The sequence below is a fragment of the Enterobacter cloacae complex sp. OE43NF genome (assembly GCF_023544405.1).
Lineage (GTDB): Bacteria > Pseudomonadota > Gammaproteobacteria > Enterobacterales > Enterobacteriaceae > Enterobacter > Enterobacter cloacae.
The window spans coordinates 1-57671 of the sequence record NZ_JAMJFW010000029.1; the positions used below are offsets into that span (position 1 = coordinate 1).

Genomic DNA, 57671 nt, shown 5'->3' on the forward strand with positions numbered 1-57671 from the left:
GCAATATCAGGCAGCCAATGAAGGCACCAATAATAATGAAGATCAGGAAGGCACTCGCAATGGCCATGAAAATCCACGTTTCCAGAATGGTGATGGCTTCGGTATTTCAACCTCCTATGATTTCTCCGGCGATTTAAGTGGTCTCAGCTTCGGTGCAGCTTACGCATCTTCTGACCGTACGAATGTTCAGGTTGCTGAAGGCAAAGCTTTTGAAAGCATCGGTATGGCCGGAGGTGAAAGAGCCGAAGCCTGGACCGTTGGCACAAAATATGATGCCAATAATGTCTATCTGGCGATGATGTATGCAGAAACCCGCAATATGACTCCAATTGGTAATTATGGTATAGCCAACCAGACTCAAAACTTTGAAGCTGTTGCGCAATACCAGTTTGATTTCGGTCTGCGTCCTTCCCTCGCCTGGGTCTACTCAAAAGGTAAAGACCTGGATGGTAAAGGATTCAACCACGACCTGGTCAATTATATTTCCGTTGCAAGTACCTACTATTTCAATAAAAACTTCTCCACTTACATCGATTACAAAATCAACCTGCTTGATGAAGATGAATCATTGTATGAGGCGTATGGTATTTCTACCGATGACGTTGTAGGTATTGGTTTAACTTATCAGTTCTAATATTTAAAAAGTGCAAAGGCCGCAATCGCGGCCTTTTTTTATTCCTGCGCTCTCTATTACGGCGCTTCCTGCAACGCCACCCGAATAAACCCGTTGTTCTGCGCAAGTAACTCATGCGCTTTCCATGCATCCAGCCCGGTCAGCACCATCAGCACCGCCGTTTTGCAGTTATGGTTACAGCTCTCCAGCGCGGCTTTTGCTACCGCTCGGGTGCATCCCCCCGCTTCCATCACTATCGCGATTTGCCGTTCAGCCCACTGGGTGCTGCTCGCTTCCAGATCCACGCGCAGGTTGCTGTAAACCCGCCCGGTGCGGACGGCCAGCCCGGTGGTCACCATAGAGAGGATCATTTTCTGCGCAATGGCCGCTTTGGTGTTCAGATACCCGGCAACCACATCCGGGCCCAGCTCTGGCGCAATCACCATACTTGCCAGCTGCGCCGCTTCGCTTTGCGCATTATCGGTAATCACCGCCACCGGTGAACCGAGCGACCACGCATGCCGCATGGCGCCCCAGACCCACGGTGTTTTTCCGCTTACGGTGACCGCCAGCATCATATCGTGCTCGCCAAAGTTAATCGCCTGCAGGTCGGCAACGCCGCGCTCGTAGCTTGTCGCATCGTCGCCCGCCGTGATGGCCATCACCGGGGTTTTACCCGGGGCATACTCATCCGCCGCCTGTTTCGCCACACAGCCGGACGGCCCCGCGCCAACCATAACCAGACGCCCCCCGTGGCTCAGGGTCGCGGCGGCGTTATCCACCACACGGGCAATAATGGGTAAAAAAGGGGTGATTGCAGCGGAGATAAGTGCATCATCCTGGTGAATGACTTTCAGCATGTCCAGCGTGGACAATCTATCGATATTCATCGTGCTGGCGTGCCGTCTTTCCTTGGCCGAACCGGTAAGCATAATGCTCATAAACAGCCTCCTTATTATGAGTACCCACACACTATAAAGTGTTTTATATGGATGACATGCGAGGAGGGTCACGAAAAGCGGAGCAAATGCATGCTTTTACACAGCTTTAAGAAAAGCGCGTCATCGGCGATAATTACCCCTTTCTTCTTCATCGCGGAGTGTTGATGAGCGATTTGCAGCCCTTTCCCCAGACGCGCAAGCGCCCCATGAAACTGAACACGCTGGTCACGTTGATGGTGTGCGCGATCATCGCCTCTGTGCTGCTGCTGGTCTTTGCGCTCTATTCAGTGCAGATCACCCGGGCAACCCGTGATGACGTCAAGGATACGGCGCTGGGTATTGCCCGTACGCTGGCGAACAGCCCGGAGATCCAGCGTGGCCTGATGCAACCGCCGCAGGCCGATATCATCCAGCCCATCGCCCAGGGCGTTACAAAACGCAACGACCTGCTGCTGACCGTGGTCACCGACATGCGCGGTATTCGCTATTCGCACCCGAACGAAGCGCTGATTGGCCTGCATTTTATCGGCGACGATCTGAACCCGGCGCTGGAAGGGAAAGAGAACGTCTCCGTTAACCGGGGCGCGCTCGCGGAAGCCCTTCGCGTATTTACGCCCGTGTATGACAGCCAGCACGAGCAGATCGGCGTGGTGGTGGTCGGCATCTCGCTAAAAAAAGTGGAAGACCAGATCGCCCGCGGGCGACTCAACGCCGTCTGGACCATTTTGTTCAGTATCTTTATGAGCTCCATGGCGATCTGGGGACTGGTTCGCGTTCTGAAACGCATCCTGTTCGGGCTGGAGCCGTATGAAATCTCCGCGCTGTTTGAACAACGTCAGGCGATGCTGCAGTCGCTGCGCGAAGGAGTGTTAGCGGTCGATATTCATGGCCGCGTGACGATGATAAACCACACCGCCAGAGAGATATTGCTCCTGCCCTCCGGCAAGCAGACCGAAAACGCCAGCGCCCCCCTGCTGGCCAGCCTGCGTGAGGTGTCAAAAACGGGCATCGCGCGTCAGGATCAGGAGATCAGCTGCAACGGACGGCTGCTGCTGTGCAACATGGTGCCGGTGAAAAGCCAGGAGCGGGTGATAGGCGCCATCACCACCTTCCGCGACAAAACCGAAATCAGCCAGCTGATGCAGCGCATCGACGGCATGGTGAATTACGTCGATGCCCTGCGCGCCCACACGCACGAGTTTATGAACAAACTGCACGTGATCCTGGGTCTGCTGCATATCAAGCGCTACGACAAACTGGAAGAGTACATCCTGCAGACAGCGCACAATTATCAGACGGACATTGGCACCATCCAGAGCAAGGTGAAATCCCCGGTTATTGCCGGGTTCCTGCTGGGTAAAATCAACCGGGCGAAAGAAGCGGGGATCACCCTCACCCTGGCGGATGAGTGCCAGATACCGGATACCGCCAACGAAGAGCAGGTCGCGGTGCTGGTCACCGTGCTCGGTAATTTGATTGAAAACGCACTGGACGCGATGGAGGGCCAGCCGGAAGGCGAAATCACCCTGCTGCTGCACTATCAGAATGGCTGGCTCAGCTGTGAAGTCAGCGATGACGGCCCGGGAATTGATCCCGCCCAGCTGGAGACTATTTTTACTAAAGGCTTCTCAACAAAAGGTGAAAACCGGGGCGTTGGGCTGTTCCTTGCCCGCCAGCAAATTCAGAACCTGGGCGGTGATATCACCGTCGAATCTGAACCTGGCGTATTTACCCAATTTTTTGTTCACATCCCCTGGGATAGCGAGAGGAATATCGCGTGATAAATGTATTAATTGTCGATGATGACGCCATGGTAGCCGACCTCAACCGTCTGTATGTTAACCGTGTTGAAGGCTTTAGCTGCTGCGGCGTCGCCTCCACGCTGAACCAGGCCGAGGCCATTATTAACAACCCTGCCCAGCCGGTTGATCTGGTGCTGCTGGATGTCTACATGCAGCAGGATAATGGGCTGGATCTGCTGCCAGTGATCCGCGCCTCCGGTCGCCCAATCGATGTCATTATGATCTCTTCGGCTGCGGACGCCGCGACAATCCAGACCTCTATCCATTACGGCGTGGTGGATTATCTGATTAAACCGTTCCAGTTCCCGCGCTTTGAAGAGGCGCTGAACGGCTGGAAGGCAAAGCACAGCCTGATGGGCTCGCACCAGTATTATGAGCAGGCGGACGTCGACAGGCTGATCCACGGCGGGGCGCCGGAGCTGGCAGACAGCAAAAAGCTGCCAAAAGGGTTAACGCCGCAAACGCTGCGCACTATCTGCCAGTGGATTGACGCTCACCCGGAGACCGAGTTTTCCACCGATGACCTGGCCAGTGCAGTGAATATCTCGCGCGTCTCCTGCCGCAAATATCTGATCTGGCTGGCGCAAATCAATATTCTGTTCACCAGCATTCACTACGGCGCTACCGGGCGCCCGGTATATCGTTACCGTCTCCAGCCCGAGCAGACAGGCCTGCTCAAACAGTACTGTCAGTAATGCGGTAACTATTATCCAGTAAAGTAAAGCGGAAGTGGTGCGCTGACGAGAGCACCACTTCTTTTGTTTTGGTCACAAAGATCGCTTCAATATCAGGTCGCGCACGCAGTACCGCACAGCCTTTCTCCACGCCCATGCCGTACATCAGCGTGGTCCAGATATCCCCGTCGATGGAATCGTTTGAAATGATGGTCACGCTGTCCAGTTCGTTATCCAGCGGATACCCGGTACGCGGGTCCAGGATGTGGTGATAGCGCCTGCCGTTTTGTTCAAAGTAGCGTTCATAGGTTCCCGACGTCACCACGGAGCGGTTCTCCACCGTCATCGCGCCGATCAGCTCATCACCCGCAAACGGTTTTTTAAGCCCCACGCTCCAGCCCCCCTCCGGCGAGCCCAGCGTCTGGATATTGCCCCCGAGGTTGATCAGCCCGAGTTCAGCGCCCTCTTTGCGCAGATAATCCCGCACCCTGTCAGCGATATAGCCTTTGGCGATGGCGCCCAAATCAATCTCCATCCCTTTTTGGGTCAAAAAGACGCTACTGCTGGCCTCGTCCAGCACCACATCCTCAGGACGGGTAATCGCCAGCAAGGCGGCGATGTCTTCAGCGGGCGGCACGCTGTCGCCGCGAAAGCCGATTTTCCACCGTTTCACCAGCGGGCCAATCGCCAGGTTAAACGCGCTGTCCTTGAGCAGACTCGCCGCTTTTGCGCAGCGGATCAGCTCGAACACCGGACGGCTGACGCTGACGGGCCGCTGTCCCGCCGCATGGTTGATATCCATAACTTCAGAGTGCGCACGGTTAACGGTAAGCAGATCTTCGTACTGTTTGATCAGGCGAAACACGCGGGATGCGAGGGCTTCGTCATGGGAGAAGAGTTTCAGAAGGATGGGAGAGCCCATCAGGACGGCGGAATAACTGTAAACGCGATGGTCATCAGGCATAGCATGAGTCCTCAGATGTAGCCCCGGCAAGCACCGCGCCGCCGGGGAAAATGCCGGATAACGCTGCGCGTATCCGGCATACAACACAGGGGTCTTACTGCTTTTTCGAACGCATAGCCGCCTGATGTCCTGCAAGCGTACCAAAAATAATGATATCTGCCACCGCGTTACCGCCGATACGGTTACCGCCGTGGATCCCGCCGACCACTTCACCGGCCGCAAACGCCCCTGGCAGCACGTTGTGGTTGCTGTCCAGCACGCAGGTTTCGGTGTTGATGGTTACGCCGCCCATGGTGTGGTGCACGCCCGGCGCAATCTGAATGGCGTAGAACGGCCCTTCGTTGATGGGCGCACGCAGCGCGGTGGTACGGCCAAAATCATCGTCATACTGTTTTTCAACAAAGCCGTTGTAGCGCTCAAGGGTCGCCAGGAAAGCGTGGTAATCCATTCCCAGCGCCTCGGCCAGGGCTTTTGGCGAGCTGGCGCTGGTCACAAAGCCTTTAGCGATGTACTCATCCGCCGCTTTGTTTTTGGCACGAACGTGCTCGTCAAAGACGATATACGCGTATTTCTCCGGCAGTGCGATGATTGAAGCCGAGACTTTATCGCGAGTTTCCATCTCATTGAAGAAACGGTTCCCCTGCTGGTTCACCAGAATCGCTCCGCCGCCGCGAATGGATTCGGAAATCAGGTACGAGGTTTTCTGCTCAACGGTTGGGTGGATCTGGATCTCGCCCATATCTACCGTACCGGCACCGATGCGTTCCAGCAGCGCGATACCGCCGCCGGTTGCCCCTTTGTGGTTGGTGGTGACAAAACCTTCCAGGTCAGGGCGGTATTTCACCACCATCTGGCTGTTGGCGCTGAAGCCACCGGTGGCGACAATGACGCTTTTAGTGGTCACGGTAAGGGTTTCGTTCTCTTCTGTGGTCAGACGCACGCCGGTGACTTCGCCGTTTTCGAACAGGATGTCGCTGACAGACGTATCAAGCATTACGTCGATGTTGCGCTTATTGACGTTACGCACCAGGCCGCTGATCAGATAGCCGCCTACCGCAGAGCCGTCTTTTGGACGGTGCGTACGGTCAATACTCATCCCGCCGGTGGTGGTGATGTCATTCAGCATAATGCCGCGGGTTGCCAGCCATTCAATCGCCTGCGGCGCATTCTCCACGAAGCGGCGCAGCAGTTCCGGGTTGTTCTTGTTACCGCCCCCTTTCAGGCTCTCCTGGTAGAACAACTCTTTGCTGTCCTGGATCCCTTTCACCCGCTGGAAGCGCGTCTCGGCGGCATTCATCCCGGCAGAAGCTTTGATGGTGTTCCCGCCAATGGTTGGCATCTTCTCAACGATCAGCACGCTCGCGCCTTCATCGTGGGCCTGAATGGCTGCGGCCAGACCGGCACCGCCGCTACCCACTACCACCACATCCACGCTGCGGGTCGCGTTCGGGTCAGCGCCCTCTTCCGCCGCCAGCGCTTTGCTGGATTTCAGCATCGCTTTAGAGACCGCTTTCTTCACCGCTTCACTCTGGCTGGTTGCACCCGTGATGGCATCCACGTGCGGGGTGTTGGCGTCCAGAATGCGGGTGCGGATCTCTTCAAAGCTGGTGACAAACTCAACGTCTTCGCTCGGGCCAGACGCCAGCGCAATATCGGCGATGCGATCGGTTTCCAGGCTAACGTTGATTACCAGTTCGTTAACATCGTCCTGCACCTTCTCAGTGAACATGCCTGGCTTGAATTTTGATTCGCCCATGCTCATATCGCGGATCATCGCTTCCACCAGCGAGAAGCGCCACAGTGGTTCAGGAATGCTCAGCTCTTCGCGTTTGGTGCTGTCCATAAACAGCTCCAGACTTTCACCGGCCGCGATCCGGTCAGTCCAGTCCGGGTAAGCGATGGTAGCGCGGCCCACGGCAATCAGGTCGTAACCGCTATCCAGCGCCTCGTTAACGTCAGCGGCATTTACCACGCCGCCGACACCCATCACCGGAACCTGAGCCAGGGTTTCAGAGCGCATGGCGCAATATTTTTTGATGAGCGGGGTTGGGTCCTGCGTGTCGACAATGGAAGGACGCAGGGTCGCCCCTACGGAGAAGTGCAGATAATCCACACCGCGCGCCGCCAGTTTTTCCAGCAGGTACATGGTGTCTTCAAAGCGGATGCCCGGGACTTCCAGCTCTTCAGGGGAGAAACGGTAGCCAATAATGAACGCGTCGTCAGCGTACTGGCGCACCATTTTGTGCGTGACATCCAGCACCGCCAGCGGGAATTTAGCGCGGTTATCGCGGCTGCCGCCCCACTCGTCGTCGCGCTGGTTAGAGTTCGGGGAGTAGAACTGCTGAATCAGGTAGGTATTTGCGCCGTGAATTTCAACCCCGTCGAAACCGGCCTGGATAGCGCGGCGAACGGCTTCACCAAACTTGCCGATCATGCCTTCCACTTCTTCACCGGTCAGGGCAACCGGCGTGGCGGCCCCGTCACGCGGCGCGGCAACGGCGCTTGGGCCAACCGGCGTGCGGCCACCGATCAGTTTTGGATCGACCATACGGCCGCCGTGGTAGATCTGCAGCAGGGCTTTCGAGCCTTTGGATTTAATGGCGTCCGCGATTTTCGCCAGCCCGGCGATTTTCTCGTCATTATCGATACCAATCGCGCCGGGGAACGCAAGGCCGAGATCATCGATAAAGCAGCATTCAACAATAATGGTACCAATGCTGCCGGAACGGGCCCGATAGTACTCCACCAGCTCGCTGGTGACCGTGCCGTCGTAATAGCCGGTACAGGTGGTCATGGGTGCCATTAACAAACGGTTTTTCAGTTCAGTGCCATTCGGTAATGTGAAGGGGCTCAGAATACGTTCGTTAGTGCTCATAATTGAAACTCCAAACTTTAAAAATTAAGAATTCGTTATCGGATTGATTTTTTATTTCGTCGTTATTTGCCGATGTCATGATATTAATATAATGATTTTTTTAGTTTCTAAAGTTATTACGTTAGTTAAAAAACTATTTAATCCCTGCGATAACACAAATAACACATTGGTGTTAGATATTGTAATTTAGCCATTCACAATAATTTAAAATTCGTTAAATAACGAATGGTAAAACCATTTCACCAAAAACCAATAAATCCCATATAAATCAACAATATAAAAACTATCAAAACTCAACATTGTTACAGAAATGATAAATTGAACTCATAATATACGTAATACCCATATACGCCAGAGTGGTTATTAATAAAAGCATAAAAATACCGCTGCAATTCCCTTTTTTTGATCGCGATCAATAGTTATGGCATCCAAAAGCGCAATATAAAAACATCATCAATTTTTAATTTAGCGCAAACCAAAATGCGTTAAATAGCTATTACTGAAAATACAAATCAGCACCTTTAATAACTAAAAAAAGCAAAGAAACTTAAGAAAGCAATTTTGTTTTTCAGTGCGACCGAATTTTTGACAACTTAAGACGTGAAACTATGAATACAAAAACTGCTGTAACGCCCCCTGTGGCGAACCAGGCATCAAATGGGAAAGCAAAACGACTGCTGATGATGGCATTGCCCGTCATCGTCGCCGTCCTGCTGCTGTTTGTTCCGGTACCAGAAGGACTGCCGCCTTATGCGTGGCACTACTTCGCGATCTTTGTCGGCGTGATCGTCGGCTTAATCTTCGAACCGCTGCCGGGCGCGGTGATCGGTCTGACTGGCGTGGTGGCGATTGCGCTGTGCAGCCAGTGGGTGCTGTTCAGCCCTGAACAGCTGGCCGACCCGAAATTCAAGCTGGCAGGTGCCTCCTTTAAGTGGGCCGTGAGCGGGTTTGGTAACTCGACTGTGTGGCTGATCTTCGGCGCCTTCATGTTCGCCGCGGGCTATGATAAAACCCGCTTCGGCCGCCGTCTGGCGCTGATTCTGGTGAAATATCTCGGCCGTCGCAGCCTGACGCTCGGTTATGCCATCACCTTCGCGGACCTGCTGCTGGCACCGTTTACGCCGTCCAACACCGCACGTAGCGGCGGGACCATCTACCCGATCATCGCTAACCTGCCGCCGCTGTATGGCTCAAAACCAAACGACCCAAGCGCGCGTAAAATTGGTTCGTATCTGATGTGGGTGGCGATCACCGCGGCCTGTATCACCAGCTCGATGTTCCTCTCCGCCCTGGCGCCGAACCTGCTGGCACTGGCGCTGGTGAAAAGCACGGTAGGGATTGATATCTCCTGGGGTACCTGGTTCCTCGCCTTCCTGCCGCTGGGCATTCTGCTGATTCTGACCATGCCGCTGCTGGCCTACTGGTTCTACCCACCAGAAGTCAAAGTGAATAATGAAGTACCGCTGTGGGCAACCCGTGAACTGGAAAAACTGGGCAAACTGTCCCGCAATGAAATTCTGCTGCTGGTGTTCGTGTGCTGTGCGCTGCTGATGTGGATCTTCGCCGCCGCGTGGATTGAACCAGCCATGGCTGCCCTGCTGATTGTGGGTCTGATGCTGTGGACCGGCGTGCTGGAGTGGAACGATATCACCGGAAATAAAGCCGCGTGGAATACCTTCGTCTGGTTCGCCACCCTGGTTGCGCTGGCGGACGGCCTCTCCTCTACCGGCTTTATCAGCTGGCTGGGTAAAGAAGGCGGTCTGTTAATGAGCGGTATCTCGCCGGGCGTTGCCACCATCGTGCTGCTGCTGGCGTTCTACCTGCTGCACTACCTGTTTGCCAGCACCACCGCGCACACCACCGCGCTGCTGCCGGCGATGCTGACCATCGCCTCCACCATTCCGGGCATGAATATGGAAGTCTTCGTCCTGCTGATGGTGACCTCGCTGGGTGTGATGGGGATCATCACCCCGTACGGTACCGGCCCAAGCCCGATTTACTACGGTAGTGGCTACCTGCCAACCAAAGACTACTGGCGCCTGGGCACTATCTTCGGTGCCATCTTCCTGGCGGCCCTGCTGCTGATTGGTTATCCGTGGATGTCCATGATGTTCTGATTCCTGACCGCCGGACTTCTCCTCCGGCGGTTTTATTTTTCTGGAGCAAGCTATGTCAAACAAACCGTTTTTTTATCAAAACCCCTTCCCACTCGCGCACGACGACACCGAATACTATCTGCTGACCAAAGAGCACGTCTCCGTTGCTGAGTTCGACGGTCAGGAAGTCCTGAAAGTCGAGCCAGAGGCACTGACGCTGCTGGCGCAGCAGGCGTTCCACGATGCTGCGTTTATGCTGCGTCCTTCCCATCAGAAGCAGGTCGCCGCCATTCTTAACGATCCGGAAGCGAGCCAGAACGATAAGTACGTTGCCCTGCAGTTCCTGCGTAACTCTGAAATCGCCGCTAAAGGCGTGCTGCCAACCTGCCAGGATACCGGCACAGCGATCATCATGGGTAAAAAAGGCCAGCGCGTCTGGACCGGCGGTGGCGATGAAGCCGCGCTGAGTCAGGGGGTGTACAACACCTACATCGAAGACAACCTGCGCTACTCCCAGAACGCGGCGCTGGATATGTATAAAGAGGTGAACACCGGCACCAACCTGCCTGCGCAGATCGACCTCTACAGCGTCGACGGCGACGAGTACAAATTCCTCTGCATGGCGAAAGGCGGCGGTTCAGCCAACAAAACCTACCTCTATCAGGAAACCAAAGCGCTGATCACTCCGGCGAAGCTGAAAAACTATCTGGTGGAGAAGATGCGTACCCTGGGTACCGCGGCCTGTCCGCCTTACCATATTGCCTTCGTGATTGGCGGAACCTCCGCGGAAGCGACGCTGAAAACGGTGAAGCTGGCCTCCACCCGCTACTACGACGCCCTGCCTACCGAGGGGAACGAGCACGGCCAGGCGTTCCGCGATGTTCAGCTCGAACAGGAACTGCTCCAGGAAGCGCAGAACCTGGGTCTGGGTGCGCAGTTTGGTGGTAAATACTTCGCTCACGATATCCGCGTGATCCGCCTGCCGCGCCACGGTGCCTCCTGCCCAATCGGCATGGGTGTCTCCTGCTCCGCAGACCGTAACATCAAAGCGAAAATCAACCGCGACGGGATCTGGATTGAAAAACTGGAGCACAACCCGGGTCAGTACATTCCTGAATCGCTGCGCCAGCAGGGCGAAGGCGACGTGGTCAGCATCAACCTCAACAAGCCGATGAACGAGATCCTGGCGCAGCTTTCCGCGCACCCGGTCTCTACCCGCCTGTCGCTGAACGGCACCATCATCGTGGCGCGTGATATCGCCCACGCGAAGTTGAAAGAGCTGCTCGACAACGGCGAGGAACTGCCGCAGTACGTTAAAGACCATCCGATTTACTACGCGGGCCCGGCCAAAACGCCGGAAGGTTATGCCTCCGGCTCCCTCGGCCCAACCACTGCAGGCCGCATGGACTCGTATGTGGATTTACTGCAGTCCCACGGCGCGAGCATGATCATGCTGGCCAAAGGCAACCGCAGCCAGCAGGTGACGGATGCCTGCCACAAACACGGCGGCTTCTACCTGGGCAGCATCGGCGGCCCGGCGGCGGTACTGGCGCAAAACAGCATCAAGAGCCTGGAGTGCGTGGCGTATCCGGAACTGGGAATGGAAGCCATCTGGAAAATCGAAGTGGAGAACTTCCCGGCGTTTATCCTGGTGGATGACAAAGGTAACGACTTCTTCCAGCAGATCCAGAACAAACAGTGCCAGGGATGTTCACAGCGCTGAGCGTTTCCATAGTGCCGGCAGCCGCGACAACGTTTGATTGATCCTCTCACGCTTGTCGCTGCCCGGCTTCCAGATAGTGACCATCGTCTGACTTATCCCCTGGCTGCCCACTTCGGTGGGCAGCCTTTTTACGTTTTTCCACTGCGTCGCATGAAGATGGGTCGGCAAAAAGCCCCAGCCACAGCCCTGTTCCAGCAGGCCGCGCAGCATCTCAATTTCATTAGTGAAAAGGGTATGCCCGGCAATTTGCAGACGACGGGCAACCGGTTCATCTGACGCGGCATGCATAACCACCTGCGGAACCAGAGAGAGATCGAGCAGCGAAACCGGCGTGGCAACCTTCGCAAAAAGCGCGTCTGCGGCGTAAAAATCCATGTCGATGGCTCCCAGAGCCCGCCACTCCATCTCATTACCCACGCTGCGGTTGCGCGCCTGGCAGATACCTAAATCCGCCTCTCCGCTCGCCAGCAGGGCTTCGGCCTCGTCACGCGACGCGCTGGTCAGGCTCAGGCGTATTTTTTGTGCCGCCATCTCTGCAATCAGCGCCTGCAGAAAAGCCCGGGGAGTGAACGGATCGTAAACAAGAGCAATGTCCTGCGTCGCGCTGTCCGGCACCGCTCTGGCAAAGGCCTCAAAGGCTTTCACCTGACGCATCAGCAGGTGCGCCTGTCGCTGAAGCTGTTCCCCTTCAGGCGTTAGCCGCACGCTGCGTCCCTCGCGCAGGAACAGGGCATAACCCAGCCCGTCCTCAAGAAAATCGATCAGATCGCGCAGGGTCGTACGGTCTTTACCGAGCTTAATGGCCGCCTTCATCAGGCTGCCGTGCTCTGCCACCGCGGTAAACGCCTCCAGCTGGGCAAATGAATAGACCATCGCCTGCTCTCCCTTCATTCCGTTTTTCGGGGGAATTTCCCCCATAACCCGTTTTTTATTATAGGGCGCGGCTTCTTAAACTGAAGTCCTTCCTGAACCAAACGAGATAAACATGAAAAACAAAACGTTAAACCGCAGCCTGCTCGCCGCACTGGTGGTCAGCAGCCTCTTATCCCCTGCCGTTATGGCTGCCTGTCACGGCACCGACCTCAACCAGTGTCCTGCACCGTTTGACGCAACCCTTCCCGACACGCACAGCATGCTCACCTGGAGTCAGGCGGATCGCGTGGTGGGCTTTCGTAACGACTATCGCAACTACGCGGGCGATGTTTTCCGCCACGGAAAGGCCACACCGCTGCTGGCAGCAGAGAAACCGCTTACCGACGCCCGGTATCAGGTTAATGGCAAGACCTATACCCTCCAGGATTACGTGAAGCGCCAGAACGTCAGCGGCATGCTGGTGCTGAAGGACGGCAAAATTGCATGGAAATATCTGGGTGAAGGCAATACCGATTCCACGCTCTGGACATCACGTTCGGTGGGGAAATCCGTGGTCTCTGCGCTGGTCGGGGTCGCCCTTAAAGAGGGCAAAATCCACTCCCTTGACGATCTTATCACCCGCTACGAACCCGATTTAAAAGGCACGGCGTGGGATGGCGTGACGCTGAGACAGCTAATCACTCACACCTCTGGCGTGGCGTGGAACGAAGACTACACCAACCCACAGTCTGATTTCGCGCAGCTCACCGAATGCGAAGCGAAGCCGGGCACCTACGACTGCGTGCGTAAGCTGGTGAAGGGGTTACATCGGGAACACCCCGCCGGAGAGAACTGGTCCTATTCATCGGGTGGCGCGTGGCTGCTGGGTGACGTGCTGGAGCGCGCCACCGGTATGACGCTGGCGGCGTACCTGGAGAAAAGCATCTGGCAGCCGTACGGGATGGCGAACGACGGCGTATGGCATGCCTACCGTAAAGGCCAGCACGATGTCGGCGCGCACGGCTTTAACGCCACGCTGGAAGACTGGGGCCGCTTCGGCGAATTTATCCTGCATAACGGTACGCTCCCTTCGGGCAAACAGATCCTGCCTGACGGCTGGGTAAAAGAGTCGTCAGACTGGACCCAGGCGAAAGGCTCCGTCTCAGACGCGCATCCGAAAGGGTTGTACGGCTATCAGTGGTGGAATAACGAGGTGCCCGCCACGGCAACAGACGTTAAGCCCGCGCCAGAGGATTCCCTGAAAGATTCACTCTGGGCGCTGGGAATTTTTGGCCAGATGATTATGGTGAATCAAAAGGAAAACCTGGTGATCGTCCAGTGGTCCACCTGGCCGCAGGCGGAGCCGTCTTTCAGCGCCCAGCCGCTGGAAGCGTCGCTGATGTTTAGCGCGATTGCGCAGGCGCTGCGCTGAATAGAGCGCTCTGCCAGTTTTGCCCGGCGGCGCTACGCTTGCACGGGCCTACAAAATTCACAGGTCGGGTAAGCGAAGCGCCACCCGACAAGAGCAGCGGCTACTCTGCCCTTCTGCGCGATATCACAAAATAGCGATATCAGCCACTTAGCGAATTATGGTGAATGAAAAATCAATGAATTGTTAAGTTATTGTTAGGTATGTAAATCCCGGTCAACGTCCTGTCATTGATGTGCAGTACGCATCAGTCCATGCGTGATTTGCGCTTATTAATTTCCGTTTAATGCGCCAGTTTTCAGAAACAGACGGACAACACGTCAATAAAAAACTGGAGACGACCATGATTTCCTCAACCCCACCTGCAACCGTTCGCGCAAGAGCGGGCGCGATACTTCGCGTCACCTCGGGCAATTTCCTTGAGCAATTCGACTTCTTCCTGTTCGGGTTCTATGCCACCTACATCGCGCATACCTTCTTCCCGGCGAGCAGTGAGTTTGCCTCGCTGATGATGACCTTCGCCGTCTTTGGCGCAGGCTTCTTAATGCGCCCCATTGGCGCGATTGTCCTCGGGGCTTACATCGACAAGGTGGGTCGCCGTAAAGGGTTAATCACCACCCTGTCGATAATGGCGGCCGGTACCTTCCTGATTGTGCTGATCCCCTCTTATGAGAGCATCGGCCTGTGGGCGCCACTGCTGGTGCTGGCTGGACGCTTGCTGCAGGGCTTTTCCGCCGGGGCGGAGCTTGGCGGCGTGTCGGTCTACCTGGCTGAAATTGCCACGCCGGGTCGCAAAGGCTTCTTTACCAGCTGGCAATCCGGCAGTCAGCAGGTGGCGATTATGGTGGCCGCCGCAATGGGCTTTGCGCTGAACGCGATGCTGGAAGAGAGCGCCATTCGTGAATGGGGCTGGCGGATCCCATTTCTGTTCGGCTGCCTGATTGTGCCGTTTATCTTCTTCCTGCGCCGCAAGCTGGAAGAGGCCGAAGAGTTTCGCACCCGCCGTCACACGCTGGCGATGCGTCAGGTCTTTACCACCCTGCTGGCGAACTGGCCGGTTGTGGTCGCGGGTATGCTGATGGTCGCCATGACCACCACCGCGTTCTACCTGATCACCGTCTATGCGCCTACCTTCGGCAAAAAAGTGTTAATGCTCAGCGCCTCCGACAGCCTGCTGGTGACGCTGCTGGTGGCCATCTCCAACTTTATCTGGCTGCCGGTGGGCGGTGCCCTGTCGGACCGCTTCGGCCGTAAACCGGTGCTGGTTGCCATGACGCTGCTGGCGCTGGCAACCAGCTATCCGGCCCTGACGCTGCTGGCGCAGGCACCGAGCTTCTCCATGATGCTGAGCGTATTGCTGTGGCTCTCCTTCCTCTATGGCCTCTATAACGGCGCGATGATCCCGGCGCTGACGGAGATCATGCCGGTTGAAGTGCGTGTTGCCGGTTTCTCACTGGCGTATAGCCTTGCTACCGCGATCTTCGGCGGGTTTACACCGGTCATTTCAACGGCCCTGATTGAGTACACCGGCGATAAAGCCTCTCCGGGCTACTGGATGAGCTTCGCGGCGATCTGCGCGTTGCTGGCAACGCTTTATCTCTACCGTCGCAGCGCGATGCGTCTGCAAGTACAGAGAGGATAATATGCGCATATTTGTACGTTCAGGTCTGACCGGGCTGGTAATACTGGCGACCAGCGCAGGCGCGCTGGCCCAGGAGGTGACGGTCATGATTTCAGGCGGTTTTAAGGCCGCGCTGGAAAAACTCGCCCCCCAGTATGAAGCCCGGACGGGCGACCATATCGTGCTGATCCCGGGGCCGTCGATGGGACAGACGCCGCAGGCGATCCCCAACCGACTGGCGCGCGGTGAAAAAGCAGACGTGGTGATTATGGTGGGTGATGCACTGGCGCACCTGGCGAATGACCGGATGGTCAAAGAAGGCTCGCGCGTTGAACTGGCGGATTCGCCCATCGGCGTGGTGGTGAAAGCCGGCTCGCCGGTACCGGATATCGAAACGGATAGCGCGCTCAAACAGACTCTGCTTAAGGCCACCACCATCGCCTATTCCGACAGCGCCAGCGGCCGGTATGTGCAAACAGAGCTCTTTAAAAAGCTGGGGATTGAAGCACAGTTAGAGGGCAAAGCGCATAAGGTGGAGCGCATACCGGTCGCCTCCGAGGTGGCAAAAGGGAAATACGCCGTGGGTTTCCAGCAGGTCAGCGAGTTGTTACCCGTGCCGGGCGTAACCTTTGTCGGCAAACTGCCGGATAACCTGCAGTACATCACCCGTTTTGCCGGCGCGGTCACCGCTCACGCGGAGCATCCTTCCGAAGGTAAAGCGCTGCTGGATTACCTCGCATCAGCAAACGCGCAGGAGACCATCACCGCCACCGGGATGATCCCCGTCACTCCGCCGCGCGATAACGTGCAGTAATGAGTGTTTCAAGCTCAGCGGCAATCCACGACTGAATACGCCCGCTGCGCCGGATCAGCCCGACAGTGCGTTTGACCTCGGGCTCGGTCAGCGGAATATGCGTCAGGAAGGAGTGCTCAGAGTGCGGCATTGACATGGCGGGGACGGCAGCAATGCCAATCCCCGCCTCTACCATTCCCAGCATCGTGGTGACGTGGCGCGTCTCGCAGATCCCCGGGCGCTCCGGCTTAATATGGCCGAGCATCTGGTCGAGCAGATTCCGGTTCCCCGATGTAATGTCCAGGCTGATGTAATCCTGCTGATAAAACGCCTGCCAGGTCAGACTCTTGCGTCCCGCCAGCGGATGATCGCGACGACACGCGGCGACGTATACATCCTCCACCAGCGGAATAAAGGTGAGATCTGGCTGTAGGCTCCTCGCAAAACAGATGCCAAAATCCGCCTGCCCGCTGGCTACCGCGTCAATGACGTTGCCCGCGCTGCTGTCGATAAGCTTGATGCGCACGCGCGGATAGCGGCGATGAAACTGGCGGATCACCTCCGGCATAAAATGGCAGGCCGCCGAAGGCACGGTGGCGACGGTAATAAGCCCGGTACGCTCCTCGCTCACCTTGTCGATATCCGCCAGCATCGTTTCCACGTTTTCCAGAAGCTGCCCGCAGCGGTCGGCAAAGGTCTGCCCGAAGAGCGTCAGCGTCACGCGCCGGGTGGTTCTGTCGAACAGTTTCGCGCCGACGGCGGTCTCCAGCTTTTCAATGCGGCGGCTTAAGGCGGACTGGGAGAGGCAGATAGATTCTGCGGCGATACGGAAGTTACCGTACTCCACCAGCGCTCGGAAGGCATAAAGATCGTTGAGGTCGAAATTGACGGGCATAGATTCTGGCAATCCTTAGCGCTTTCTGGAAACTCGAACATTCATAATAGCGACTTATGAATCAGAGAGGTACTAGCACCGCTTCAGGACAATAAGCAAATATCCGTGGAGAAGGCGCAACTGATCGACGCGCTCGGGGAAATCAAACGTCGATAAACGCTCTGTATCACCCGTTGTGCCATGTTTTCCGCTGGGGATCGTCTCAATGGGATTTTTGTCACTGAAAGGAAACGGGATAAGTGTTTGAATAATGGCAGAGGGCTGGCCTCTCCTGCCATTCCCACATCTCTACGTTTTATAGTTGCCTTCATGCCGGGTTCTTTGGCATGTTAACGGAACCTAACCTTTCAATTTTGTACACGTGACGAGTTTGCGAGCACAGCGATGATTAAGTGGCCCTGGAAATCAAATGACGCTGGTCAACATGTGGCGCTGCCGTGGGATGACGCGCTGGCGATCCCCGTGCTGGCCAACCTCCAGCCGGATGAACAGTCAAAGCTCATTCAACTGGCGGATCGCTTTTTGCAGCAAAAGCGGCTGGTTCCGCTGCAGGGGTTTGAGCTGGATGCACTTAAAAGCGCGCGTATCGCCCTGCTTTTCTGCCTGCCGGTGCTCGAACTGGGTATCGAGTGGTTGGATGGCTTCCACGAAGTGCTGATCTACCCCGCGCCGTTTATCGTTGATGACGAGTGGGAAGATGATATTGGCCTGGTGCATAACCAGCGCGTGGTGCAGTCCGGGCAAAGCTGGCAGCAAGGCCCGATCATCCTCAACTGGCTGGATATTCAGGACTCGTTCGACGCGTCCGGGTTTAACCTGATTGTTCACGAAGTGGCGCATAAGCTTGATACCCGCAACGGCGATCGCGCCAGCGGTGTTCCGCTGATCCCGCTGCGTGAAGTCGCCGGTTGGGAGCACGACCTGCATGCGGCGATGGAAAATATCCAGGATGAGATTGACCTTGTCGGGGAAAGCGCGGCCAGCATTGATGCCTATGCGGCAACCGATCCGGCCGAGTGTTTTGCGGTGCTGTCAGAGTATTTCTTTAGCGCCCCGGAGCTATTCGCACCGCGTTTCCCGGCCCTGTGGCAACGTTTTTGTCATTTTTATCAGCAGGATCCCTTGCAGCGTCTGCGCCATAGTGAGGGTTCCGGCAGCACCGCCTTCCGACATGTCCACTAGGCCCCTGTTTCTGGGGTACGCTCAACCGACCGTACCCCTAAGCTTAAGGCTAAAAACAGCAGCGCCATTGCCCAGGCGGCCACGATTAAAAACGTTTCACCGAATGCGCGCGTCACCAGCGGCACCAGCAACGCGCTGACGCCGTAGCCCAGCGTATGGCTGGTGGCGATCACCCCCGCCCCTTTGCCTGTCGTTAACCTGTCGTTCAGCAGCAGTTGATAGCCGGGCGTTGCCATCGCCGCTCCCAGCGAGGTAATGACGATCCCCACATAGAACAGCGCCACATCCGCGAGACACATCACCCCAAGCCCGACCACCATCAACACCGCTGCCAGGCAAAGTAACGTCATCGGGCGAAAGTGCTGCGGACGCACCACCAGAAACTGGGCAGCGAGCGTTGCCAGCGCGGCCAGGCTCAGCAGCAGCGCAACGTGATGGCTGATTTGCGCCGCATTGCCGTCCAGCAACGGACTGAGATGGGGTGACAGACCAAGCTGCATCAGGCTCACCAGCGCGGCAAGCAGCAGCGCCAACATAAGGTAAGGCAGCATTGATGGCAGCAGCCGCGTCGCCTGTTGCGCCACTGGCGGTAAAGGCGGATCGGCCACTTCACGCAGCACCATCAGCAGGGCGATAAACGGAGCCATAGCCATCAGCCACAGCGGTGCCACCGGGTTAACGCTGAGCATCAGCGCTGCCAGCGGCGGCCCCAGCAGACGCCCGCAGCTGAGGCCCGAGCTTATCGTCGCCAGCGCGGCCATTCTTTTCTCCAGACCCGCACGCTGAATGGCCCATGTCTGGGCCGCCGGCACCAGACCAGAGACCGTCAGGCCGTACAGGGTGCGCGAGAGGATAAGCCCTGCCAGCCCCCAGGCGGCATTGAGCATTCCGTTCGCCATTGCCCAGACCACCAGCGCCATGACGAAGAAACTTGCCAGATAGCCGCTCAGCGAGGCCAGCATCACGCTTTTACAGCCGTGCCGCTCGCTCTGGCGTCCCCACCAGGGCGAAGCCGGTAAAAAGAGCATCGAACCGAACATCAACAGACCCGCCCAAACGGAGAGCGATAGCCCGGTCATCGTGACCAGCTGCGGCAGCATGACCAGCAAACCGTTTTGCCCAATCCCCAGTAAACCGGCACACAACGCCAGGGGCCAGTTCGCTTTCGGGGTGAGATTGTCGGTCAGAGTGTCGGAAAGTGAGCGCATAGAATTGTGAACATAGTGTCAATAAATGTGTGGAAATCATGAAGTTTATGAAAACAAATATTGCAAAAATAGTTGCGACTGTAAACAGAATGAATATCATAACGAGAATTATTATCAGTCATGGAATGAGGTACATCTATGCGTACTCTGCCCCGCTCTGCCGGTACAGACGTTGCGGCCCAGTGTTTTTTAAACGCCCTGTTGCGCGAAACGAAGGACTGGCGCTATCTCCCCGCTACCGCTGCGGATGAGCTATCGCAGATCCATATCCCGCTCTCGCAAACCCAGGCCATCCGGGTTTCAGTACACTATTTCTCCCCAACCCAGCATCATCAGTATCGCTTCCCGGCAACGCTCATCCAGACCGACAGCGACCGTAGTGACGCCGTCACTTTCTCTCAACTGGTTGATTTAATTATTGAAAAACCCGCCGTAAAAGGCTCACTGGATGCCGATACGCTGGCGCGTTTTAAGCAGCGCGCCCTCGAAAGCCATGCCCATACCTGGCAGGCGATCGACTTGCGTCACCGCTGGGCAAACCTGCGCGATGCGCCGCTGACGTTCGCCGAGGCGGAACAGGCGCTGCTGGTCGGCCACGCATTCCATCCGGCCCCGAAGTCACACGAGCCGTTTAACGAAACCGAAGCCCGCCGCTATTTGCCCGATTTCGCCTCCCGCTTTCCACTGCGCTGGTTTGCCGTTGAGAGTGAACTGATCGCTGGCGAGAGCCTGAACGTCTCCCTGCGCGAACGTCTGCTGCGCTTCGCAGCCCAGAGCGCCCCTGAACTGCTCGGTCATTTCACCGACACCCGCTGGCTGCTGCCGATGCACCCGTGGCAGGCGGAGTACCTGCTCGGTCAGGACTGGTGCCAGCGACTGGTGGCGAAGGGAGCCTTGCAGGATCTGGGCGAAGCGGGCGCGCAGTGGCTGCCCACCAGCTCCTCCCGCTCGCTGTACTGCGAAACCAACAGCGACATGATTAAGTTTTCCCTGAGCGTGCGCCTGACAAACTCCGTGCGCACGCTGTCGGTGAAAGAGGTTAAGCGCGGGATGCGTCTGGCGCGTCTGGCGAAAACGGCGCGCTGGCAGGAGCTCCAGGCGCGCTACCCCACCATGCGCGTGATGCAGGAAGACGGCTGGGCGGGTCTGCGTGACGAAAGCGGGGTCATTCAGGAAGAGAGCCTGATGACACTGCGCGTGAACCTGCTGTTTGATACGCCGGATACGCAAACCAACGTGCTGGTGAGCCTGACGCAGGCCGCGCCGGACGGCGGTGACAGCCTGCTGGCGGCTGCGGTCCGCCGTCTCAGCCAGCGTCTGGATCTCCCCCTCGCCCAGGCCGCGCGCTGCTGGCTGGACGCCTATTGCGACCGCGTTCTCCTTCCGCTGTTCAGCGCCGAAGCCGATTACGGTCTGGTCCTGCTGGCACATCAGCAAAACATTCTTGTGGAGATGCAGCAGGACTTCCCGGTCGGGCTTATCTACCGTGACTGCCAGGGCAGCGCCTGGACCGAAGGGGCCGACGCGTGGCTGAAAGAGGCAGGTGAAAGCGAGGTGGAAAACCGCTTCGGCGAGAGCCAGCTGCTGCGCTACTTCCCCTATTACCTGCTGCTGAACTCCACACTCGCCGTCACCGCCGCCCTCGCTGCCGCAGGTTTCGACAGCGAAGAGAGCCTGATGTCACGGGTGCGTGACGCGCTGGCCAGCCTGCGCCAGACCGCGAAGCAGACCCGCTGCCTCGACTACGTGCTCGACAGCCCGACCTGGAACTGTAAAGGCAACTTTTTCTGCTACCTGCACGATCGCAACGAAAACACGATTGCCGATCCGGCAGTGATCTATTTCGACTTTAGCAACCCGTTTTACAAGGAGAAGGCGTGATGGCTAACGCGAATATCGTCCATTCCGGCTACGGCTTTCGTTGCACCGCAACGGACACGTCCCTGCCGCTAACCTTAGGCCTCGACGGCAGCGCGGTACTGGAGCGCCTGCGCGATATCCCGGACGGCTGGCTGGTCGAGGCGCTGGATCAGCTGTTTGTCGCCGCACCGGCACTGACCGGCATCACGTTGCCGTGGGCAGCCTGGCAGGATGAACCGCAGGCGCAGGCGTTATTCGCGCTTGCCAGCGGCGATTATCTGGCCCGTGAGACCTTCTGGCAGCTGCCGCTGTGGCTGCAGGGGGAGCGTCCGCAGGCCAGCGGTGGCATGCAATTCGATGAGAGCCGTCAGCTTTACTTCCCGCAGCGCCCTCACCGTCCGCAAGGGGAAGTCTATCGCCGTTACGATGCACAAATTAAACGCACCCTGAGCTTCCGCGTGGCCGACGTGGCGCTGGACGGTGAGCGTTTTACCCAGTGGATGAACAACCCACGCGTTAATGCGTTCTGGGAGATGGCCGGCCCTCAGGAAGAGCAGGAAAACTACCTGCGCCGTCAGCTCGACTCGACGTACTGCTACCCGGTTATCGGCTGCTTTGACGATCAGCCGTTCGGCTATTTTGAACTCTACTGGGCCGCAGAAGACCGTATCGGACGCCACTATCGCTGGCAGCCGTTTGACCGTGGGCTGCATATGCTGGTCGGCGAAGAGAACTGGCGCGGCGCGCAGTATATCCGTAGCTGGCTGCGCGGTCTGAGCCACTATCTGTGGCTGGATGAACCGCACACGACGCGCATTGTCGCTGAGCCACGTTTCGACAATCAGCGCCTGTTCCGCCATCTGGCGTCTGCCGGTTTTGACACCGTTAAAGAGTTCGACTTCCCGCATAAACGTTCGCGCCTCATCATGAGCGAGCGTCACCGCTTCTTCAGCGAGGTGGGACTGTGAACGCACTCTGGCAAAAAGTGAACCGCGAGATGGTGGCGAAGATCCTCGCCGAGCTGGAATACGAACGTACCCTGAGCGCCGAGCCGCTGGCCGCTGACCGCTGGCAAATCACCATGGGCAGCGAAACTTGGCAGTTTCGCGCCACGCGCGGCATCTGGGGCTGGTTACATATCGATCCCGCCAGTCTGACAACCGCCAGCGGAGCCGCCGTGGAAGCGGAAAGCGCATTTTTGCAGCTGGCGACGGTGCTGGAGATGAGCAATGCACAAACGGCAGAGCATCTGGAAGATCTTTACGCCACGCTGCGGGGCGACATGCAGCTGCTGCAGGCGCGAGAGACGCTGGATGCCGACGCGCTTATTCATCTCGACCCGGACGAACTCCAGTGTCTGATGAGCGGCCATCCCAAGTTCATTTTTAACAAGGGACGCCGCGGCTGGGGGCTGGATGCGCTGCGCCAGTACGCGCCGGAATACCGTGGCCGTTTTCGCCTGCACTGGGTTGCCGTGCAGCGCGAGCATCTGGTCTGGAGCAGCGATGTCGATTGCGATATCAACACCCTGCTGGCCAGCACCATGGACAGTGCCGAGCGCGCGCGCTTTGACGCCAGCTGGCAGGCGCTGAAGCTTGACGACAGCTGGCTGCCGGTGCCGTTGCACCCGTGGCAGTGGCAGCAAAAAATTGCCGTCCATTTCCTGGCCCAGCTCGCGCGCGGTGAGATGGTAGAGCTGGGGGAATTTGGCGATGAGTATCTGGCCCAACAGTCCCTGCGCACGCTGACCAACGCCAGCCGCCGCGCGCCGTATGACATCAAGCTGCCGCTGACCATCTACAACACCTCCTGCTATCGCGGTATTCCGGGCAAGTACATTGCCGCCGGTCCGCTGGCTTCGCGTTGGTTACAGCAGCAGTTTGCCAGCGACGCCACCCTCACCCGCTCTGGCGCGCAGGTGCTTGGCGAACCCGCCGCCGGATATCTGGCGCATACCGGTTACGCCGCATTACCGAAAGCGCCCTATCGCTATCAGGAGATGCTGGGTGTGATCTGGCGCGAAAACCCGTCCTGCTATTTGCAGGACGGCGAGCAGGCGGTGCTGATGGCGGCGCTAATGGAGACCGACAACGCCGGACGCCCGCTGATTGACGCGTGGATTGCGCATTCGGGATTAACCGCCGAAGCCTGGCTGGCAAAACTGTTCGATGCCACGGTGATCCCGTTCTATCACCTGCTCTGCCGCTACGGCGTGGCGCTCATCGCCCACGGCCAGAACGTGACGCTGGTGATGAAAGACTACGTACCGCAGCGCATTCTGCTGAAGGATTTCCAGGGTGATATGCGGCTGGTTGATGAAGATTTCCCGCAGGCGGAAAGCCTGCCGCAACAGGTGAAAGCCGTCACGGCACGCCTGAGCGCGGAGTACATCATCCATGATCTGCAAACCGGCAACTTCGTGACGGTGCTGCGTTTTATCTCGCGTCTCACGCAGCAAAGCGGCGTCAGCGAAACCCGCTTCTACCAGATCCTGGCGCAGGTTTTACGCCGTTATATGGCCGCACATCCGGATCTTGCCGGGCGCTTCGCGAAGTTCGACCTGTTTAAGCCGCAGATCATTCGCGTGATCCTCAACCCGGTCAAACTCACCTTCTCCGAACACGACGGTGGCAGCCGCATGCTGCCGAACTACGTCTGCGATCTCGATAACCCCCTTTTTCTGGTCTCCCAGGAGTCAGCGCAATGAAAACGTATGATTTCATCGGCATTGGTATTGGCCCGTTTAACCTCAGCATCGCTGCCCTTGCAGAGGGGCTGGACGGATTCAGTTCACTGTTTCTTGAACGTAAGCCGCATTTCTCCTGGCACCCGGGGATGATGGTGCCGGACTGCCACATGCAAACCAGCTTCCTGAAGGATCTGGTCAGCGCCGTGGAGCCGACCAACCGCCATAGCTTTCTGAACTACCTGGTACAGCGTAAAAAGTTCTACCGTTTTCTGACCACCGAGCAGCGCACCGTCTCCCGCGAGGAGTTTGCTGATTACCTGAGCTGGGCGGCGGATAACCTCACCAACCTCGCCTTCAGCCAGCAGGTGCAGCAGGTGAGTTTTGATGAGAAAAAGGGCCTGTTTGAGGTAGTAACCCAGCGCGATCGCTTCCTGCCGCGCCACGTCTGCGTGGGGATTGGTAAACAGATCAACCTCCCCGACTGTGTGACCGCGCAGGATGACAGCTGCTTCCACGCCAGCGAGATGATGCTGCGCACGCCAGATTTGGCGGGCAAACGGGTGACCGTCGTTGGCGGCGGCCAGAGCGGTGCCGATCTGTTTTTGAATATCTTCCGCGGGGAGTGGGGTCAGCCGCTGAGCCTGAACTGGGTGTCGCGCCGCAACAACTACAACGCCCTGGATGAGGCCGCATTTGCCAACGAGTATTTCACGCCGGAGTACGTGGACAGCTTCTCCACACTTGGTGAAGAGGCCCGTCGGCAGATGCTGCACGAGCAGAAGATGACCTCTGACGGTATCACCACCGAGTCCCTGCTGGCAATTTACCGCGCCATGTATCACCGCTTTGAAGTGCTGCGTGAAAAACCCTGGGCGCACCTGATGCCGTCCCGCTCGGTAACCGCACTCACGCGGCTGCAAAACGGGCAACGCCTGACGCTACAGCATCACCTCGACGGTGGCCGTGAACAGCTGGAGAGCGACGTGGTGATCTTTGCCACGGGCTACCGCGCCGCGCAGCCTGCGTTTCTGGCGCCACTCTCCCATCGTCTGCACCTGGATGCCGACGAAGCTTTTCACATCAACAACGATTTCACCCTTGAATGGGACGGCCCGCAGAGCAACCGCCTGTTTGCCGTGAATGCCGGGATGCACCGTCTCGGTATTGCCGAACCCCAGCTCAGCCTGATGGCCTGGCGCGCCGCGCGAATTCTCAATCGCGCGCACGACGACGAGCCGTTTGAGCTGGCTACTACCCCCGGCGTGATCCACTGGCGTAGCACCACCAGCACGGATAACAGCCAGGTTTTTAAATCATTAGCACAGACCACCGAGTACTGACACACACAATCAGGATCAACATAACAATGAAACGTTCTCATCTTTGGGTTTTAAATCCGTGCTTGCTTGCCATGCTTTCGACCTCTGCGTGGGCAGAAGAACAAAAGGAAGAAAATATCGTTGTCTCCGCCAGCCGCGCACACCGCAGCGTGGCGGAGATGGCGCAGACCACCTGGGTTATCGAGCGTGCGGAAATTGAGCAGCAGGTTCAGGGCGGGAAAGAGATTAAAGACGTGCTGGCGCAGCTGATCCCGGGCATGGACGTCAGCAGCCAGGGGCGCACCAACTACGGTATGAACCTGCGCGGCCGTTCAATGATGGTGATGGTGGACGGCGTGCGTCTGAACTCCTCCCGCAGCGACAGCCGTCAGCTTGACTCTATCGATCCGTTCAACATCGACCGTATCGAAGTGATTTCCGGCGCTACTTCACTGTACGGCGGCGGCAGTACCGGCGGCCTGGTGAACATCGTCACCAAAAAAGGTCAGCCGGAGACGGAAGTCGAATTCCAGACCGGGGCAAAAAGCGGGTTTAACAGCCACAACGACCACGATGAGAACGTGTCGGCGGCGGTCAGCGGCGGCAATGATAATGCGTCTGGTCGCCTGTCCGTTTCTTATCAGCGTTACGGCGGCTGGTATGACGGCAACGGCGACGAGGTGATTATCGATAACACCCAGACCGGCTTACAGTATTCTGACCGTATTGATGTGATGGGCACTGGCACCATCAATATTGACGATCATCAGCAGTTGCAGTTAACCACCCAGTACTACAAGAGCGAATCTGATGGCAAACACGGCCTGTACCTTGGGAAGAATTTCTCGGCGGTTACGGGTGATGCCACCGCGTATAACAAAAACAACTTGGATTCTGACCGTATTCCCGGTACCGAGCGCCATCTGATTAACCTGCAGTACTCTAATACCGATTTCTGGGGTCAGGACCTGGTCGCGCAGATCTACTATCGTGACGAGAGCCTGACCTACTACCCGTTCCCGACCCTGAGCAAAGGGACGGTGACCAGCATCGGTGCCTCCCAGCAGAAAACCGATTTTTACGGCGGCAAGCTGACGCTGAACAGCAAGCCGGTGGATGATTTGACGCTCACCTGGGGTGTGGACGCCGACCATGAAACCTTCGATGCCAACCAGCAGTTCTTCGACCTGAGTAAAGCGGCAGCGAGCGGCGGCATGAAGCTGGACAATGCGTACAACGTGGGGCGTTATCCGGGTTACAGCATTACCAACCTCGCCCCGTTCCTGCAGGCGAGCTACGACATTGACGCCATCACCCTGAGCGGCGGCGTGCGTTACCAGTACACTGAAAACAAGGTGGATGATTTTGTTGGCTACGCCCAGCAGCAGGCCATCGCCACCGGGAAAGCCACCTCAGCAGACGCGGTGCCGGGCGGGAAAACCGATTACAACAACTTCCTGTTTAACGCCGGGATCCTTGGTCGCCTGACCGAACAGCAGCAGCTGTGGTTTAACTTCTCTCAGGGCTTTGAAATTCCGGACCTGGCGAAGTACTACGGCTCCGGCACCTATCAGCTTGTCGACGGGCACTATCGCCTGCTGAATAGCGTGAACGTTAACGACTCGACGCTGGACGGCATTAAAGTTAACGCTTACGAGCTGGGCTGGCGCTACACCGGCGATAACCTGCGCACGCAGGTTGCGGCGTACTACTCGCTCTCGGATAAAACCATCACCATCAACAAAACCGATATGACCATCAACCTTGAAGACGACAAGCGTCGTATCTACGGGGTGGAAGGTCAGGTGGACTATTTCTTCACCGACAGCGACTGGAGCACCGGCGCGAACTTTAACGCCATTAAGTCTGAAACCCGTGAAAACGGTAAATGGGAGAAGCTGACGGTAGACAGCGCCAGCCCGTCGAAAGCCAGCGCCTGGGTCAACTGGGCGCCGGGCGACTGGACCCTGCGCGTGCAGAGTACCCAGACCTTTGACGTCTCTGATGCCGACGGTAAGAAGATCGATGGCTATAACACGGTAGATTTCCTGGGCAGCTACGCCCTGCCGGTGGGTAAAGTGAGCTTCAGCGTGGAAAACGTGCTGGACAAAGACTACACCACCGCCTGGGGACAGCGCGCACCGGGGCTGTATAGCCCAACGTATGGCGCTCCGGGTCTGTATACCTATAAAGGCCGTGGCCGCACGTTTGGTCTGAACTACTCCGTGCTGTTCTAAACAACTGCGCCGCCTGCCCGCGGGCGGCGCATCCTGCTGTGTAATTTCGCCGCAAATTTGCTATAAAATCAGCGATTTGCTGAAATTGTCGGCAAACGATCAAAAAGGGTGTTTTCACCCTTTGACAAGGCGAACCGAGGTCGCTACTATGCGCCTCGTTCACACGATTCCTCTGTAGTTCAGTCGGTAGAACGGCGGACTGTTAATCCGTATGTCACTGGTTCGAGTCCAGTCAGAGGAGCCAAATTTGAAAAGCCTGCTTTTGAAGCAGGCTTTTTGCTTTTGTGCGTTCTGGAAAACTGCCGGGTGGCGGCTTCGCCTTACCCGGCTTACGCCATCGGGCAATAATCCGCTGCTTTCATCATTTTTCCTCTGTCTTGACTTTCGACTGGCGGAAAGCCCCTAACGGTCAGGGCAGCCTGGCAATCACCTTAATCTCAAACTGGAATCCGTACAGCCACGTAACGCCGATCCCGGTCAACGTTGGGTAAGGCGCTTCTCCCCAATATTCTGGCAGGATACTCCAGATAGCGTCGAGGTTTGACTCGGGATCGACGACAAAAAGGGTAACGTCAACCACGTCATCGAACGTGCAGCCCGCAGCCGCGAGGACAGCATTAAGATTATTGAATGCCAGCCTGACCTGCGCTTTTAGATCGGGCTCAGGCGAGCCATCCTCACGGCTACCAACCTGCCCCGAAACGAACAGGAAACCGTTAGATTTGATGGCCGGTGAATAGCGATTGCGCTCATAGAGCGCCTGGCGTCCTGAGGGAAAAACTGCTTCGCGTGCTGTCATATTTACACCTTTGCAATGGGGCGAAATCTGCCCAATGAACTTAAAGACACTTTACAGGTGCAGGATCGGGCGGATAAACAAGCGACTTTGTCCATCATTGTTTGTAATATCCAAACAATCGGTGAAAAGAGAGGATAAGGAATGGATCGTTTCGATGCGATGCGCGCCTTTGCTCGCGTGGTAGAGGCAGGTAGCTTCACAAAGGCTGCCCAAACGCTTCATATGAGCAAAACCACGGTGACGCAGCTTATTCAGCAGCTGGAAGCGCGCCTGCGCGTCAGATTGCTCCATCGCACCACCCGCAAACTCAGCGTCACTCCCGATGGCGCGGTCTACTACGAACGCGTCATCCGCCTGCTGGCGGACATGGAAGATGCTGAAAACAGTCTGTCCAGTGCGGCAATTACGCCCAGGGGATGGCTACGGGTGGATGTGCCCAGTCCGCTGGCCCGCCTCATCCTGGTGCCGGCGCTATCGGCATTCCATGCACGATACCCTGACATTCAGTTCGACATGGGCGTGAGCGACCGGGTGGTGGACCTGATTGGCGACAACGTGGATTGCGTGCTACGCGGCGGCGAGATCACCGATCAGTCCCTGATTGCACGCCATGTCGGAGATTTGCAAATCGGCGTCTACGCCGCCCCCAGTTATCTGGAACGCCTTGGCCCCCCTTCGCACCCGCGAGAACTGGAAAACACCGACCATCGCAGAGTAGGGTTCTTGTCCTCACGCACCGGTAAGATTGATCCTCTGGTACTGCGCAGTGAGAGTGAACGTATTGAAATCACGGGCAGCTATGTACTGGCCGTGGATGATGGCAATGCTTACCTCGAAGCCGGGTTAGCGGGATTAGGCGTGATCGCACTGCCAGTCTATATGGCGGCAGCGCATCAGGCTCGAGGTGCCTTGATTCCGCTATTTGAACACTGGCGTATTGCTCCAATGCCCCTGTACCTGGCGTTTCCGCCGAACCGCCATGTCAATGCCAGACTGCGCGTTTTTATTGACTGGATCGTTGAATTGATGCAGCAGCATGTCACCAACACCAACCGAAAGGGAATTCTGATTTAGCTTGTTTATTCGCTAGTTACTGGCTAAGGCGATCCCAGCCAGAGGAACTAAATCTGATAATCAATCGCCACTTCTTCCGGCTCCATCACCTGGCGTTTGATTTCGTCAACGGACAGCCCGGCGTTGCAGAGTTCGATAAAGCGCCACACATAGTTGCGCTGGAGCTGTCCGCGCTTCAGGCCGAGCCATACGGTATTGGCATCGAACAAATGACGAGTATCCAGACGCACAAGGTTCCCGGTATCGCCCTCGCCACCAGACTGTTCCGCGACCAGGCCGATTCCCAGCCCCAGCTCAACGTAGGTTTTGATCACATCGGAATCCTGCGCGCTCAGTACCACATCCGGCGTTAACCCTTTGCGGTTGAATGCTTCATCGATGCGCGAACGCCCGGTAATACCCTGACGATACGTAATCAGCGGCCATTTCGCGATCGCTTCCAGCGTTAGCGGTGAAACCTGATTCAACGGATGATCGAGCGGGAGCAACAGGTTGTGGTACCAGCGGAACCAGGGAAAGGCCACCAGCAGCGGGTCGTTGCTCAGGCGTTCGCTGGCGATACCAATATCCGCCCCACCGTTTTGCAGCAGCATTTCAATTTCCTGCGGCGTGCCCTGAATAAGCTCCAGGCGAACGTCAGGGAAAATTTCACGAAACGCTTTTATCACTGGCGGCAGGCTGTAACGTGCCTGAGTATGGGTAGTGGCAATGGTGAGCACGCCGGAGGCATCATTGGTAAAGAGATCCGCCAGGCGACGGACATTGCTGGCCTCGTTGAGGATCCGCTCAGCGATGGTCAGCAACGCTTTACCTGGCTCCGTCATGCCAAGCAGGCGCTTGCCGCGACGGATAAAAATCTCAATGCCAAGCTCCTCTTCCAGCTCGCGAATATGGCGGCTGACGCCCGACTGGGAGGTGTATAGCATATTGGCGACTTCGGTCAGGTTATAGTCCCGCCTGGCCGCCTCACGGATAATTTTAAGTTGCTGGAAATTCACGATTCACTCCGGCGCATCTGACATAGCTCTATTGTTAGAGTCAGCTGAGCTGCAGAACAAATAATAAAAACCAGCATCTTATGCTTTTCTGGAATATTAACTCACGAGCTGCAGTTCACGATTCTCCAGCGATGGCTTACTGACCAGCGACATTAAAATTTCTTTCACCGCCTGCGCCTGTGGCGACAGCGAGCCACGGGCGGACATGTTCAGCGACAGCGGTAAACTCATTGATGGCGTGGTGATGCGCGCCATCCAGCCATTTGCTGCGCTGCACAGCGAGCGGGCGGCGGATTCCGGCAGCACCGTGACGCCCATCCCACTGGCGATCGCCGCAGTCAGCGTGGAGATGGAGTCAATTTCACCGATGATTTTCGCCGTCAGGCGGCGCAGGGAAAAAGCTTCGTCCACGCGTACGCGCACGGCGCTGTAATCACGCGGCAGGAAAAGATTCATCTCTGCAACCGCAGTGAGATCAACGCTCTGCCCCGGACAATCGCGGGTGCCCACGAGATACAGATCTTCTTTCAGCAGCGGCTGGCTGGTGATCCCCGCAACCGGAGAGCGATCGTAAAGCACCGCCATATCCAGCTGGCCATTAAGCAGCTTGTCATTCAGGACAGAGCCGCTGTTCTCGTGCAGATAGACCAGCACTTCCGGCAGTTCAGCGCGCACCGCCTGCAGCAGTGGCATGGTGATGGAGGACGCAGCGGTCCCCGGTGCCAGCCCGATGGAAACGTGTCCGCTCAGCGTCTGGCCAACATTATTTACCGCCAGCTGCGCCTGTTCGCACTGACGAAGAATGGTGCGCGCGTGGGTATACAGGATCTTGCCTGCTTCCGTTGGGGTCACGCCGCGTTTGGTGCGGATCAACAGCTGCTGATCCATTTCGCCTTCCAGAGTAGCCACCTGCTGGCTCAGCGCAGGCTGCGCGATATGCAGCACTTCCGCCGCTTGAGTCAGGCTGCCGATATCGACGATTTTTACGAAGTATTTCAGTCGTCTTAAGTTCATTTTGCCCCCTGTTCGAAATGCTGTGCCGGTACTGGCTGTTGTTGTTGAACAGGTTTTGCAATATGAATGCCAGTTTTACCAGCAGGTCAGATTTGTTCGCTAAGCGCCTGAAAATAAGGAAACCTAATCATAGACGCCGGATTTATTACTGAAACAGCGGTTTATGATCTGCCCTATAAGAGGTATATCCGCACCACAACGGTGCATTACGTTGGCAAAATCGCCACTTTGCTGAAATTGTCAGCAAACAGACGCAAAGCGTGGTTTCACCCTTTGACAAGGCGTACGCAGGTCGTTACTATGCGCCCCGTTCACACGATTCCTCTGTAGTTCAGTCGGTAGAACGGCGGACTGTTAATCCGTATGTCACTGGTTCGAGTCCAGTCAGAGGAGCCAAATTTGAAAAGCCTGCTTTTAAAGCAGGCTTTTTGCTTTTGTGCGTTCTGGAAAACTGCCGGGTGGCGGCTTCGCCTTACCCGGCCTACGGGACTGTAGGCCCGGTAAGCGCAGCGCCACCGGGCAAAGCAAGCTTAACCGGCATCCCGGATCGACGTTCCAGCTCAGCGCCCGCCCCCTCGTTTATTAGCTGTGCCCGCAACGCGGGGGTAATCGGCAGCGGCACTTTATTGGTTGATTCAAATTCTGCGCGGTTACGCGACAGCGGTTCGTGCACTTCCACCCAGCGGCTGCCGTCTGGCTCCGTCGTCACTTTTACAGGCTGATCGATAAGCTGCACGCGCGTGCCTGGCGACACATTGTCGAAAAGGTATTTGATATCGTTATTACGCAGACGAATGCAGCCCTGACTGACGCGCAGGCCGATGCCGAAATTCGAGTTGGTACCGTGAATGGCATAAAGCCTGCCAATATAGAGCGCATACAACCCCATCGGGTTATCCGGCCCGGCGGGCACGAATGCGGGCAACGTTTTCCCCTCTTTTGCATATTCACGCCGGGTGTTTGGCGTGGGCGACCAGGTTGGTCCTTCCTGCTTGCGCTCGACGGCTGTCACCCAGTTGCGTGGCGTTTCGCGCCCGGCCTGGCCAATACCAATGGGAAACACCTCAACGGTATTGCTGCCTGGCGGATAATAGTAAAGGCGCATTTCTGCCACGTTCACCACGATGCCTTTGCGAACCGTATCGGGAAGAATGAGCTGCTGAGGTACCACCAGTCGGGTACCGGATTGCGGTAAAAACGGATCAACACCGGGGTTTGCCTCCAGCATGTTGCTCAGCCCCTGCCCGTGCTGCGCGGCAAACGCTTCAAGCGGCAAGGTATTGTGGTCCGGTACGGTAATAACCTGCGCGCTGCCCACCAGCCGACTCCCGGCGGGCGGTAAAGGATAACTCACCGCCTGGACACTCTGGCTTATGAGCAAGGCAGCCAGACAGCCCAGCACATTTCTACGACGCATATTCCCTTCCTTAGTCGCTTCACTATTTGCTAAGCATAGCGTAGCCGCTTTGCATTACCCATCAGGAAATAAAATCAGTTTCCTCGTGCCGCCCGTCGCGGTAGTCTCATAGATCGCGTCGCTATGACGATGGCTTTGTGAGTAACCTTTTCTTATACCAATAAATAAAAAATCAGTGCAGACAGGACAACTATGGACTCCACCCTCATCTCCACACGTCCCGGCGAGGGGACGCCTTGCCTTAACCGTGCCCGCCGCGCCGCCTTTGGCAGCTTCGCGGGGGCCGTCGTGGACTGGTATGATTTTTTGCTCTACGGCATCACCGCCGCTCTGGTGTTTAACCGCGAATTCTTTCCGCAAATTAGCCCCGCCATGGGCACGCTCGCCGCGTTTGCCACCTTTGGCGTCGGCTTCCTGTTCCGCCCGCTGGGCGGGGTGATCTTCGGCCACTTTGGCGACCGCCTTGGCCGCAAACGCATGCTGATGCTCACCGTCTGGATGATGGGGATCGCCACTGCGCTCATCGGTATTTTGCCGTCGTTTGCCACGATTGGCTGGTGGGCTCCGGTACTGCTGGTCACCCTGCGCGCCATTCAGGGTTTTGCGGTGGGCGGCGAATGGGGCGGCGCGGCGCTGTTATCGGTCGAAAGCGCACCGAAAAATAAAAAGGCGTTCTACAGCAGCGGCGTGCAGGTTGGGTACGGCGTGGGTCTGTTGCTCTCCACCGGGCTGGTGTCGCTTATCAGCCACTTCACGACCGATGAGCAGTTTCTGAGCTGGGGCTGGCGCATTCCCTTCATCTTCAGCATCGTGCTGGTTATCGCCGCGCTGTGGATCCGTAACGGAATGGAAGAGTCCGCCGAGTTTGAACAGCAGCGGGAAAACCCCGTTGCCAGAAAACGGCTGCCGGTGATGGAAGCGCTCATTCGTCATCCTGGCGCTTTTCTGAAAATTATCGCCCTGCGCCTGTGCGAGCTGCTGACGATGTATATCGTCACCGCGTTTGCCCTGAACTATTCCACGCAGAACCTCGGCCTCCCCCGTGAGCTGTTCCTGAATATCGGTCTGCTGGTGGGCGGGATCAGCTGTCTGACAATCCCCTGCTTCGCCTGGCTTGCGGATCGGTTTGGCCGCCGCCGCGTCTATATTACCGGTGCGCTGATTGGCTCCCTCAGCGCCTGGCCGTTCTTTATGGCGCTGGAGGCACAGTCGGTCTTCTGGATAGTCTTCTTTGCCATTATGCTCGCCAACATTGCCCACGATATGGTGGTCTGCGTGCAGCAACCGATGTTTACCGAACTGTTCGGCGCAAGCTACCGCTACAGCGGGGCGGGCGTGGGATACCAGGTGGCGAGCGTCGTGGGCGGCGGATTTACGCCGTTTATTGCCGCCGCGCTGGTGACGTTCTCCGGCGGAAACTGGCACAGCGTCGCGATCTACCTGCTGGCAGGCTGCCTGCTGTCGGCCGCCACGGCGCTGGTGATGAAAGAGATACACCATCCCTGATCTCCCTTTTGTTTCACAGGCGTGTGACATACTATCGGATATAGCAGCACACCTGTGGAACAAGGAGACAGACATGAATAATAAGGGCTCCAGCCTGACCCCGGCTCAGGCACTGGAAAAACTCGACGCGCTGTACGAACAGTCCGTCAATGCGCTGCGCAGCGCCATCAGTGAGTACATCGAAACAGGGAAACTTCTCGACGAAAAGGCCAGAACCCAGGGCCTTTTTGTTTATCCATCGCTCTCTGTCACCTGGGACGGCAGCGCCAGTACCACGCCAAAGACCCGTGCCTACGCGCGTTTTACCCACTCCGGCTGCTACAGCACCACCGTGACCCGCCCTGGGTTATTCCGTCCTTATCTTGAGGAGCAACTCACTCTGCTCTATCAGGATTACGGCGCACACATTGCCGTTGAGCCATCACAGCATGAAATCCCCTATCCGTACGTGATTGACGGTTCGGCGTTAACGCTCGATCGCTCCATGAGCGCAGGGCTGACGCGCCATTTCCCGACGACCGAGCTGTCGCAGATTGGCGATGAGACCGCCGACGGCATTTATCATCCGGCAGAGTTTTCCCCCTTGTCGCATTTTGACGCCCGCCGTGTGGATTTCTCCCTGGCGCGCCTGCGTCACTACACCGGGACGCCAGCCGAGCATTTCCAGCCGTTCGTGCTGTTTACCAACTACACCCGCTATGTTGACGAATTTGTCCGCTGGGGCTGTAGCCAAATCCTTGACCCGGAGAGCCCTTATATCGCCCTCTCCTGCGCCGGCGGGATCTGGATCACCGCTGAAACCGAAGCGCCTGAGCAGGCTATCTCCGATCTGGCATGGAAGAAGCACCAGATGCCAGCCTGGCACCTGATCACCGCCGACGGCCAGGGCATTACGCTTATCAACATCGGTGTGGGTCCGTCAAACGCCAAGACCATCTGCGACCATCTGGCGGTGCTGCGCCCGGACGTCTGGCTGATGATTGGTCATTGCGGTGGGTTGCGTGAAAGCCAGCTGATTGGCGACTACGTGCTGGCCCACGCCTACCTGCGTGATGACCACGTGCTTGACGCCGTGCTCCCGCCGGACATCCCGATCCCAAGCATTGCCGAAGTGCAGCGCGCGCTGTACGACGCCACCAAAGAGGTGAGCGGCATGCCGGGTGAAGAGGTCAAACAGCGTCTGCGTACCGGCACGGTAGTCACGACAGATGACCGTAACTGGGAGCTGCGTTATTCCGCCTCTGCCCTGCGCTTCAATCTGAGCCGCGCGGTGGCGATTGATATGGAAAGCGCCACCATTGCCGCTCAGGGTTATCGCTTCCGTGTGCCTTACGGCACGCTGCTATGCGTTTCCGATAAACCGCTGCACGGTGAAATCAAGCTACCGGGACAGGCAAACCGGTTCTACGAAGGGGCAATCTCCGAACACCTGCAAATTGGCATTCGCGCCATTGATTTGCTGCGGGCGGAAGGTGACCGGCTGCACTCACGCAAGCTGCGTACCTTTAACGAACCGCCTTTCCGCTGATAACAATAAGGAAAAATAATGCACACCCCATCACCGTTATCGGCCCTGCGTCAGTGGTTACAGGAAAATAAGCTCGACGGGATGATCGTCCCGCGCGCAGATGCCTGGCAGAGCGAATACTGCGCGCCGTATGATGAAAAACTGGCCTGGCTGACCGGCTTCGATGGCTCGGCGGGGCTGGCACTGGTGCTAAAAGACAAAGCCCTGCTTTTTGTCGATGGCCGCTATCAGGTTCAGGCCCGCGTGCAGGTCAATATGGATGAAGTAGAGATCCACCATCTGCACAACGAGCCGCTGGCACAATGGCTGACGGCCAACGTTGAAGCTGGCACCCGTATTGGTTTTGAAGCACTGCTGATGACCAATGCCGATTATGAGACGCTATCTGCGACACCGTGTGAAATGGTGCCGCTTAACCAGTCACCGTTTGATACGTTATGGACCGATCGCCCTGCCGCTCCGGCGGGGCTTATCCGCGAGATGCCCGTTGAAATCAGTGGTGAAAGTAGCGCAGATAAACGTCAGCGCGTCGCCGCCGTGCTGGCCGCCAACAATGCCGATTATCTGGCCGTGACCCTGCCGGATAACATCGCCTGGCTGCTTAACGTGCGCGGTTCAGATATTCCCACCAGCCCGGTTCCGCTCTCTTTTGCCCTGCTCAGTCGGGACGGTAGCGTTGAGTGGTTCGTTAACGACAATAAGCTAAGCAACCTGCCTGATAGCGTGCGAAACGCTTTTACCATTGCGCCGCAGGATGCCTTTATTGAACGCTGCCAGCGCCTTTCTCACGGTAAACAGGTGATGGTAGATGCCGATTCAGCGCCGGTGGCTCTGCGTTTTGCCATTGAGCCACACGGTGACATTCTCTGGCGCACCGACCCCATCACGCTGATGAAGGCCAATAAAAATCCGGTAGAACTGGCGGGTTACCGGGAGTGCCATCATCAGGACGGTGCCGCGTGGGTCAATTTCCTGGCCTGGCTGAGCCGTGAAGTGCCCGCACGTGCGGCAGCAGGTCAGCCGCTGACCGAGCTGGAGGCCCAGGCACAGCAACTCGCGTTTCGCGAGCAGCAGCCTGGCTTTATTGAGCAGAGTTTTGCGACCATTTCGGCCTCGTCCAGCAATGCGGCGATGTGCCACTACCACTCAAGCGAAGCCAGCAACAAACCCATCGGCCATGACCATTTTTATCTGAATGATTCTGGTGGTCAGTACCATAATGGTACCACTGACGCCACACGCACCCTGGCGTGGGGCAAGGTCAGCCCACCGCAGCGCTTACACTACACCGCCGTGCTGAAAGGTTTTCTGTCGCTGATTACCCTGCAGTTTCCGTCCGGTACCCAGGGGCATCAGCTGGATGCCTTCGCGCGTCGGCCGCTGTGGGAGATGGGGCTGGATTTCGATCACGGAACGGGCCATGGCGTGGGTCATCAGTTGCTTATCCATGAGAACCCGCATCGCATCGCTAAAAAGGTCAACCCATGGCCGCTGGTGGCGGGCAATATTATGACTATCGAGCCGGGATACTATCTGGCGGATAGCCATGGGATCCGCATTGAAAATCAGGTGGAGATTGTGGAAAGCTCTCCAGGATTCTGCAAATTTGCCTCGTTGACGCTGATCCCAATCGACCTCAGCCAGGTCGAACTCAATCTGTTAAACGAGCAGGAAAAGCAGTGGCTGGATGAGTATCATCAGCAGGTGCGCGAAGCGCTGTCCCCGCTGGTGGAGAGCGACGCGCGTCCGTGGCTGGTGGAGGCGACGGCACCGATTCGTGTGAAACATTAGTGCGGTTTATTGCCGGGTGGCGGCTTCGCCTTACCCGGCCTACTCGTCCGTAGGCCCGGTAAGCGCAGCGCCACCGGGCAATTTTTACCTGCTGCACAAAAGCAAAAAGCCTGCTTTAAAAGCAGGCTTTTCAAATTTGGCTCCTCTGACTGGACTCGAACCAGTGACATACGGATTAACAGTCCGCCGTTCTACCGACTGAACTACAGAGGAATCGTGTGAACGGGGCGCATATTATCGATGCTACCCGGTGTTGTCAAAGGCAGAATGCAGATTTCCGATCGTTTGCCGATTTATTCAACATTTCGCACATTTGTCAGGCATTGTGCCGCGGATATTTCCAGAGCCAGCGCCCACTTACCATACGCCAGTAGAACAATGCCCCACGCACGGCCCAGTCAAGGAACATCCCCAGCCAGACCCCGACGACCCCCATACCGAGCATGACCCCCAGCGTATAACCCGCTACCACGCGGCAACCCCACATGCCGAGCATAGAGACCCACATCGCAAAGCGGGCATCGCGTGCCCCTTTTAACCCGGCAGGCAGTACCCAGGACGCCGCCCAGATCGGCATAAATGCCGCGTTGAGCCAAATCAGGATCTTAACGACCTCTTTAACATCATCTTCGTGGGTATAGAACGAGGCCATCAGCCCGGCAAAGGGCGCGCTCCCCCACGCAATTATCGTCAGACCAATGGTCGACAGCCAGAAGACATGGCGCAGTTGGCGCTCCGCCTGCCCTATCTGTCCTTTGCCGAGCCGTTTACCGGTGATGATGGTGGAGGCCGACCCGAGGGCGTTACCCGGCAGGTTAATCAGCGAGGCGATGGAGAAGGCAATAAAGTTACCGGCAATCACATCTGTCCCCATACCGGCAACAAACATCTGGGTAAGCAGTTTACCGCCGTTGAACAGTACCGACTCGATACTGGCAGGAATACCAATCCCCATCACTTCCCAGATAATGGCGAAGTTAAAGGGTCGGAAGTAGCTTTTTAACGTGAGGCGCAGCGATGGCGTGATCCCCGCCATCAACACCCCGAGGATGGCTGCCGCACCAATGTAGCGGGAGATTGTCAGCCCCAGCCCTGCGCCAACAAACCCCATTCCCTCCCAGGAGAAAACACCGTAGATCAGGACGCTACTGATCATGATATTCAGGATGTTCATTCCGCCGTTGATCAGCAGTGGAATTTTTGTGTTGCCCGCCCCGCGCAGCGCGCCGCTACCGATCAGCGCGATAGCCGCAGCAGGATAGCTTAAGACCGTCATTTCCAGATAGGTCAGCGCCAGATCCTTAACTTCATTCGTCGCTTCACCCGCGACAAAGTCGATAATCTCTTTGCCGAAATAGTGGATCACCGCCGCCAGGATGATCGAAAAGAGGGTCATGATCATCAGCGACTGCCGGGCGGCTTCGCGGGCACGCTTCGGATCCAGCTTGCCCAGGCTAAAGGCCACCACCACCGTGGTCCCAAGATCGATAGCGGCAAAGAAAGACATCACCACCATGTTAAAACTGTCCGCCAGCCCGACCCCGGCCATCGCCTCTTTACCCAGCCAGCTCACCAGGAAGGTGCTCAACACCCCCATCAGCAGAACGCAGGTATTCTCCAGAAAAATAGGTACAGCAAGCGGGGTGATTTCACGCCAGAACAGAACACGATAGCTTTTACGTTTTGCATACCATGGCGTGCGCATAATCGCCTGGCGGAGAGTGGCAGTAACGTTCAAAATGGACCTTAGCGAGAAAAGTTGAAACTCCATTTCAAATGATGGGGGAGAAAAGCTCATCCTGCAAAGTATTTTCCATAAAAAGATGTCTGGATTTGCAACAAACTGATGACAGAATCGGCAATCGATCGCTAATCACTAAGATCAGGTTTGACAAAAGTTTTTTCGCCGCTAAGATAAGCCTCCACAACGATTCCTCTGTAGTTCAGTCGGTAGAACGGCGGACTGTTAATCCGTATGTCACTGGTTCGAGTCCAGTCAGAGGAGCCACATTCTGAAAAGCCCGCTTTTAAAGCGGGCTTTTTGCTTTTCTGGTGAGGAAAAATGGACTCTTTGTTTGTCTACGGTACGTTACGCCCGGGCCATTCAAATGCACGTATTCTCGAAAGCATCGGCGGTGAATGGCAGGCCGGTTTTGTCACCGGGACATTTTATGCGCGTGGCTGGGGCGCTGCGGCAGATTTTCCGGGTATCGTGCTGCACGCCGATGGCCCACGCGTTGAGGGTTATCTGTTTATCTCCAGTAACCTTGAGGCACACTGGCCGATGCTGGATGAATTTGAAGACGGCTACGATCGGGTCGAGGTCATGGTGACCACCGCCGAAGGTGACCAGGTTAAGGCCTGGATCTATCAGCTTCAGCCGCGCTCTGCGTAATAAAAAAGGCTCTCTGTCACCAGAGAGCCTTTTTTGCAATCAGCAGCGATTATTCGCTTTTGGCTTCAGCGTTTTTGATTTCGCCCATCACTTTCAGCTTTTTGGAGATGTCACGGCGCTCTTTAGACAGCTCAGCGTTTTTGATGATGTAGTCATCAACGCGGTCTTCGTAGTCGCTCTTCATGCTGGCGATGATGCCCTGAATAGCTTCAACGCTCATACCTGGCTTAATGTAGTCGCTCAGGTTATCCAGCAGCAGAACACGTTTCTGGTTGTCACGGATCTTCTTCTCAACGTCCTGGATTTCACGCTGCAGTTTGTTTTTGCGGCGGAACAGGCGGACGAATTCCAGAACATCCTGGAACGAAGGCTTGGTAGTTTCCATTTTTACACCCCTGATAATGTGAGATTCGGATTCGTTAAAGCAACCGTTGTACCAATAACCTTACTGACAGCGGCTGCGAATGACAATGAGTATATCGTTTAAAACTATCATAACCCCAATTGATGCTGAATCGAAGCAGCAGCCGTCACATATGGCGATAGCTGCTCTTTATTTGCGCAGTGCGCGGCAAATGAGATGCGACAGCAACTCAAGCTGACGCGCCAGTTCCATGCTCAGCCAGACGTAACCATGGATTGGGGTTTCCGCTACGTTATCGCCCTGTCGCTCGTTGATCAGCTGTTTCAGTTCGGCAACGATCTCATTCAGACGCTCGCTGTTTGCGAGGATGGGCTGCGGGTTACCTTCATAAAGGGCATGAGCGATGGTCAGAAGGGTTTGCTGCGTCATCTGCTGCGTCTCCTTCAGCGTCTGCGCGTTCAGCATTAACAGATGGCTGGGGCGCGAGGCCCAGTGCGCGTTGATTTGCAATTCAAGCATGCAGACCAGATTACGGCTCACGGTCTGGATAGCTTCGAAAATCGATTTCTGAATATGGGTCTCTTTACTGGCAGGAGTAATCAGACCGCGCATTTTGACCACGTCATTAAGGATCTGCTGAAGGTGCTTCTCCAGCCGGGGACGTTCGACAAGATTAGGTGAAAAACCGGCCTGGTAGACGCGGTTAAAGGCGGTGACGTAGTTTGCCATCTGAATGCGCCAGTGCAGGAAAGCGCGCTGCGGCCAGATACCGGTGAAAAGCATCGCCAGCAGTGAACCAAGGATAACATCCCCGCTTCGCCACAGTGCCGTGGTCATATCACCCGCTGGCGCGCCGACCACCACCGCGAGGGTGATACCAATCAGCAGTGCCTGATAGGGCTTTTTACCCAGCGCCAGCCAGCCGCAGAGGAACATGGCGACACCGCACCAGGCCAACATCACCGGGAATGAAATAAGCTCCAGCTTAAGGGCAATCAACCCAAGGGCTGAGCCAAAAACCGTACCGCCAATGCGCTCGAAAGCACGCGGGACAACGTTCCCCCAGAACGAGATAGGCCCCATGACGACCACCAGCGTGATCAGCGGCCACGTTCCTTCAGGAACATCCAGTAAACGGACCAGCACAAACGTCAGAACGAATGCCAGCGCGATACGGCCCCCATGAACCACGCGGTAGTGTTTATACAACCGAATTTCAAAAGACGTTAATGATTTGTCGGGACGCACACCCGCTCTCCAGCTACACGGCAAATCACAATTGTACTGTGTTTTCAGCCGGGCGGATCACACCCGGCTGAAAAACCCTGCATTTAACAGGACTACCCCGCTTTATGCTCTACGGCGATAAACATTTCGATGTCCCAGTACCCGTCGGCGTTGCCATCATTGAGATAGCGCTCGAAGCACGGTTTCAGAGCCATCTGGAATTTGTTGTCCTGCAAAAGGGAGTTAAAGAACTGGTACCACGGCGTGGCGAAGTCGTAGTTTTCAACACGTGCTTTCGCGACGGCGTAATCTCCGGCCGCAATTTCCGTCATAATCACCCCTTCGCTGTTTTCCGGGATAACGAAATCATCCAGTACCGTAACGGCCGTATCGCAGCGCAATTTTTCTGCCGGGACTTCGTCCGGGTTATCGTAATAAACCGCAACCCACTCCAGCGGCTGAATGTGTCGGCCATCGACCCACATGACGAGCTGTTCAAAGCCCTGTTTTACCGTGTGTTCCCATGGCCCGACCAGGTGAAAACCGGCAATCTTACGTTTCTTTTCCTGCCTGATGCTGTAGTCCATACTGCCTCCGTTTATCACTGTATATTTATACACTATAAAGCAGAATTTCTATAATCGGCAATCGAGGAGTGTTTATTATGTGAGCAGACTCGCAACCCTGCCAGTCTGCCCAGAAAGGTTAGATTTTGTGGTGCAGATAATCACTCAGACGGGAGAAAAGGCCACCTTTATCAACACGCTCCAGTGTCACCAGCGGCCAGTGAGCGACCACTTTATCGCGGTCGTATAACTGGATCTCGCCTACCCGCTGATGGGCGGCTATCGGCGCTTCCAGCTCTTTTGTATCCAGCACGTATTTTGCCTTGATGTTCGGTACTTCTGCTTTCGGTAATGCCAGCCAGAAATCCTGGTCGGTGCCCAGGTTCACCTGTTCCTTATCGCCGTACCAGATCCGCTCGGTGCCCACTTTTTTACCGTTGTGCAGGATCTGCACGGTATCAAAATTCTGTTGTCCCCAGTGCAGCAGTTTACGGGCCTGCTCCTCACGCCCTTTCGGACTGTCTGCCCCCATCACCACGGCGATCAAGCGACGCTGGCCGTCCACCGCGGAAGCAATCAGGTTAAATCCGGCCCCTGACGTGTGCCCCGTTTTCAGACCATCCACGTTCATGGTCTTATCCCAGAGCAGACCGTTACGGTTTTGCTGCGTGATCCCATTCCAGGTCAGGCTCTTTTCGCTGTACATGTGGTAAAACTCAGGCTCGCCGTGGATGATGGCCCTGGACAGCACGGCCAGATCATACGCAGAGCTGTGCTGGCCTGGGGCATCCAGACCATGAACAGTTTCGAAGTGCGTATCGCGCAGATTCAGCTTTTGCACATAGTCGTTCATCATCTTCACGAACTGCGGCTGACCACCGGCCACATGATCCGCCAACGCCACACAGGCGTCGTTACCGGAATCAACAATCAGACCGCGGCTGAGGTCGCGCACAGAAACGCGGTCACCCTCTTTCAGGAACATCAGTGACGAACCGTCAAAGACAGGGTTACCTTTTGCCCACGCGTCGCGCCCGACGGTGACAATGTCATCCGGGGAAATGCGGTGGCTATCAATAGCGCGGTCAACAACGTAGCCGGTCATCAGCTTGGTGAGACTCGCCGGGTTGCGTTGTTGATGTTCGTTGCCCGCCGTTAAGATTTGACCCGTAGTGTAATCCATCAGTACCCAGGAGCCGGCCTGAATGGCCGGAGGCTGCGGCGAAAAATCCAGCGGATCGGCCGCAAAAGCAGATGAGACACTCGAAGCGAGTAAAGAAACAGCAATAAACAGACGGCGTTTCAACGGTATATCCTCAGGTCATTAAAAATCGATGACCTTTTTACGGGAGTTCTGGTGTCGTTACCTGGCTTAATTGCAAAAAAATGTGACAGGAAGCATGTTTTTCCCGGAACCACGCTCGCAAATTTGCGGTGTGACGGCGCTTTTTATTCGGTCTGTCCCTCACGATCGTTTACCATAGTGACGTCACTTTTTAACAGGATGGTATTACTGGTGTCTGACTCTGCCGCACGCCCGACTTTTTTATTCCATGACTACGAAACCTTTGGCACCCACCCGGCGCTGGACCGACCGGCGCAGTTTGCCGCCATCCGTACTGACGACGAATTCAATATTATTGGTGAGCCAGAGGTCTTTTACTGCAAACCTGCCGATGACTACCTGCCGCAGCCCGGCGCGGTCATGGTCACGGGGATAACGCCCCAGGAAGCGCGGGAAAAAGGCGTTAACGAGGCAGAGTTCGCCCGCCGTATCCACGATCTGTTCACCGTTCCCCATACCTGCGTGGTCGGGTATAACAATATCCGTTTCGATGATGAAGTGACGCGCAACATCTTCTACCGCAACTTCTACGATCCCTACGCCTGGAGCTGGCAGAACCGCAATTCGCGCTGGGATTTGCTGGATATCATGCGTGCCTGTTATGCCCTGCGCCCGGAGGGGATTAACTGGCCAGAGAACGAAGACGGATTGCCAAGCTTCCGGCTGGAGCACCTGACGCGCGCCAACGGCATTGAGCACAGTAATGCCCACGACGCGATGGCCGACGTCTACGCCACCATTGCCATGGCGAAGCTCGTCAAAACCGCACAACCACGCCTGTTTGAGTATCTGTTGAGTCATCGCAGTAAGCAGAAACTGTTGACGCTGATTGATGTGCCGCAGATGAAACCGCTGGTGCATATCTCCGGCATGTTTGGTGCCTGGCGCGGCAACACCAGCTGGGTGGCACCGCTGGCCTGGCATCCGGATAACCGTAACGCGGTCATCATGGTGGATTTAGCCGGGGATATCTCCCCGCTGCTGGAGCTCGACAGCGATACCTTGCGTGAGCGCCTCTATACCCCTAAAGATGCGCTGGGAGACCTGCCCGCGGTGCCGGTCAAACTGGTGCATATCAATAAATGTCCCGTACTGGCGCAGGCCAATACGCTGCGCCCGGAAGATGCTGACAGGCTCGGGATCAACCGCCAGCACTGCCTGGATAACCTTAAAATACTGCGCGAAAATCCGCAGGTGCGCGAGAAAGTCGTCGCCATATTTGCCGAAGCCGAGCCATTCGTGCCGTCCGAAAACGTGGATGCGCAGCTGTATAACGGCTTCTTCAGCGATGCCGACCGTGCTGCGATGAACATCGTCCTGCAAACCGAACCGCGTAACCTGCCCGCGCTGGACATCACCTTTGCGGATAAACGCATTGAGAAATTGATGTTTAACTACCGCGCGCGTAACTATCCCGGCACGCTGGATGAAGCTGAGCAGGAACGCTGGCTGCAGCATCGTCGTAATGTGTTTACGCCTGAATATCTGCACGGCTATGCGCAGGAGCTGGAGATGCTTTACGGCCAATACGAAGGGAATGAAGAGAAGCAGGCGCTACTAAAAGCACTGTTCAAGTACGTACAAGAGATAGTCTGAAATTCAGGGATAAAAAAACCGGAGGCGATAGTCTCCGGTTTTTTTTGCCCGGTGGCACTGCGCTTACGCGGGCCTACGGGTTTTGTCGGTCGGGTAAGCGTAGCCGCCACCCGACACGGTATTACGCAACGTCTTCGTACTGAGGAACCGGGTTACGGAAGCTCTTCGTCACGCAGGCCAGGTAAACCAGACCAATACCACCCCAGATCAGCCCCAGAATCATAGAGCTCTCTTCCAGGTTAATCCACAATGCACCGACCGTCAGCGCACCGCACATTGGCAGAACCAGGTAATTGAAGTGGTCTTTCAGCGTTTTGTTGCGCTTCTCACGGATCCAGAACTGCGAGATCACGGAGAGGTTAACGAAGGTAAAGGCCACCAGCGCACCAAAGTTAATCAGTGCCGTTGCTGTTACCAGGTCAAATTTAATGGCCATCAGGGCGATTGCGCCCACCAGCAATACGTTCCACGCCGGAGTACGCCATTTCGGATGAACGTAGCCGAAGAAACGGGTTGGGAACACACCGTCACGACCCATTACATACATCAGGCGAGAAACACCTGCATGCGCAGCCATACCAGAAGCCAGAACGGTAACGCTGGAGAAGATCAGTACGCCCCACTGGAAGGTTTTCCCTGCTACATACAGCATGATTTCAGGCTGTGAAGCATCCGGCTCTTTGAAACGAGAGATATCCGGGAAGTAGAGCTGCAGGAAGTAGGAGGCACCAATGAAGATCATGCCACCAATCAACGCAGTCAGGAAAATGGCTCGTGGGATCACGCGTTCTGCATCTTTGGTCTCTTCAGACAGAGAAGAGATACCGTCGAAGCCCAGGAATGAGAAGCACAGAATAGTCGCACCGGTGATCATCGGCACCACATGTGCCCCTTCAGACCAGAACGGACGAGAGCTGACCAGCGTGCCCGCGCCTTCACCGTGAGAAACACCGTAAATGATCAAACCCACAATAACCGCAACAATACCCATTTGCAGAATAACAATCAGGGTGTTGAAGTTCGCCACGGTCTTAATGCTGCGCAGGTTAGAAATGGTCATAAAGGCCACTAACGCAACAACAAAGAGCCACGACGGTACGGAAGGTACCAGCGCTTCGAAGTAAATTTTTGCCAGCAGAATGTTGATCATCGGCATGAACAGGTAGTCCAGCAGCGATGACCAGCCCACCATAAAGCCAACCGCCGGGCTAATGGATTTCTGGGCATAGGTGTAGGCAGAGCCTGCAGACGGGAAACGGCGAACCAGTTTACCGTAGCTCAGCGCTGTAAAGAGAATAGCGACCAGTGCAAAGGCATACGCCGTTGCCACGTGACCGTCAGTAAGGCCTGATACGATACCGAATGTATCGAACAGCGTCATTGGTTGCATATAGGCAAGGCCCATCATAACAACCGGAATCAACGTAAGTGTTTTACGTAATTCCACGCGAGAGGTGTTTGGAGTTGCGTTATGCGACATAGTTATTCTCCTTTACGGTGATAACCGCCACGTAAGCGAAAAATTGCCCCATTTCTTTCTTCCTCAGCGACAACAACTGTCGGATTTTAGTAAATATCTATCCGGTACGAAGCCCGGCCTCTTGGTTTTTAGTTTCGTTTCATACATGCAAAAAAAAATAACCGACGCCTTTTATATCGTCGATTATTCCTTTGGTTGCTGCGGCGCATTTTGCCCCACATCAGATACAAAACGCAATACTTTACAAAGGCATTGTAAATATTCCTGCGCTAACTGGCTGATTTGTGGACGCTGCTCTGCGTATAGACAGCGGCGATAGCACTATTTGCTAAAATTTCGTCCCGCCACCAGGCGCTGGCTAACCCCGCCGTTTGTTCATTCCAGCCAACCCAGACAGATTCATTACTGCTTTGAGCCAGGACCTGTTTTTCAATCAGCGCGCCGCTATCAAGAAATCGCTGCGCCAGATAGCGAGGTAAATAGCCGCAACCCAGCCCACTAATTTGCAATTCCAGCTTGGTTTTAAAATCAAAAACGGTAATGGCCTCCTGCTCATCAAGCAGCTGCGACGATACGGCACATTCCGGCCGCGAGCTGTCGCCCACCACAATGGCACGGTAACCTTTAATAACGCGCCGGTTAATGGGCTCAGGCTCCCGGGCCAGCGGATGATGCGGAGCAACCGCGAAAACTTGCTCAAGTATCCCGAGGCGAGCAAACCCAAAATCGCTCAGTTGAGGAGGTTCATGTAATGCGCCGACGATGATATCCGCCCTCCCCTGAACCAAGGCCTCCCAGGAGCCGCCCAGTACACCATTAATAAAAATCAGCCGGGTCACGCTGTGGCGCTGATAAAACGCTTCAATTAGCGGCGTCAGCAGGGAAAACGGAAAAGTATCGTCAACGCCAATCACCAGTTCATTTTCCCAGCCCTGATGAAGTTTGATGGCCTGTTTTTCCAGTTCGCGGACGGTGTGTAGCACTTCACGCCCTTTTTCCAGAAGCATTTGTCCGGTGCGGGTAAAGCGGGCCCGGTGGCCAGAGCGATCGAGGATCTGGATATTCAGATCGCTTTCCAGTTTATGAACCGTGTAGCTCAGCGCTGAAGGGGTTTTGTAGAGCTTCGCTGAGGCAGCCGCAAAGCTGCCTTCTTTTTCCAGTGCATCCAGAATAATGAGAACATCCAGCAGCGGTTTCATGTTCGCCCCCTTCCGGTGTGCGATAGATTCCGCCGGAGGACTTATGCCATGGGCATCACCAGCGGATCAGGATACTGATACTCAAAACCCAGCTCATGACAAATGCGGTTGCCATCGACAATTTTGCCTTTGCTTTCGTCCTTTGTCTCACCAAAAACGGGTGGCGCCAGACCCAACTGACGCGCCATCAGCGGGTAAAATGTGCTTCGCGCAGGATGAGAGGGTGCACATATATTATAGATGTGCCCGCCCTTTGGAGCCTGTAAGAGGAGCTCAATAGCCCCGACAACATCGTCTAAATGCACCAGATTCACCACGTGTTGCCCATCGGGGGCAGACTTACCGGCAAAAAAGCGTCCCGGGTGTCGCCCAGGGCCAACCAGCCCCGCCAGACGCAGGATATCAACCTGCGTTCCCGGCAGGTTGTGCAGCCAGTCTTCCAGCTCTTTCAACACTTTTCCGCTCGCGGTAACAGGACGGCGCTCGGTAGTCTCCTTCACCACACCTTCAACATCACCGTAGACCGAGGTTGAGCTGGTAAAAATAATACGCGGCACATCGTGTGCCAGCGCGCTGTCGACAATCTCCTGCATCGCCTGCAGATAGAATGATTCGCCCGGGCCGCTGCGACGCGCGGGAAGCGTAATGACCAGCGCATCCACATTCATCAGCGTGTCCAGATCGTCAGTATCACACACCAATTCTGGTTCAAGACGCAGCTCGACGCCATCAATACCGCACATGCGCGCCGCCTCCACGCCATCCGCCGTGGTTTTGCTCCCGGTCACATGCCAGCCTTTCGCGGCTAATGACATCGCCAGCGGCATTCCCAGCCATCCTAAACCGACAATCGCGACCTTTTTCATGTGAATTCTCCTGACTCTCACTCGTCTCTCATAAGGCTACGCCAGCGCAGCAGAACACACAATTCATAGCATCAATATGAAATGAATTAATGATCAAAAAAAGCCCTTGCAATGTGTCATACAACTGGTTTAGGTTAAAAGACATCAAATGAATAAGCATTCATCGAGAATTTATATGACACGCGTTCAATTTAAACACCACCATCATCACCATCATCCTGACTAGTCTTTCAGGCGATGTGTGCTGGAAGACGTTTGGATCTTCCAGTGGTGCATGAACGCATGAAAAAGCCCCCGGAAGATCTTCTTCCGGGGGCTTTTTTTTGGACCAAATTCAGACAGATTAAAACAGGTTAACGAGGAACACAGAATGTTAGATAACTCACGTTTACGCATAGCTATTCAAAAATCAGGCCGTTTGAGTGATGATTCACGCGAACTGCTGGCCCGCTGCGGGATTAAAATCAACCTGCACACCCAGCGCCTGATTGCCCTGGCTGAAAACATGCCCATCGACATTCTGCGCGTGCGTGATGACGATATCCCAGGCCTGGTGATGGACGGTGTCGTTGACCTTGGCATCATCGGTGAAAACGTGCTGGAAGAAGAGCTCCTGACCCGTCGCGCTCAGGGTGAAGATCCGCGTTACTTCACCCTGCGTCGCCTGGACTTCGGCGGCTGCCGCCTGTCGCTGGCAACACCGGTTGATGAAGCCTGGGATGGCCCGGCCGCGCTGAACGGCAAACGCATCGCTACCTCCTACCCTCACCTGTTAAAACGCTATCTGGATCAGAAAGGCGTGCAGTTTAAATCCTGTCTGCTGAATGGTTCTGTTGAAGTCGCGCCGCGTGCGGGCCTGGCGGATGCCATTTGCGACCTCGTCTCCACCGGTGCCACCCTGGAAGCGAACGGCCTGCGCGAAGTAGAAGTGATCTACCGCTCCAAAGCGTGCCTGATCCAGCGTGACGGCGAAATGGCTGACGCCAAGCAGCAGTTGATCGACAAACTGCTGACCCGTATCCAGGGCGTGATTCAGGCCCGTGAATCCAAATACATCATGATGCATGCACCAACCGAACGTCTGGACGAAGTGATCGCCCTGCTGCCAGGTGCTGAGCGCCCTACCATTCTGCCACTGGCGGGCGATCAGCAGCGTGTGGCGATGCACATGGTCAGTAGCGAAACGCTGTTCTGGGAAACCATGGAAAAACTGAAGGCACTGGGCGCAAGCTCCATTCTGGTGCTGCCAATTGAGAAGATGATGGAGTAATTGCCATGAGCTTTAACACTATCATTACCTGGAATGAGTGTACTGACGAACAGCAGCGCGAGCTGTTAATGCGCCCGGCCATCAGCGCCTCCGAAAGCATCACCCGTACCGTGACGGAGATCCTGAATAACGTCAAAACCCGTGGCGATAAAGCGCTGCGGGAATACAGTGCAAAGTTTGATAAAACGGAAGTTGATGCATTAAAGGTTACCGAACAGGAAATCATTGATGCCAGTAATCGTCTGGGTGATGACATCAAACAGGCGATGGCCGTCGCAGTGAAAAACATCGAGACCTTCCACGTCGCGCAGAAATTGCAGACCGTTGATGTGGAAACGCTGCCGGGCGTGCGATGCCAGCAGGTGACCCGTCCCGTCGCCTCGGTGGGTCTCTACATCCCTGGCGGCTCCGCCCCGCTGTTCTCAACCGTATTAATGTTGGCCACCCCGGCGCGTATTGCAGGTTGCCAGAAAGTGGTGCTCTGCTCTCCACCACCGATTGCCGATGAAATTCTCTATGCTGCAAAACTCTGCGGCGTGCAGGAAGTGTTTAAAGTCGGCGGCGCACAGGCGATTTCTGCCCTCGCGTTTGGCACAGAATCTATCCCGAAGGTCGACAAAATATTTGGCCCGGGTAACGCCTTTGTCACCGAAGCCAAGCGCCAGGTCAGCCAGCGTCTTGATGGCGCGGCCATTGATATGCCGGCGGGTCCGTCGGAAGTGCTGGTGATTGCCGACAGCGGCGCCACGCCGGATTTTGTGGCGTCTGACCTGTTATCCCAGGCGGAACACGGCCCGGATTCGCAGGTGATTTTACTGACGCCAGATGCCGATATGGCCAAACGCGTGGGTGAAGCCGTAGAGCGTCAGCTTGCCGATTTACCCCGCGCCGATACGGCACGCCAGGCGTTATCCGCCAGCCGCCTGATTGTGGCGCGCGATCTTGACCAGTGCATCGCTATCTCCAACCAGTACGGCCCGGAGCACCTGATTATTCAGACCCGCAACGCGCGCGACCTGGTCGACAGCATCACCAGTGCAGGTTCGGTTTTCCTCGGCGACTGGTCCCCGGAGTCCGCGGGCGACTACGCCTCCGGCACCAACCACGTTCTGCCGACGTATGGTTACACCTCGACCTGTTCCAGCCTGGGTCTGGCCGATTTCCAGAAACGCATGACTGTGCAGGAACTCTCCCGTGAAGGGTTTGCCTCGCTGGCGTCCACCATTGAGACGCTGGCCGCCGCCGAGCGCCTTACCGCCCACAAAAACGCCGTTACGCTGCGCGTTGCAGCCCTGAAGGAGCAAGCATGAACATTGAAGAATTAGCGCGGGAAAATGTCCGTCGACTGACGCCTTATCAGTCTGCTCGTCGCCTGGGCGGCAACGGTGATGTCTGGCTGAACGCCAACGAATTCCCGACAGCGGTACAGTTTGAGCTGTCGCAGCAGACGCTGAACCGTTATCCGGAGTGCCAGCCAAAAGCAGTGATTGAAAACTATGCGCAATATGCGGGCGTGAAGCCGGAGCAGGTGCTGGTCAGCCGCGGGGCGGATGAAGGCATTGAGCTGTTGATCCGCGCGTTCTGCGAGCCGGGTAAAGATGCGGTGATGTATTGCCAGCCTACCTACGGCATGTACAGCGTCAGCGCGGAAACCTTTGGCGTGGCGTGCCGTAACGTGCTCTCCCTGGAGAACTGGCAGCTGGACCTGCAGGGAATTGCCGACAATCTGGACGGCGTGAAGGTGGTCTTTGTCTGTAGCCCCAACAACCCGACCGGGCAAATTATCAACCCTCAGGATATCCGTACCCTGCTGGAGATGACCCGCGGCAAAGCACTGGTGGTCGCCGACGAAGCCTATATTGAGTTCTGCCCTCAGGCGACGCTGGCCGGCTGGCTGGAAGAGTACCCACACCTGGTGGTGCTGCGTACGCTGTCGAAAGCCTTTGCGCTCGCAGGTCTGCGCTGCGGGTTTACGCTGGCCAATAAAGCGGTGATCGACCTGCTGCTGAAAGTGATCGCCCCCTATCCGCTTTCTACTCCCGTGGCTGACATTGCCGCTCAGGCCCTGACCCCGCAAGGGATCAATGCGATGCGTGAGCGTGTGGCGCAAATCCTGGAAGAACGACAGTACCTGGTGACCGCCCTGAAAGCGATCCCTTGCGTAGAGCAGGTGTTCGACTCTGAAACCAACTACCTCCTGGTTCGCTTTACCGCCTCCAGTGCCGTATTTAAATCTTTATGGGATCAGGGCATTATCTTACGTGATCAAAATAAACAACCTTCTCTGAGCGGCTGCCTGCGTATTACCGTAGGTACCCATGCAGAGAGCCAGCGCGTGATTGACGCACTGAAAGCGGAGAAAGTATGAGCCAGAAGATCCTCTTTATCGACCGAGACGGCACCCTGATTTCGGAGCCACCAACCGATTTTCAGGTCGATCGTTTCGACAAACTGGCTTTTGAACCAGACGTGATCCCGGTGCTGCTGAAACTGCAGAAAGCCGGATATAAGCTGGTGATGATCACCAACCAGGACGGTCTGGGTACCGACAGCTTCCCGCAGGCCGACTTTGACGGCCCGCATAATCTGATGATGCAGGTACTCACCTCTCAGGGGGTGGTATTTGATGAGGTGCTGATTTGCCCACACCTGCCTGCCGATGCGTGCGACTGCCGCAAGCCGAAGGTGAAACTGGTAGAGCGCTATCTGCTGGAAGATGTCCTGGATAAAGCTAACAGCTACGTTATTGGCGATCGCGCCACCGACATTACGCTTGCCGAAAATATGGGCATCGCCGGGCTGCGCTACAACCGCGACGAACTCAACTGGGTGAAGATTGGCGAGCAGCTCACCAAACGTGACCGCTACTCGCACGTAGAACGCAACACCAAAGAGACACAGATTGACGTGAAGGTGTGGCTGGATCGCGAAGGCGGCAGCAAGATCCACACCGGGGTGGGTTTCTTCGACCACATGCTGGATCAGATTGCCACCCACGGCGGCTTCCGCATGGAGATTACGGTTAAAGGCGATCTCTACATTGACGATCACCACACCGTTGAAGACACCGGTCTGGCGCTGGGCGAAGCGCTGAAGCTGGCCCTGGGCGACAAACGTGGCATCAACCGTTTTGGGTTTGTTCTGCCAATGGATGAGTGCCTGGCGCGCTGTGCGATGGATATCTCCGGTCGTCCTCACCTGGAATATAAAGCCGATTTCACCTACCAGCGCGTGGGCGATCTCAGCACCGAAATGGTGGAGCACTTCTTCCGCTCATTGTCCTACACCATGGGCCTGACGCTACACCTGAAGACCAAAGGCAAGAACGACCACCACCGAGTGGAGAGCCTGTTCAAGGCCTTTGGCCGTACCCTGCGCCAGGCAATTCGTGTGGAAGGTGACGCCCTGCCCTCATCAAAAGGAGTGCTGTAATGAATGTGGTGATTCTGGATACCGGATGCGCCAACCTGAACTCCGTGAAATCGGCCATTGCGCGCCACGGCTACGAGCCGATGGTGAGCCGCGACCCGGACGTCGTGCTGCGCGCAGACAAACTCTTCCTGCCTGGTGTAGGCACCGCGCAGGCGGCGATGGATCAGATCCACGAGCGTGAACTGGTCGATCTCATCAAAGCCTGTACCCAGCCAGTGCTCGGGATTTGCCTGGGTATGCAACTGCTCGGCCGTCGTAGTGAAGAGAGCAACGGCGTCGAACTGCTGGGTATTATTGAAGAAGACGTGCCAAAAATGGCCGATCACGGTTTACCACTGCCACATATGGGCTGGAACCGCGTTTATGCGAAAGCGGGTGACAGACTGTTTCGCGGCATTGAGGATGGCGCTTACTTCTACTTCGTGCACAGCTACGCCATGCCGGTGAATCCCTACACCATCGCCCAGTGCAATTATGGCGAGGCGTTTACCGCGGCAGTGCAGAAAGATAACTTCTTCGGCGTGCAGTTTCACCCGGAACGTTCGGGTGCCGCAGGCGCTCAGCTGCTGAAAAACTTCCTGGAGATGTGATGATTATTCCCGCTTTAGACTTAATTGACGGCACGGTTGTTCGTCTTCATCAGGGTGATTACGGCCAGCAGCGCGACTACGGTAACGATCCGCTGCCCCGCCTGCAGGATTATGCCGCTCAGGGTGCGCAGGTGCTGCACCTGGTGGATTTAACGGGCGCAAAAGATCCGGCAAAACGCCAGATCCCACTGTTAAAAAAACTGGTAGCGGGCGTGGATGTCCCCGTACAGGTTGGTGGCGGTGTGCGCACGGAAGATGACGTTGCGGCACTGCTGGACGCGGGCGTGGCGCGCGTGGTGGTCGGCTCGACGGCGGTCAAAGACCCCGACACGGTGAAAGGCTGGTTCCGCCGCTTTGGTGCCGACGCGCTGGTGCTGGCCCTGGATGTCCGTATCGACGAACAGGGCAATAAGCAGGTAGCGGTCAGCGGCTGGCAGGAGAATTCTGGCGTTACCCTGGAGGAGCTGGTGGATATTTATCTGCCCGTTGGCCTGAAGCACGTGTTGTGCACCGATATCTCCCGCGACGGCACGCTGGCAGGCTCTAACGTTTCTTTATATCAAGAAGTTTGCGCCCGCTATCCGCAGGTGGCGTTTCAGTCCTCTGGCGGCATAGGTGATATTAACGACATCGCCGCACTGCGCGGAACCGGCGTGAAGGGTGTGATTGTGGGCCGGGCCCTGCTTGAAGGAAAATTTACTGTGACGGAGGCGATTCAATGCTGGCAAAACGGATAATCCCTTGCCTGGACGTACGTGACGGCCAGGTCGTAAAAGGCGTGCAGTTCCGCAACCACGAGATCATCGGCGACATCGTCCCACTGGCAAAACGCTATGCCGATGAAGGTGCAGACGAACTGGTATTTTATGATATCACCGCCTCCAGCGATGGCCGCGTGGTGGACAAAAGCTGGGTCGCGCGCGTCGCAGAAGTCATTGATATTCCGTTCTGCGTGGCGGGCGGGATTAAGTCTGCAGAAGATGCGGCGAAAATCCTCTCCTTTGGTGCCGACAAAATTTCAATCAACTCCCCTGCGCTGGCCGACCCGGAGTTGATTACCCGTCTGGCCGATCGCTTTGGCGTGCAGTGTATTGTTGTCGGGATCGACACCTGGTATGACGCGGCCACCGGCAAGTATCACGTCAACCAGTATACCGGCGACGAAAGCCGTACCCGCGTGACCCAATGGGAGACGCTGGACTGGGTTCAGGAAGTGCAGAAACGTGGCGCAGGCGAAATCGTGTTGAACATGATGAACCAGGACGGCGTGCGTAACGGTTACGATCTGGAACAGCTGAAAAAAGTGCGTGCGGTTTGTCACGTACCGCTGATCGCTTCCGGCGGCGCGGGCACTATGGAACACTTCCTGGAAGCCTTCCGCGATGCGAACGTTGACGGCGCGCTGGCGGCTTCCGTGTTCCACAAACAGATTATCAATATTGGTGAGTTAAAAACGTACCTGGCCGACCAGGGCGTGGAGATCAGGGTATGTTAACAGAGCAACAACAGGCGCAGCTGGACTGGGAAAAAACTGACGGATTACTGCCCGTGGTTGTCCAGCATGCCGTTTCCGGTGAAGTGCTGATGCTGGGATACATGAACCAGGAGGCGCTGGCGAAAACGGTCGACAGCGGCAAAGTGACCTTCTTCTCGCGCACGAAACAGCGCCTGTGGACCAAAGGGGAAACCTCTGGCCACTTCCTGAATGTGGTTAGCATTACGCCGGATTGCGACAACGATACTCTGCTGGTTCTGGCTAACCCCATCGGTCCGACCTGCCATAAAGGTACCAGCAGCTGCTTCGGAGAGGCTAGCCACCAGTGGCTGTTCCTGTATCAACTGGAGCAGTTACTGGCTGAGCGTAAAACGGCAGATCCTTCCAGCTCGTATACGGCGAAGCTGTATGCAAGCGGCACCAAGCGTATTGCGCAGAAAGTGGGTGAAGAAGGCGTTGAGACCGCGCTGGCCGCGACGGTGCATGACCGCGAAGAGCTGACCAATGAAGCGTCTGATTTGATGTATCACCTGCTGGTGCTGCTGCAGGATCAAGAGCTGGATTTAACGGCGGTGATTGAGAATCTTCGTAAGCGGCATAAATAAAAAAACCGGGGAATTTCCCCGGTTTTTTTTTATCTGCAAGTCAGGCTTTTGGTTTGTAGTTACGCAACGCGTTGCGGCCGAGAACCACACCAGAACCGATAATCCCACCGAGCAAGACTGCCAGAATTAACGTGATGGCCTTTTTCGGGCTGTCACGTCGGATAGGAAGATCCGGCTTCATGACGTAACGATAGACATGAATGGTGTCCGGCTTCACGTTCAGCTTTTCAATATCCAGTAAGTTTTGTTTGGTCTGATAATACGCACCAGGGAAGACCAGTGGACGAGACGCTTCGTTATCAATCATCGATTTCAGCGCTTCGCTTCCCAGCAGGAACATGGTTTCCTGAGTCACGTCCTGAGTTTGCTGGATCTGCGGGGTGGTAATTTTCGCCGCTTCCGCATTCTTAAGCGCCTCAGTGATCTGTTGGATACGCAGATCTTTTTGCTCCTGAGCAACTTTCTCCTGGTTTTCAAGAGAGTCATTTAGCGTGGTAATCTGCTGCTTAATGTTATCTTTAAGATCGAGCGCAAGTTCCTTCGCAGTTTGCTCGTCTACTTGCTGAATGTATTGCGCCAGCTGCTTCTGCGCAGCTTCAGCAGATTCACCTTGATACGTGACGCTCAACGGCAACGCTTGCCCTTTAACGGTAGAATCGATGGTCAGTTTTTCTGGCATTTCCTGATTTTCAAGCGCCTGAGCTAAAGCAGAAAATGAGGAATTGAAACGACCAATGGCACGGTTTTGGATATCCTGCATTGAAGGAGCAGCACTACCATAAAGGATATTCAGTGCATTCGCGTATGTGGCAATCTGCGCCGCATCCGGCTGGGAAATGATGGCGGACGAGGTCCATTTTTCTTTTGCAACGGTGATGTAAATACCCGCAATGATGATAAAAACAGCAACAAAAGCGCCAATTACCCACTTTCCACGCCACAGTTGTAGCACTAAATCAAGTAAATCAATTTGCTCCGGACCATTACTGCTATTAACCGGAGTATTGTTGTTCTGCGTCATACAATCCCTAACAGATGAAAAAGGGCAAAAAAAGTGATGTCTACATAGTGTATCTGTTGCCAGCGATTTTTCTATCAGAATCCGATGAGTTATATCGGAAAGATGGGTTATATAACTCGCGGCCAACGCGCTATCATATAGCAATTCTGATGTCTCAGGCATCGACAAGAACGAAGAGTTAACGAGGAAGATATGAAATTTTTGGTTACGGGCGCGGCAGGATTTATCGGATCGCATGTCAGCAAACGCTTGCTGGATGCCGGACACCAGGTAGTCGGTATTGATAATCTGAACGACTACTACGACGTCAATCTCAAGCT

Annotated in this window: 50 protein-coding genes, 4 tRNA genes and 1 other annotated feature (1 of these 55 running past the window's edge); of the genes, 33 read left to right on the top strand and 21 right to left on the bottom strand. The window is 56.0% G+C overall.

The features are described from left to right. Positions 1-634: porin (locus M8370_RS14465; protein WP_250021227.1), on the top strand; the 634-nt coding region annotated here is incomplete at its 5' end. Between the two features lie 56 nt (positions 635-690). Here M8370_RS14465 and M8370_RS14470 read toward each other — a convergent pair. After that, the gene (locus tag M8370_RS14470; protein ID WP_248031311.1) at positions 691-1554 is read right to left on the bottom strand and encodes an N-acetylmuramic acid 6-phosphate etherase; all 864 of its coding nucleotides are present in this window, start codon (positions 1552-1554) and stop codon (positions 691-693) included. Between the two features lie 164 nt (positions 1555-1718). On the opposite strand from M8370_RS14470, the gene M8370_RS14475 reads away from it, so the two are divergent. Further along, complete coding sequence (locus M8370_RS14475) at positions 1719-3335, top strand: sensor histidine kinase (protein WP_013097754.1); 1617 nt, start codon at positions 1719-1721, stop codon at positions 3333-3335. Beyond that, positions 3332-4051 (top strand): two-component system response regulator DcuR, encoded by a 720-nt coding sequence (gene dcuR, locus M8370_RS14480; protein WP_013097755.1) that lies wholly within the window; start codon positions 3332-3334, stop codon positions 4049-4051. Before M8370_RS14475 ends, dcuR begins: the two co-directional genes overlap by 4 nt. On the opposite strand, the gene M8370_RS14485 is transcribed toward dcuR, so the two are convergent. Beyond that, a complete protein-coding gene (locus M8370_RS14485; protein WP_045292550.1) occupies positions 4032-4994 on the bottom strand; it encodes an FAD:protein FMN transferase in 963 nt (320 codons plus the stop codon). The genes dcuR and M8370_RS14485 overlap by 20 nt on opposite strands. Before the next feature lie 94 nt (positions 4995-5088). After that, positions 5089-7869 (bottom strand): flavocytochrome c, encoded by a 2781-nt coding sequence (locus tag M8370_RS14490; protein ID WP_250021228.1) that lies wholly within the window; start codon positions 7867-7869, stop codon positions 5089-5091. Positions 7870-8477: 608 nt separating this feature from the next. On the opposite strand from M8370_RS14490, the gene M8370_RS14495 reads away from it, so the two are divergent. Continuing rightward, a complete protein-coding gene (locus M8370_RS14495; protein ID WP_013097758.1) occupies positions 8478-9986 on the top strand; it encodes an anion permease in 1509 nt (502 codons plus the stop codon). A 52-nt stretch (positions 9987-10038) separates the two neighbouring features. Then, positions 10039-11688, top strand: coding sequence for a class I fumarate hydratase FumA (gene fumA, locus M8370_RS14500; protein WP_020687590.1), 1650 nt, complete (start codon positions 10039-10041; stop codon positions 11686-11688). On the opposite strand, the gene M8370_RS14505 is transcribed toward fumA, so the two are convergent. Beyond that, positions 11677-12606, bottom strand: coding sequence for a LysR family transcriptional regulator (locus tag M8370_RS14505; RefSeq protein WP_239511005.1), 930 nt, complete (start codon positions 12604-12606; stop codon positions 11677-11679). The genes fumA and M8370_RS14505 overlap by 12 nt on opposite strands. A gap of 67 nt (positions 12607-12673) precedes the next feature. Here M8370_RS14505 and M8370_RS14510 point away from each other — a divergent pair, with 67 nt between their 5' ends. The 3 genes from M8370_RS14510 (at position 12674) to M8370_RS14520 (ending at position 16404) form a co-directional block, all read left to right on the top strand. Further along, the gene (locus M8370_RS14510) at positions 12674-13972 is read left to right on the top strand and encodes a serine hydrolase domain-containing protein (RefSeq protein WP_013097761.1); all 1299 of its coding nucleotides are present in this window, start codon (positions 12674-12676) and stop codon (positions 13970-13972) included. 340 nt (positions 13973-14312) lie between these two features. Continuing rightward, positions 14313-15611 carry an MFS transporter gene (locus M8370_RS14515; protein WP_250021229.1) on the top strand — a complete coding sequence of 433 codons (1299 nt, stop codon included), beginning with the start codon at positions 14313-14315 and terminating at the stop codon, positions 15609-15611. 1 nt (position 15612) lies between these two features. Then, positions 15613-16404: a substrate-binding domain-containing protein gene (locus M8370_RS14520; RefSeq protein WP_248056013.1), complete on the top strand. Its 792-nt coding sequence runs from the start codon at positions 15613-15615 to the stop codon at positions 16402-16404. Here M8370_RS14520 and psrA read toward each other — a convergent pair. Further along, a complete protein-coding gene (psrA, locus tag M8370_RS14525; protein WP_029882549.1) occupies positions 16376-17278 on the bottom strand; it encodes an L-proline-binding transcription factor PsrA in 903 nt (300 codons plus the stop codon). The genes M8370_RS14520 and psrA overlap by 29 nt on opposite strands. A 384-nt stretch (positions 17279-17662) precedes the next feature. On the opposite strand from psrA, the gene mtfA reads away from it, so the two are divergent. Next, positions 17663-18460 (top strand): DgsA anti-repressor MtfA, encoded by a 798-nt coding sequence (mtfA, locus tag M8370_RS14530; protein WP_047352113.1) that lies wholly within the window; start codon positions 17663-17665, stop codon positions 18458-18460. Here the strand turns inward: mtfA and M8370_RS14535 are convergent. Next, positions 18457-19668, bottom strand: a complete 1212-nt coding sequence (locus tag M8370_RS14535; protein ID WP_155022446.1) for an MFS transporter — start codon at positions 19666-19668, stop codon at positions 18457-18459. The genes mtfA and M8370_RS14535 overlap by 4 nt on opposite strands. 138 nt (positions 19669-19806) lie before the next feature. Here M8370_RS14535 and M8370_RS14540 point away from each other — a divergent pair, with 138 nt between their 5' ends. The 6 genes from M8370_RS14540 to M8370_RS14565 all read left to right on the top strand — a co-directional run bounded on the left by M8370_RS14540 (position 19807) and on the right by M8370_RS14565 (position 28017). Further along, positions 19807-21549, top strand: coding sequence for an IucA/IucC family protein (locus M8370_RS14540; protein WP_250021230.1), 1743 nt, complete (start codon positions 19807-19809; stop codon positions 21547-21549). Continuing rightward, on the top strand, positions 21549-22496 hold the full coding sequence (locus tag M8370_RS14545; protein ID WP_250021231.1) for a GNAT family N-acetyltransferase: 948 nt from the start codon (positions 21549-21551) through the stop codon (positions 22494-22496). Before M8370_RS14540 ends, M8370_RS14545 begins: the two co-directional genes overlap by 1 nt. After that, complete coding sequence (gene iucC, locus M8370_RS14550) at positions 22493-24235, top strand: aerobactin synthase IucC (RefSeq protein WP_349665606.1); 1743 nt, start codon at positions 22493-22495, stop codon at positions 24233-24235. Before M8370_RS14545 ends, iucC begins: the two co-directional genes overlap by 4 nt. After that, positions 24232-25557: a lysine N(6)-hydroxylase/L-ornithine N(5)-oxygenase family protein gene (locus M8370_RS14555; RefSeq protein ID WP_250021232.1), complete on the top strand. Its 1326-nt coding sequence runs from the start codon at positions 24232-24234 to the stop codon at positions 25555-25557. The genes iucC and M8370_RS14555 overlap by 4 nt, the downstream gene beginning before the upstream one ends. 26 nt (positions 25558-25583) lie before the next feature. Further along, on the top strand, positions 25584-27773 hold the full coding sequence (locus tag M8370_RS14560) for a TonB-dependent siderophore receptor (RefSeq protein ID WP_013097826.1): 2190 nt from the start codon (positions 25584-25586) through the stop codon (positions 27771-27773). A 168-nt stretch (positions 27774-27941) separates the two neighbouring features. After that, a tRNA-Asn gene (locus M8370_RS14565) sits at positions 27942-28017 on the top strand. 165 nt (positions 28018-28182) lie between these two features. Here M8370_RS14565 and M8370_RS14570 read toward each other — a convergent pair. Further along, positions 28183-28572 (bottom strand): RidA family protein, encoded by a 390-nt coding sequence (locus M8370_RS14570; RefSeq protein ID WP_013097827.1) that lies wholly within the window; start codon positions 28570-28572, stop codon positions 28183-28185. A 141-nt stretch (positions 28573-28713) separates the two neighbouring features. Between M8370_RS14570 and M8370_RS14575 the strand changes: the two genes are divergently transcribed. Next, complete coding sequence (locus M8370_RS14575) at positions 28714-29646, top strand: LysR family transcriptional regulator (RefSeq protein WP_250021233.1); 933 nt, start codon at positions 28714-28716, stop codon at positions 29644-29646. Between the two features lie 47 nt (positions 29647-29693). On the opposite strand, the gene cbl is transcribed toward M8370_RS14575, so the two are convergent. Both cbl and nac read right to left on the bottom strand, forming a co-directional pair. Next, the gene (cbl, locus tag M8370_RS14580; RefSeq protein WP_194500374.1) at positions 29694-30644 is read right to left on the bottom strand and encodes an HTH-type transcriptional regulator Cbl; all 951 of its coding nucleotides are present in this window, start codon (positions 30642-30644) and stop codon (positions 29694-29696) included. 96 nt (positions 30645-30740) lie between these two features. Then, the gene (gene nac, locus M8370_RS14585; RefSeq protein WP_010432103.1) at positions 30741-31658 is read right to left on the bottom strand and encodes a nitrogen assimilation transcriptional regulator NAC; all 918 of its coding nucleotides are present in this window, start codon (positions 31656-31658) and stop codon (positions 30741-30743) included. Positions 31659-31978: 320 nt separating this feature from the next. Between nac and M8370_RS14590 the strand changes: the two genes are divergently transcribed. Further along, positions 31979-32054 (top strand) — tRNA-Asn (locus M8370_RS14590). Positions 32055-32139: 85 nt separating this feature from the next. Here the strand turns inward: M8370_RS14590 and ldtA are convergent. Then, positions 32140-33075 (bottom strand): L,D-transpeptidase, encoded by a 936-nt coding sequence (gene ldtA, locus M8370_RS14595; RefSeq protein WP_038420074.1) that lies wholly within the window; start codon positions 33073-33075, stop codon positions 32140-32142. Between the two features lie 192 nt (positions 33076-33267). Between ldtA and shiA the strand changes: the two genes are divergently transcribed. The 3 genes from shiA (at position 33268) to M8370_RS14610 (ending at position 37900) form a co-directional block, all read left to right on the top strand. Beyond that, positions 33268-34581, top strand: a complete 1314-nt coding sequence (gene shiA, locus M8370_RS14600) for a shikimate transporter (protein ID WP_040024042.1) — start codon at positions 33268-33270, stop codon at positions 34579-34581. 73 nt (positions 34582-34654) lie between these two features. Continuing rightward, positions 34655-36109, top strand: a complete 1455-nt coding sequence (locus tag M8370_RS14605) for an AMP nucleosidase (RefSeq protein ID WP_250021234.1) — start codon at positions 34655-34657, stop codon at positions 36107-36109. Between the two features lie 18 nt (positions 36110-36127). After that, positions 36128-37900, top strand: a complete 1773-nt coding sequence (locus tag M8370_RS14610) for an aminopeptidase P family protein (protein WP_250021235.1) — start codon at positions 36128-36130, stop codon at positions 37898-37900. Between the two features lie 137 nt (positions 37901-38037). Here M8370_RS14610 and M8370_RS14615 read toward each other — a convergent pair. Continuing rightward, positions 38038-38113 (bottom strand) — tRNA-Asn (locus M8370_RS14615). Between the two features lie 103 nt (positions 38114-38216). After that, a complete protein-coding gene (gene emmdR, locus M8370_RS14620) occupies positions 38217-39671 on the bottom strand; it encodes a multidrug efflux MATE transporter EmmdR (RefSeq protein ID WP_120727113.1) in 1455 nt (484 codons plus the stop codon). A gap of 161 nt (positions 39672-39832) precedes the next feature. On the opposite strand from emmdR, the gene M8370_RS14625 reads away from it, so the two are divergent. Beyond that, positions 39833-39908, top strand: a tRNA-Asn gene (locus M8370_RS14625). A gap of 54 nt (positions 39909-39962) precedes the next feature. Next, a complete protein-coding gene (locus M8370_RS14630; RefSeq protein ID WP_246932557.1) occupies positions 39963-40295 on the top strand; it encodes a gamma-glutamylcyclotransferase family protein in 333 nt (110 codons plus the stop codon). A 49-nt stretch (positions 40296-40344) separates the two neighbouring features. Here M8370_RS14630 and M8370_RS14635 read toward each other — a convergent pair whose 3' ends face one another. The 4 genes from M8370_RS14635 to dacD all read right to left on the bottom strand — a co-directional run bounded on the left by M8370_RS14635 (position 40345) and on the right by dacD (position 43764). Continuing rightward, complete coding sequence (locus M8370_RS14635; protein ID WP_010432067.1) at positions 40345-40680, bottom strand: DUF496 family protein; 336 nt, start codon at positions 40678-40680, stop codon at positions 40345-40347. A 168-nt stretch (positions 40681-40848) separates the two neighbouring features. Beyond that, a complete protein-coding gene (locus M8370_RS14640) occupies positions 40849-41907 on the bottom strand; it encodes an FUSC family protein (protein WP_038420080.1) in 1059 nt (352 codons plus the stop codon). 92 nt (positions 41908-41999) lie between these two features. Next, entirely contained in the window at positions 42000-42473 is a 474-nt protein-coding gene (gene sbmC / locus M8370_RS14645; protein WP_250021236.1) for a DNA gyrase inhibitor SbmC, read from the bottom strand. Between the two features lie 118 nt (positions 42474-42591). Continuing rightward, on the bottom strand, positions 42592-43764 hold the full coding sequence (gene dacD, locus M8370_RS14650; protein ID WP_150057752.1) for a serine-type D-Ala-D-Ala carboxypeptidase DacD: 1173 nt from the start codon (positions 43762-43764) through the stop codon (positions 42592-42594). A gap of 192 nt (positions 43765-43956) precedes the next feature. On the opposite strand from dacD, the gene sbcB reads away from it, so the two are divergent. Then, positions 43957-45393, top strand: coding sequence for an exodeoxyribonuclease I (gene sbcB, locus M8370_RS14655; RefSeq protein WP_409244227.1), 1437 nt, complete (start codon positions 43957-43959; stop codon positions 45391-45393). Positions 45394-45514: 121 nt separating this feature from the next. Here sbcB and M8370_RS14660 read toward each other — a convergent pair whose 3' ends face one another. From M8370_RS14660 to M8370_RS14675, 4 genes are all read right to left on the bottom strand, one after another. Further along, positions 45515-46873, bottom strand: a complete 1359-nt coding sequence (locus M8370_RS14660; protein WP_013097840.1) for an APC family permease — start codon at positions 46871-46873, stop codon at positions 45515-45517. After that, complete coding sequence (gene yoeI, locus M8370_RS14665) at positions 46863-46925, bottom strand: membrane protein YoeI (protein WP_099458931.1); 63 nt, start codon at positions 46923-46925, stop codon at positions 46863-46865. Before yoeI ends, M8370_RS14660 begins: the two co-directional genes overlap by 11 nt. Before the next feature lie 217 nt (positions 46926-47142). Continuing rightward, positions 47143-48072 carry a LysR substrate-binding domain-containing protein gene (locus M8370_RS14670; protein ID WP_013097841.1) on the bottom strand — a complete coding sequence of 310 codons (930 nt, stop codon included), beginning with the start codon at positions 48070-48072 and terminating at the stop codon, positions 47143-47145. Between the two features lie 41 nt (positions 48073-48113). After that, entirely contained in the window at positions 48114-48938 is an 825-nt protein-coding gene (locus M8370_RS14675) for an SDR family oxidoreductase (protein ID WP_013097842.1), read from the bottom strand. A 175-nt stretch (positions 48939-49113) separates the two neighbouring features. On the opposite strand from M8370_RS14675, the gene hisL reads away from it, so the two are divergent. From hisL to hisIE, 9 genes are all read left to right on the top strand, one after another. Then, a complete protein-coding gene (hisL, locus tag M8370_RS14680; RefSeq protein WP_001364200.1) occupies positions 49114-49164 on the top strand; it encodes a his operon leader peptide in 51 nt (16 codons plus the stop codon). Next, positions 49140-49263 (top strand) — a sequence feature (His leader region). (Overlaps the previous gene by 25 nt.) A gap of 45 nt (positions 49264-49308) precedes the next feature. Beyond that, positions 49309-50208, top strand: coding sequence for an ATP phosphoribosyltransferase (gene hisG / locus M8370_RS14685; protein ID WP_000886595.1), 900 nt, complete (start codon positions 49309-49311; stop codon positions 50206-50208). A gap of 5 nt (positions 50209-50213) precedes the next feature. Then, positions 50214-51518: a histidinol dehydrogenase gene (gene hisD / locus M8370_RS14690; RefSeq protein WP_038979609.1), complete on the top strand. Its 1305-nt coding sequence runs from the start codon at positions 50214-50216 to the stop codon at positions 51516-51518. Next, entirely contained in the window at positions 51515-52576 is a 1062-nt protein-coding gene (hisC, locus tag M8370_RS14695) for a histidinol-phosphate transaminase (protein WP_108452943.1), read from the top strand. Before hisD ends, hisC begins: the two co-directional genes overlap by 4 nt. Continuing rightward, positions 52573-53640 (top strand): bifunctional histidinol-phosphatase/imidazoleglycerol-phosphate dehydratase HisB, encoded by a 1068-nt coding sequence (gene hisB, locus M8370_RS14700; protein WP_047024631.1) that lies wholly within the window; start codon positions 52573-52575, stop codon positions 53638-53640. The genes hisC and hisB overlap by 4 nt, the downstream gene beginning before the upstream one ends. Next, positions 53640-54230, top strand: a complete 591-nt coding sequence (gene hisH / locus M8370_RS14705) for an imidazole glycerol phosphate synthase subunit HisH (RefSeq protein ID WP_250021237.1) — start codon at positions 53640-53642, stop codon at positions 54228-54230. Before hisB ends, hisH begins: the two co-directional genes overlap by 1 nt. Further along, entirely contained in the window at positions 54230-54967 is a 738-nt protein-coding gene (hisA, locus tag M8370_RS14710) for a 1-(5-phosphoribosyl)-5-[(5-phosphoribosylamino)methylideneamino]imidazole-4-carboxamide isomerase (protein ID WP_023620901.1), read from the top strand. The genes hisH and hisA overlap by 1 nt, the downstream gene beginning before the upstream one ends. Then, a complete protein-coding gene (hisF, locus tag M8370_RS14715) occupies positions 54949-55725 on the top strand; it encodes an imidazole glycerol phosphate synthase subunit HisF (protein WP_013097847.1) in 777 nt (258 codons plus the stop codon). Before hisA ends, hisF begins: the two co-directional genes overlap by 19 nt. After that, a complete protein-coding gene (gene hisIE / locus M8370_RS14720) occupies positions 55719-56330 on the top strand; it encodes a bifunctional phosphoribosyl-AMP cyclohydrolase/phosphoribosyl-ATP diphosphatase HisIE (protein ID WP_000954830.1) in 612 nt (203 codons plus the stop codon). The genes hisF and hisIE overlap by 7 nt, the downstream gene beginning before the upstream one ends. A 40-nt stretch (positions 56331-56370) precedes the next feature. Here hisIE and wzzB read toward each other — a convergent pair whose 3' ends face one another. Beyond that, positions 56371-57351 (bottom strand): LPS O-antigen chain length determinant protein WzzB, encoded by a 981-nt coding sequence (gene wzzB / locus M8370_RS14725; protein ID WP_013097848.1) that lies wholly within the window; start codon positions 57349-57351, stop codon positions 56371-56373. A 192-nt stretch (positions 57352-57543) separates the two neighbouring features. On the opposite strand from wzzB, the gene M8370_RS14730 reads away from it, so the two are divergent. Continuing rightward, positions 57544-57671, top strand: partial view of an NAD-dependent epimerase gene (locus tag M8370_RS14730; protein ID WP_250021238.1) — the start only. 877 nt of this gene lie beyond the right edge of the window; the window shows 128 of its 1005 coding nt (coding positions 1-128); its start codon is at positions 57544-57546; its stop codon lies beyond the right edge, outside the window.

Coding starts and splice junctions, on each gene's coding strand:
- M8370_RS14510 (WP_013097761.1), top strand. CDS start 12,674: ATGAAAAACAAAACGTTAAACCGCAGCCTGCTCGCCGCACTGGTGGTC.
- M8370_RS14660 (WP_013097840.1), bottom strand. CDS start 46,873: ATGTCGCATAACGCAACTCCAAACACCTCTCGCGTGGAATTACGTAAA.
- hisIE (WP_000954830.1), top strand. CDS start 55,719: ATGTTAACAGAGCAACAACAGGCGCAGCTGGACTGGGAAAAAACTGAC.
- M8370_RS14630 (WP_246932557.1), top strand. CDS start 39,963: ATGGACTCTTTGTTTGTCTACGGTACGTTACGCCCGGGCCATTCAAAT.
- fumA (WP_020687590.1), top strand. CDS start 10,039: ATGTCAAACAAACCGTTTTTTTATCAAAACCCCTTCCCACTCGCGCAC.
- M8370_RS14520 (WP_248056013.1), top strand. CDS start 15,613: ATGCGCATATTTGTACGTTCAGGTCTGACCGGGCTGGTAATACTGGCG.
- hisH (WP_250021237.1), top strand. CDS start 53,640: ATGAATGTGGTGATTCTGGATACCGGATGCGCCAACCTGAACTCCGTG.
- mtfA (WP_047352113.1), top strand. CDS start 17,663: ATGATTAAGTGGCCCTGGAAATCAAATGACGCTGGTCAACATGTGGCG.
- M8370_RS14540 (WP_250021230.1), top strand. CDS start 19,807: ATGCGTACTCTGCCCCGCTCTGCCGGTACAGACGTTGCGGCCCAGTGT.
- M8370_RS14505 (WP_239511005.1), bottom strand. CDS start 12,606: ATGGGGGAAATTCCCCCGAAAAACGGAATGAAGGGAGAGCAGGCGATG.
- ldtA (WP_038420074.1), bottom strand. CDS start 33,075: ATGCGTCGTAGAAATGTGCTGGGCTGTCTGGCTGCCTTGCTCATAAGC.
- hisC (WP_108452943.1), top strand. CDS start 51,515: ATGAACATTGAAGAATTAGCGCGGGAAAATGTCCGTCGACTGACGCCT.
- emmdR (WP_120727113.1), bottom strand. CDS start 39,671: ATGGAGTTTCAACTTTTCTCGCTAAGGTCCATTTTGAACGTTACTGCC.
- M8370_RS14535 (WP_155022446.1), bottom strand. CDS start 19,668: ATGCGCTCACTTTCCGACACTCTGACCGACAATCTCACCCCGAAAGCG.
- shiA (WP_040024042.1), top strand. CDS start 33,268: ATGGACTCCACCCTCATCTCCACACGTCCCGGCGAGGGGACGCCTTGC.
- M8370_RS14490 (WP_250021228.1), bottom strand. CDS start 7,869: ATGAGCACTAACGAACGTATTCTGAGCCCCTTCACATTACCGAATGGC.
- M8370_RS14495 (WP_013097758.1), top strand. CDS start 8,478: ATGAATACAAAAACTGCTGTAACGCCCCCTGTGGCGAACCAGGCATCA.
- nac (WP_010432103.1), bottom strand. CDS start 31,658: ATGAACTTAAGACGACTGAAATACTTCGTAAAAATCGTCGATATCGGC.
- M8370_RS14675 (WP_013097842.1), bottom strand. CDS start 48,938: ATGAAAAAGGTCGCGATTGTCGGTTTAGGATGGCTGGGAATGCCGCTG.
- M8370_RS14670 (WP_013097841.1), bottom strand. CDS start 48,072: ATGAAACCGCTGCTGGATGTTCTCATTATTCTGGATGCACTGGAAAAA.
- wzzB (WP_013097848.1), bottom strand. CDS start 57,351: ATGACGCAGAACAACAATACTCCGGTTAATAGCAGTAATGGTCCGGAG.
- M8370_RS14555 (WP_250021232.1), top strand. CDS start 24,232: ATGAAAACGTATGATTTCATCGGCATTGGTATTGGCCCGTTTAACCTC.
- hisB (WP_047024631.1), top strand. CDS start 52,573: ATGAGCCAGAAGATCCTCTTTATCGACCGAGACGGCACCCTGATTTCG.
- hisF (WP_013097847.1), top strand. CDS start 54,949: ATGCTGGCAAAACGGATAATCCCTTGCCTGGACGTACGTGACGGCCAG.
- sbcB (WP_409244227.1), top strand. CDS start 43,957: ATGGTATTACTGGTGTCTGACTCTGCCGCACGCCCGACTTTTTTATTC.
- sbmC (WP_250021236.1), bottom strand. CDS start 42,473: ATGGACTACAGCATCAGGCAGGAAAAGAAACGTAAGATTGCCGGTTTT.
- M8370_RS14470 (WP_248031311.1), bottom strand. CDS start 1,554: ATGAGCATTATGCTTACCGGTTCGGCCAAGGAAAGACGGCACGCCAGC.
- M8370_RS14545 (WP_250021231.1), top strand. CDS start 21,549: ATGGCTAACGCGAATATCGTCCATTCCGGCTACGGCTTTCGTTGCACC.
- hisG (WP_000886595.1), top strand. CDS start 49,309: ATGTTAGATAACTCACGTTTACGCATAGCTATTCAAAAATCAGGCCGT.
- M8370_RS14475 (WP_013097754.1), top strand. CDS start 1,719: ATGAGCGATTTGCAGCCCTTTCCCCAGACGCGCAAGCGCCCCATGAAA.
- M8370_RS14575 (WP_250021233.1), top strand. CDS start 28,714: ATGGATCGTTTCGATGCGATGCGCGCCTTTGCTCGCGTGGTAGAGGCA.
- M8370_RS14485 (WP_045292550.1), bottom strand. CDS start 4,994: ATGCCTGATGACCATCGCGTTTACAGTTATTCCGCCGTCCTGATGGGC.
- psrA (WP_029882549.1), bottom strand. CDS start 17,278: ATGCCCGTCAATTTCGACCTCAACGATCTTTATGCCTTCCGAGCGCTG.
- M8370_RS14635 (WP_010432067.1), bottom strand. CDS start 40,680: ATGGAAACTACCAAGCCTTCGTTCCAGGATGTTCTGGAATTCGTCCGC.
- M8370_RS14515 (WP_250021229.1), top strand. CDS start 14,313: ATGATTTCCTCAACCCCACCTGCAACCGTTCGCGCAAGAGCGGGCGCG.
- M8370_RS14560 (WP_013097826.1), top strand. CDS start 25,584: ATGAAACGTTCTCATCTTTGGGTTTTAAATCCGTGCTTGCTTGCCATG.
- hisD (WP_038979609.1), top strand. CDS start 50,214: ATGAGCTTTAACACTATCATTACCTGGAATGAGTGTACTGACGAACAG.
- hisA (WP_023620901.1), top strand. CDS start 54,230: ATGATTATTCCCGCTTTAGACTTAATTGACGGCACGGTTGTTCGTCTT.
- M8370_RS14570 (WP_013097827.1), bottom strand. CDS start 28,572: ATGACAGCACGCGAAGCAGTTTTTCCCTCAGGACGCCAGGCGCTCTAT.
- M8370_RS14610 (WP_250021235.1), top strand. CDS start 36,128: ATGCACACCCCATCACCGTTATCGGCCCTGCGTCAGTGGTTACAGGAA.
- M8370_RS14605 (WP_250021234.1), top strand. CDS start 34,655: ATGAATAATAAGGGCTCCAGCCTGACCCCGGCTCAGGCACTGGAAAAA.